The organism is Halobacillus litoralis, from assembly GCF_020524025.1.
Classification (GTDB): Bacteria; Bacillota; Bacilli; order Bacillales; family Halobacillaceae; genus Halobacillus; species Halobacillus litoralis_D.
Genome location: NZ_JAIVKN010000001.1, coordinates 1,207,443 through 1,259,456 on the forward strand (window position 1 = coordinate 1,207,443; position 52,014 = coordinate 1,259,456).

53 protein-coding genes (1 of these 53 cut by a window edge) are annotated in these 52,014 nt (G+C 40.3%); 16 read left to right on the top strand and 37 right to left on the bottom strand.

The window, feature by feature from the left end:
- A protein-coding gene (locus LC036_RS06415; RefSeq protein WP_226579753.1) for a diguanylate cyclase crosses the window boundary here: on the bottom strand, nt 1-72 show its beginning. 1,005 nt of this gene lie to the left of the window's left edge; the window shows 72 of its 1,077 coding nt (coding positions 1-72); it begins with the start codon at nt 70-72; the stop codon falls past the left edge of the window.
- A 154-nt stretch (nt 73-226) separates the two neighbouring features.
- Between LC036_RS06415 and LC036_RS06420 the strand changes: the two genes are divergently transcribed.
- The gene (locus LC036_RS06420) at nt 227-3,409 is read left to right on the top strand and encodes a hypothetical protein (RefSeq protein ID WP_226579757.1); all 3,183 of its coding nucleotides are present in this window, start codon (nt 227-229) and stop codon (nt 3,407-3,409) included.
- Nucleotides 3,410-3,447: 38 nt separating this feature from the next.
- On the opposite strand, the gene LC036_RS06425 is transcribed toward LC036_RS06420, so the two are convergent.
- The 3 genes from LC036_RS06425 to LC036_RS06435 all read right to left on the bottom strand — a co-directional run bounded on the left by LC036_RS06425 (nt 3,448) and on the right by LC036_RS06435 (nt 6,571).
- Entirely contained in the window at nt 3,448-4,872 is a 1,425-nt protein-coding gene (locus LC036_RS06425; protein WP_226579760.1) for a glycosyltransferase family 2 protein, read from the bottom strand.
- Entirely contained in the window at nt 4,869-5,924 is a 1,056-nt protein-coding gene (locus LC036_RS06430; RefSeq protein ID WP_226579763.1) for a HEAT repeat domain-containing protein, read from the bottom strand. The genes LC036_RS06425 and LC036_RS06430 overlap by 4 nt, the downstream gene beginning before the upstream one ends.
- A gap of 188 nt (nt 5,925-6,112) precedes the next feature.
- Entirely contained in the window at nt 6,113-6,571 is a 459-nt protein-coding gene (locus tag LC036_RS06435) for an SRPBCC family protein (protein ID WP_226579765.1), read from the bottom strand.
- A 651-nt stretch (nt 6,572-7,222) separates the two neighbouring features.
- On the opposite strand from LC036_RS06435, the gene LC036_RS06440 reads away from it, so the two are divergent.
- From LC036_RS06440 to LC036_RS06455, 4 genes are all read left to right on the top strand, one after another.
- Nucleotides 7,223-7,963 (top strand): metal ABC transporter ATP-binding protein, encoded by a 741-nt coding sequence (locus LC036_RS06440; protein WP_226579768.1) that lies wholly within the window; start codon nt 7,223-7,225, stop codon nt 7,961-7,963.
- A 5-nt stretch (nt 7,964-7,968) separates the two neighbouring features.
- Nucleotides 7,969-8,826 (top strand): metal ABC transporter permease, encoded by an 858-nt coding sequence (locus LC036_RS06445; protein ID WP_226579771.1) that lies wholly within the window; start codon nt 7,969-7,971, stop codon nt 8,824-8,826.
- Between the two features lie 191 nt (nt 8,827-9,017).
- Nucleotides 9,018-9,968, top strand: coding sequence for a metal ABC transporter solute-binding protein, Zn/Mn family (locus tag LC036_RS06450; protein WP_226579774.1), 951 nt, complete (start codon nt 9,018-9,020; stop codon nt 9,966-9,968).
- Between the two features lie 227 nt (nt 9,969-10,195).
- Nucleotides 10,196-10,864, top strand: coding sequence for a type 1 glutamine amidotransferase domain-containing protein (locus LC036_RS06455; RefSeq protein ID WP_226579778.1), 669 nt, complete (start codon nt 10,196-10,198; stop codon nt 10,862-10,864).
- A 269-nt stretch (nt 10,865-11,133) separates the two neighbouring features.
- Here the strand turns inward: LC036_RS06455 and LC036_RS06460 are convergent, their stop codons facing one another.
- The 5 genes from LC036_RS06460 to LC036_RS06480 all read right to left on the bottom strand — a co-directional run bounded on the left by LC036_RS06460 (nt 11,134) and on the right by LC036_RS06480 (nt 13,754).
- On the bottom strand, nt 11,134-11,565 hold the full coding sequence (locus tag LC036_RS06460) for a GNAT family N-acetyltransferase (RefSeq protein WP_226579780.1): 432 nt from the start codon (nt 11,563-11,565) through the stop codon (nt 11,134-11,136).
- Between the two features lie 198 nt (nt 11,566-11,763).
- Nucleotides 11,764-11,946, bottom strand: coding sequence for a hypothetical protein (locus LC036_RS06465; RefSeq protein WP_226579783.1), 183 nt, complete (start codon nt 11,944-11,946; stop codon nt 11,764-11,766).
- An 11-nt stretch (nt 11,947-11,957) separates the two neighbouring features.
- Nucleotides 11,958-12,392, bottom strand: a complete 435-nt coding sequence (locus LC036_RS06470; RefSeq protein WP_226579785.1) for a DUF4871 domain-containing protein — start codon at nt 12,390-12,392, stop codon at nt 11,958-11,960.
- Nucleotides 12,393-12,567: 175 nt separating this feature from the next.
- The gene (locus tag LC036_RS06475; protein WP_226579788.1) at nt 12,568-12,813 is read right to left on the bottom strand and encodes a stage VI sporulation protein F; all 246 of its coding nucleotides are present in this window, start codon (nt 12,811-12,813) and stop codon (nt 12,568-12,570) included.
- Nucleotides 12,814-12,938: 125 nt separating this feature from the next.
- Nucleotides 12,939-13,754: a DUF2268 domain-containing protein gene (locus LC036_RS06480; protein WP_226579791.1), complete on the bottom strand. Its 816-nt coding sequence runs from the start codon at nt 13,752-13,754 to the stop codon at nt 12,939-12,941.
- Nucleotides 13,755-13,986: 232 nt separating this feature from the next.
- On the opposite strand from LC036_RS06480, the gene LC036_RS06485 reads away from it, so the two are divergent.
- The 6 genes from LC036_RS06485 (at nt 13,987) to LC036_RS06510 (ending at nt 19,717) form a co-directional block, all read left to right on the top strand.
- Nucleotides 13,987-14,130: a YjcZ family sporulation protein gene (locus LC036_RS06485; RefSeq protein WP_226579794.1), complete on the top strand. Its 144-nt coding sequence runs from the start codon at nt 13,987-13,989 to the stop codon at nt 14,128-14,130.
- A gap of 359 nt (nt 14,131-14,489) precedes the next feature.
- The gene (locus LC036_RS06490; protein WP_226579797.1) at nt 14,490-14,993 is read left to right on the top strand and encodes a peroxiredoxin family protein; all 504 of its coding nucleotides are present in this window, start codon (nt 14,490-14,492) and stop codon (nt 14,991-14,993) included.
- A 343-nt stretch (nt 14,994-15,336) separates the two neighbouring features.
- Nucleotides 15,337-16,299, top strand: coding sequence for a nucleoside hydrolase (locus tag LC036_RS06495; protein ID WP_226579800.1), 963 nt, complete (start codon nt 15,337-15,339; stop codon nt 16,297-16,299).
- Between the two features lie 117 nt (nt 16,300-16,416).
- The gene (locus tag LC036_RS06500) at nt 16,417-18,297 is read left to right on the top strand and encodes a prenyltransferase/squalene oxidase repeat-containing protein (RefSeq protein ID WP_226579803.1); all 1,881 of its coding nucleotides are present in this window, start codon (nt 16,417-16,419) and stop codon (nt 18,295-18,297) included.
- A 295-nt stretch (nt 18,298-18,592) separates the two neighbouring features.
- Nucleotides 18,593-18,814 (top strand): YuzF family protein, encoded by a 222-nt coding sequence (locus LC036_RS06505; protein ID WP_226579806.1) that lies wholly within the window; start codon nt 18,593-18,595, stop codon nt 18,812-18,814.
- Between the two features lie 12 nt (nt 18,815-18,826).
- Entirely contained in the window at nt 18,827-19,717 is an 891-nt protein-coding gene (locus LC036_RS06510) for a manganese catalase family protein (protein ID WP_226579809.1), read from the top strand.
- A gap of 218 nt (nt 19,718-19,935) precedes the next feature.
- On the opposite strand, the gene LC036_RS06515 is transcribed toward LC036_RS06510, so the two are convergent.
- The 6 genes from LC036_RS06515 to LC036_RS06540 all read right to left on the bottom strand — a co-directional run bounded on the left by LC036_RS06515 (nt 19,936) and on the right by LC036_RS06540 (nt 25,346).
- Nucleotides 19,936-20,415, bottom strand: coding sequence for a DMT family transporter (locus tag LC036_RS06515; protein ID WP_226579812.1), 480 nt, complete (start codon nt 20,413-20,415; stop codon nt 19,936-19,938).
- Nucleotides 20,416-20,426: 11 nt separating this feature from the next.
- Nucleotides 20,427-21,119: a Crp/Fnr family transcriptional regulator gene (locus LC036_RS06520; RefSeq protein ID WP_226579814.1), complete on the bottom strand. Its 693-nt coding sequence runs from the start codon at nt 21,117-21,119 to the stop codon at nt 20,427-20,429.
- Nucleotides 21,120-21,135: 16 nt separating this feature from the next.
- A complete protein-coding gene (locus LC036_RS06525) occupies nt 21,136-21,561 on the bottom strand; it encodes a DMT family transporter (protein ID WP_226579817.1) in 426 nt (141 codons plus the stop codon).
- A 75-nt stretch (nt 21,562-21,636) separates the two neighbouring features.
- A complete protein-coding gene (locus tag LC036_RS06530) occupies nt 21,637-22,623 on the bottom strand; it encodes a C45 family autoproteolytic acyltransferase/hydolase (RefSeq protein WP_226579820.1) in 987 nt (328 codons plus the stop codon).
- A 224-nt stretch (nt 22,624-22,847) separates the two neighbouring features.
- Nucleotides 22,848-24,356 carry a potassium/proton antiporter gene (locus LC036_RS06535; RefSeq protein WP_226579823.1) on the bottom strand — a complete coding sequence of 503 codons (1,509 nt, stop codon included), beginning with the start codon at nt 24,354-24,356 and terminating at the stop codon, nt 22,848-22,850.
- Between the two features lie 87 nt (nt 24,357-24,443).
- Nucleotides 24,444-25,346, bottom strand: coding sequence for an NAD(P)/FAD-dependent oxidoreductase (locus LC036_RS06540; protein WP_226579826.1), 903 nt, complete (start codon nt 25,344-25,346; stop codon nt 24,444-24,446).
- Between the two features lie 113 nt (nt 25,347-25,459).
- Between LC036_RS06540 and LC036_RS06545 the strand changes: the two genes are divergently transcribed.
- The 4 genes from LC036_RS06545 to LC036_RS06560 all read left to right on the top strand — a co-directional run bounded on the left by LC036_RS06545 (nt 25,460) and on the right by LC036_RS06560 (nt 29,374).
- On the top strand, nt 25,460-25,834 hold the full coding sequence (locus tag LC036_RS06545; protein ID WP_226579827.1) for a hypothetical protein: 375 nt from the start codon (nt 25,460-25,462) through the stop codon (nt 25,832-25,834).
- Nucleotides 25,835-25,920: 86 nt separating this feature from the next.
- Entirely contained in the window at nt 25,921-27,477 is a 1,557-nt protein-coding gene (locus LC036_RS06550; protein ID WP_226579830.1) for an ABC-F family ATP-binding cassette domain-containing protein, read from the top strand.
- Nucleotides 27,478-27,737: 260 nt separating this feature from the next.
- Nucleotides 27,738-28,379 (top strand): YczE/YyaS/YitT family protein, encoded by a 642-nt coding sequence (locus LC036_RS06555; protein ID WP_226579833.1) that lies wholly within the window; start codon nt 27,738-27,740, stop codon nt 28,377-28,379.
- Between the two features lie 317 nt (nt 28,380-28,696).
- Nucleotides 28,697-29,374, top strand: coding sequence for an NAD(P)H-dependent oxidoreductase (locus tag LC036_RS06560; protein WP_226579835.1), 678 nt, complete (start codon nt 28,697-28,699; stop codon nt 29,372-29,374).
- A gap of 116 nt (nt 29,375-29,490) precedes the next feature.
- Here LC036_RS06560 and LC036_RS06565 read toward each other — a convergent pair whose 3' ends face one another.
- The 10 genes from LC036_RS06565 to LC036_RS06610 all read right to left on the bottom strand — a co-directional run bounded on the left by LC036_RS06565 (nt 29,491) and on the right by LC036_RS06610 (nt 39,154).
- The gene (locus tag LC036_RS06565; RefSeq protein ID WP_226579838.1) at nt 29,491-32,655 is read right to left on the bottom strand and encodes a bifunctional cytochrome P450/NADPH--P450 reductase; all 3,165 of its coding nucleotides are present in this window, start codon (nt 32,653-32,655) and stop codon (nt 29,491-29,493) included.
- A 65-nt stretch (nt 32,656-32,720) separates the two neighbouring features.
- Nucleotides 32,721-33,290 (bottom strand): TetR/AcrR family transcriptional regulator, encoded by a 570-nt coding sequence (locus LC036_RS06570; RefSeq protein WP_226579841.1) that lies wholly within the window; start codon nt 33,288-33,290, stop codon nt 32,721-32,723.
- A gap of 212 nt (nt 33,291-33,502) precedes the next feature.
- Nucleotides 33,503-33,907: an NUDIX hydrolase gene (locus LC036_RS06575; protein ID WP_226579843.1), complete on the bottom strand. Its 405-nt coding sequence runs from the start codon at nt 33,905-33,907 to the stop codon at nt 33,503-33,505.
- A 103-nt stretch (nt 33,908-34,010) separates the two neighbouring features.
- A complete protein-coding gene (locus tag LC036_RS06580) occupies nt 34,011-34,415 on the bottom strand; it encodes a VOC family protein (protein WP_226580053.1) in 405 nt (134 codons plus the stop codon).
- An 827-nt stretch (nt 34,416-35,242) separates the two neighbouring features.
- Nucleotides 35,243-35,998, bottom strand: a complete 756-nt coding sequence (locus LC036_RS06585) for a class I SAM-dependent methyltransferase (RefSeq protein WP_226579846.1) — start codon at nt 35,996-35,998, stop codon at nt 35,243-35,245.
- Nucleotides 35,995-36,537 carry an isochorismatase family protein gene (locus LC036_RS06590; protein WP_226579849.1) on the bottom strand — a complete coding sequence of 181 codons (543 nt, stop codon included), beginning with the start codon at nt 36,535-36,537 and terminating at the stop codon, nt 35,995-35,997. Before LC036_RS06590 ends, LC036_RS06585 begins: the two co-directional genes overlap by 4 nt.
- An 18-nt stretch (nt 36,538-36,555) precedes the next feature.
- Complete coding sequence (locus LC036_RS06595) at nt 36,556-36,693, bottom strand: hypothetical protein (protein WP_226579852.1); 138 nt, start codon at nt 36,691-36,693, stop codon at nt 36,556-36,558.
- 208 nt (nt 36,694-36,901) lie between these two features.
- Nucleotides 36,902-37,453, bottom strand: a complete 552-nt coding sequence (locus LC036_RS06600; RefSeq protein ID WP_226579854.1) for a GNAT family N-acetyltransferase — start codon at nt 37,451-37,453, stop codon at nt 36,902-36,904.
- A 327-nt stretch (nt 37,454-37,780) separates the two neighbouring features.
- Nucleotides 37,781-38,638: an AraC family transcriptional regulator gene (locus LC036_RS06605; RefSeq protein WP_226579857.1), complete on the bottom strand. Its 858-nt coding sequence runs from the start codon at nt 38,636-38,638 to the stop codon at nt 37,781-37,783.
- An 84-nt stretch (nt 38,639-38,722) separates the two neighbouring features.
- Complete coding sequence (locus LC036_RS06610; protein ID WP_226579860.1) at nt 38,723-39,154, bottom strand: MarR family winged helix-turn-helix transcriptional regulator; 432 nt, start codon at nt 39,152-39,154, stop codon at nt 38,723-38,725.
- 170 nt (nt 39,155-39,324) lie between these two features.
- On the opposite strand from LC036_RS06610, the gene LC036_RS06615 reads away from it, so the two are divergent.
- Nucleotides 39,325-40,554 carry an MFS transporter gene (locus tag LC036_RS06615; protein ID WP_226579863.1) on the top strand — a complete coding sequence of 410 codons (1,230 nt, stop codon included), beginning with the start codon at nt 39,325-39,327 and terminating at the stop codon, nt 40,552-40,554.
- Between the two features lie 67 nt (nt 40,555-40,621).
- On the opposite strand, the gene LC036_RS06620 is transcribed toward LC036_RS06615, so the two are convergent.
- The 12 genes from LC036_RS06620 to LC036_RS06675 all read right to left on the bottom strand — a co-directional run bounded on the left by LC036_RS06620 (nt 40,622) and on the right by LC036_RS06675 (nt 51,358).
- Nucleotides 40,622-41,725 carry a hypothetical protein gene (locus LC036_RS06620; protein ID WP_226579866.1) on the bottom strand — a complete coding sequence of 368 codons (1,104 nt, stop codon included), beginning with the start codon at nt 41,723-41,725 and terminating at the stop codon, nt 40,622-40,624.
- Between the two features lie 271 nt (nt 41,726-41,996).
- Complete coding sequence (locus LC036_RS06625; protein WP_226579868.1) at nt 41,997-42,251, bottom strand: hypothetical protein; 255 nt, start codon at nt 42,249-42,251, stop codon at nt 41,997-41,999.
- A gap of 194 nt (nt 42,252-42,445) precedes the next feature.
- Complete coding sequence (locus LC036_RS06630; protein ID WP_226579872.1) at nt 42,446-43,492, bottom strand: SDR family NAD(P)-dependent oxidoreductase; 1,047 nt, start codon at nt 43,490-43,492, stop codon at nt 42,446-42,448.
- Between the two features lie 303 nt (nt 43,493-43,795).
- Nucleotides 43,796-44,947, bottom strand: a complete 1,152-nt coding sequence (locus LC036_RS06635; protein WP_413229853.1) for a M14 family zinc carboxypeptidase — start codon at nt 44,945-44,947, stop codon at nt 43,796-43,798.
- A gap of 316 nt (nt 44,948-45,263) precedes the next feature.
- The gene (locus LC036_RS06640; RefSeq protein WP_226579877.1) at nt 45,264-46,241 is read right to left on the bottom strand and encodes a phosphotransferase; all 978 of its coding nucleotides are present in this window, start codon (nt 46,239-46,241) and stop codon (nt 45,264-45,266) included.
- Between the two features lie 229 nt (nt 46,242-46,470).
- On the bottom strand, nt 46,471-46,752 hold the full coding sequence (locus tag LC036_RS06645; RefSeq protein WP_226579880.1) for a putative quinol monooxygenase: 282 nt from the start codon (nt 46,750-46,752) through the stop codon (nt 46,471-46,473).
- A gap of 217 nt (nt 46,753-46,969) precedes the next feature.
- A complete protein-coding gene (locus LC036_RS06650) occupies nt 46,970-47,863 on the bottom strand; it encodes a hypothetical protein (protein ID WP_226579883.1) in 894 nt (297 codons plus the stop codon).
- Nucleotides 47,864-48,257: 394 nt separating this feature from the next.
- On the bottom strand, nt 48,258-48,656 hold the full coding sequence (locus LC036_RS06655; RefSeq protein ID WP_226579886.1) for a hypothetical protein: 399 nt from the start codon (nt 48,654-48,656) through the stop codon (nt 48,258-48,260).
- Between the two features lie 96 nt (nt 48,657-48,752).
- Nucleotides 48,753-49,910, bottom strand: a complete 1,158-nt coding sequence (locus tag LC036_RS06660; RefSeq protein ID WP_226579889.1) for a hypothetical protein — start codon at nt 49,908-49,910, stop codon at nt 48,753-48,755.
- A gap of 265 nt (nt 49,911-50,175) precedes the next feature.
- A complete protein-coding gene (locus LC036_RS06665; RefSeq protein WP_226579892.1) occupies nt 50,176-50,406 on the bottom strand; it encodes a hypothetical protein in 231 nt (76 codons plus the stop codon).
- Between the two features lie 11 nt (nt 50,407-50,417).
- The gene (locus LC036_RS06670) at nt 50,418-50,690 is read right to left on the bottom strand and encodes a hypothetical protein (RefSeq protein WP_226579895.1); all 273 of its coding nucleotides are present in this window, start codon (nt 50,688-50,690) and stop codon (nt 50,418-50,420) included.
- 458 nt (nt 50,691-51,148) lie between these two features.
- Entirely contained in the window at nt 51,149-51,358 is a 210-nt protein-coding gene (locus tag LC036_RS06675) for a hypothetical protein (RefSeq protein WP_226579898.1), read from the bottom strand.
- Nucleotides 51,359-52,014: the final 656 nt, after the last annotated feature.

The window sequence follows — 52,014 nt, forward strand, 5'->3', positions numbered from 1 at the left end:
TAGTTTCCCTACTATGTAAAAACCCGCAATCATCACAGAAATATTCGCTATCCAATCCTTAAATATTTCCATCATTTCCATCATCACCCATCTTTCGACAACTTACAGCTAGTATACCATCAAGTCCCTGTTTTCTCATCGGTTTTATATAAAGAGTGTTCAACGTCAAAAAGAACGATTATAATGAACACAAGACAAATTTTTCCTTAGATTTTGGAGGAACCCAATGAGAAAATCTATTCTATTTATCCTGCTATTTTTACTGTCTGTCAGTCTTCCTTATCTCTTTTGGCAGTCTACAGCAAAAGAATCTTATCATGTATGCATTATTGATCAAACCGTTCCAGATGAGAGCTTCCGAGAACATAACAGCCTTACATGGCTTTTAAATTACAACCAATACACAACAAATCAAAATCAACCCTATAGAGCGTCTGACTATTATGGAATGATACCTGACGAACATAAAAAGAAAATAACCGAAAATCCACTGCCATCCACGCTGAGCAATACGGATTTAATTTACGTCGCAGATACTTATGGCATATATAAAGAAGATGTTCCATGGGACGAGCAGACCAATGCTGGTCAATCTTCCAGGCTGATTGAAGGCGGAATGACCATGGAGGATTGGAAAACCATTGAGAAGGAAACAGAGATTCATGGGAAGGATCTCATTATGGAATTTAACAGCTTTGCCTCTCCTACCAGTGAAGCTGTAAGGAAAAACATCACCGAATACTTAGGAATTGAATGGAAAGGCTGGATCGGCCGCCATTTTAATGAATTATCTCAAAATCAAGATGAAGTACCGACCTGGATAATTTCAAGGTATGAAGATGAAAAAGGAAAATGGTCCTATCAAGGGAAAGGCATTGTCTTCATTCATGAATTTTCCTCAAAAATTTTTGTTCTATCTGAGGAAAACGGAGACTTAAGCGACTCAGATATTCTCGCGTCTTTTACAAAGGAAGGAACTAAGCGTCTCAACCTAGAGAAAAGCACCCCTTACACTTATTGGTTTGATATTTTAGAACCCACAGATGAAGCTGACGTTCTTGCTGAATATAATATACAACTGACTGTAAGCGGAAGGAAAAAAATGAAGAAACATCAGATCCCTGCCACATTCCCAGCTATCCTTTATCAAAAAGAGAAAACTTCAGACCGTTATTATTTCGCAGGCGACTATGTGGACCTATCAGATGTTCCTCCTATTTATCAATACAAAGGATTTGCCAAAGTGAAGCAGTGGATGGCTCATATTCAGCCACATGCAGAAGACAGCTTCTTTTGGAGTACATATCAACCGATGATGCAGGAAATCCTCGCAGATCTTTCTATAAAGGAAGAAAAACAGAAAGTCGATCCGGTCAGCCAGGCCGTTACAGAAGGAATTCATCACCCCTCCCGTGTATCAGAAAATAAAATAGAAGTCTATCAGAACAATGAATGGATACCGTTGAGGATTAAAGGTGTAAATATCGGCATGGGCAAACCAGGATATTTCCCTGGGGAGGCGGCCATCAACAAAGAAGAGTATGCTCGCTGGTTCCAACAGATAGGAGACATGAATGCAAATGCCATCAGAATCTATACTCTTCATCCTCCTGAATTTTATGATGCACTTGCAGAATATAATAAAAGGGCTGATCAGCCGCTCTATGTGTTTCACGGCGTATGGATTGATGAAGAACCTTTAGAAGAAAAGAAAGATGCTTTTGATAAAGACATTACAGCAGATTTCCAGAAAGAAATGAAAAAAATTGTTGATGTCATACACGGAAATGCTGATGTATCCAAGGAACCTGGTCATGCATCCGGCTTATACACCACAGACATCTCCCCTTATGTTATTGGCTGGATCATTGGAATAGAATGGTTTCCGATGATGGTAGACCAAATGAAAAAAGATTACCCGGAGCTTGGGGACTTTGAAGGAACTATTACGAAAACAAAAGGGGCAGACCCGATGGAGTACTGGCTTGCCCAGCAAATGGATTTCCTGGGGTCTTATGAAATTGATAAATATGAAAGTATACGTCCATTAAGTTTCACCAACTGGGTAACCACAGATAACATAGAACAGCCTGCTGAACCATTAGAGCAGGAAGATCTTGCAGTGATTGATCCCAACCATATCTTACCTAAAGGACAGTCAGCTGCAACAGGAATGTTTGCCTCCTATCACGTGTACCCCTATTATCCTGATTTTCTGAATATCGAAGAAAAATACACGGAGTATATCGATCATCGAGGCGGACGGAATAACTATGCCGGTTATCTGAAAAATCTAAATGATTCTCATAACCTGCCGATTCTCATTGCTGAATTCGGCATCCCGGCATCGAGAGGAAAAACCCACGAAAACCCACTTGGATGGAATCAGGGATTTATCTCGGAAACGGAACAGGGACAAATTGTTAAACACCTTTATGAAGATATCCTAGCAGAAGACTTACTTGGCGGATTGGTATTCAGCTGGCAGGATGAGTGGTTTAAGCGTACATGGAATACGATGGACTATGATAACCCTGACCGACGTCCTTACTGGTCCAATGCTCAAACAAACGAACAGCAATTCGGCCTGTTAAGCTTTGATCGACTTAAAGTCAAATTAAACGGACAAAATGATTGGACGGATGGAAAAACACTTTATAAGAAAAAAGACGGTGATTTACGTGAAATGACCGTTGATCATGATGAACGTTATGTTTATATAAAGACAACGTTTGAGGATTTAACTGACAAGTTCTGGGAGGAAAAAGACTATCAGATCCATTTCAGTGTCCGCCCTGATCAAGGAGTTGAGACTGATGACACTCCTCTCCTTTCTGACTTCCGCGTAACTATTAAGAATAAAAAAGATGCAGAAATAGAAGTAGCCCAAGATTATGACGTCTTCCATTTTGACTATGTTGAAAAGTTGAAGATGGTTGATGACCCTTATGAAGGTGAGAACTTTCACCCTATTCGATTAGCATTAAACAAAGGCCTTGTCCGACCGGATACAGGGGAAAAATTCCCCTTTGAATCCTATGAGACTGGTGCTTTGAGGTTCGGTATAGGTGATCCTGAGGATAAAGGTTATGATTCACTTTCTGATTATTTTTATTCCACGGATACAGAGATCTTAGAACTTAGAATTCCATGGATGCTTCTTAATGCCAGGGACCCAAGTCAGAAAGAATTTATCGGGGACCTTTCAGAAGACGGAATAGAAGCATCACAGACTGTCGAAGGACTGGATATTACGTCTGTGGTTAAAGAAAAAGGAAAAACAACAGATGCTTTTTCATCTGAGATCGCCGCCCGGTATACTTGGGAGAGATGGGATTTACCAGCCTATGAAGAACGACTCAAGGAATCTTATTTGATCATTCAGAAACTTTTCTCTCAAATAAAATAATACCATTAGAAAAGCGAAGTCCCATTTGGGGCTTCGCTTTACGTGTGTTCCTGTGACAGTCCTTTTCTGTTCATATCCCCCCACTCGCTTTTCTTTTTTGTCAAAGCAAGCAGCAGTCCTTCACATCTCCACCACACAACTAGTGGCCGGAACCAAAAACTTTCTGTCAAACTCCATAAGTATAAAAGACATATACTCTTTAAATCCGGATATTTATGATAGGTCCACTCTTCCAATAAAACAGCAAGAGAAGATAACAATGAACCATAAAACACGGTGAACAGTCCCATCATAATCGTCGTTTCCATTGTGATGAAAGAAAAAAAGATTCCGAGAATAATAATTAGATAACCGAGCAGTTCAAATAAAGAACTGAGTAACTCTACAATAAGATAATAAGGCATGGAAAACATGCCAATGCCTTGATACTTTGGATTCAGCATCATCTTCCGGTGTTTCCATAATGTCTCAGCCAGCCCTTTCTGCCATCGCTTACGCTGAGCTCTCAAAGAAGCAAACGTTGATGGAGCTTCCGTCCAGCAGACGGGGTCCTGAATATATTCGATCCTCTGCTTTGAATGCTCTTCTTTCAGAGTACGGTGAATACGCACAACCAACTCCATATCTTCACCCACTGTATTTGAATCATAACCGCCTGCACGGATGACCCTGCTTTTTTCAAACACCCCGAATGCACCGGATATAATAAGAAGAATATTCATACGGGACAACCCTAAACGACCTATTAAAAATGCACGGAAATATTCAATGATCTGCATTATGACCATGGGCTGCCTGGCTAGTCCAATCTTTTCCACTCTGTTTTGAACAATGTTCGATCCGTTTGCTATTCGAACAGTCCCCCCTGTAGCCGTAACCAGTCCGTTAGAATCGATGATTGGTTTCATCGTTTTTAATAGAGCATCACGGTCAAGTAGAGAATCGCCGTCAATAGCTGCGAAGTATGGGTATTTAGAAAAATTGATCCCTGCATTTAAGGCGTCAGCCTTGCCTCCATTTTCTTTCTGTAACAAATAAAGATTCGAGTGGGTCTTAGACTGATAGCCCCGCACCACTTCCTTCGTTTGAAAATGCCTGCGCACAGCTAGATTAATTGGCTGCATGTCAAAAGCATGAATCATTCGTTCCGCTGTTTGATCTATAGAACCATCATCAATTACGATCACTTCAAACTGAGGATAATGAAGAGCAAGCATAGAACGTGCTGTACTCACTACACCAACCTCTTCATTATAGGCAGGAACAAGGACAGAGACCGGGAACGTATCTTTATTAACAGCGGTATCCTCAATCAATTCCTCTCGGTTCAGTTCTCTTTCTTTTCTGATTTTTGGACCAGCAATTAAAAACAAAACCAAATAAATAAGTGCGACAACAATCATATAAAAGATGACCATAGCTGCAGCCACATCAACAATACCCGTAAGAATATCAGGATTCATACGCTTTCACCCACCTTCACTGTTAACAACTGTTGAGCCATATCCCGTGCAAATCTGTCCTCATGCTGATCAGCTGTGGCGGAAAGGATCTCCTGACCATCCGGCAGTCGTCTTAAAGCTTCACAAGCTGCGTACCGAACCCACCATTCACCATCTCCTGCCAAGGTCAGCAGGATATCTTTGGCTTGAGATATCTTTAATATACCGGCCAGCTTTGCAGCGTACATACGCTCTTCCCACAGAGGTGAATGATAATACTTCTCCAATAATGATAGATCGGAACATGCGCACATTTCTGTTAAGCTTTTTAATGCTTTTAAGCGAAGCTCCTTCGAGGGAAAGTGAAGCCTTGTCTCTACAAAGTCAAGATAATCAGAATCTCCTTTTTCTCCGCAGAAGGTGATTAATCCGATGTGAACATTGTAAGGTACACGACCAGCTTCATCATTTATAATTTGGATCATTTGGTAAATGAAGTCTTTCGGAAACCGATAAAGCATCTGTTTCACTAATCTCTGAGGCAGATCATTTTGATTTAAAAGAACACGGATCATCCTCTCATCTCGGAAGGAGGCCAGTACCCGTAACGTTTGACGATACTCTTCATCTATATTCTCCAATCGAAGGAAGTGATGATAAACCTCCTCTTTTAAATCTGCCATTTGAAAATCTTCTAAGTAATAAAGCGTATTTACCCGTTGTGACCAGCTTCCTTGATGTAAGTATTTTTTATATGGATTGGATAAGTATTTATGAGCAGCTTCCTGTACTCTTGTTGTTTCTACGTCGCCCTTTACCTCGTCAACTACTTTATTAAGGATGCGTTCGATAACTTGAACGCGCTCAGAAGGATTAGACGGAAGTTCAGGCTCATCCTGTTTATCGTAAAAAAGGAACGCCCAATAGTCGGCTTCAAGTCGTATTAAATGCCTTTGTATGGTCAGTTCCATATTTATTTTACTAGATTTCTTTACAAGGAGATTGACAAGTAAAGCCAGCTGTATCAACACCAAACCAGCAATAATCCATACCACTGTTTCAACCACTTCCATCCTCACCTTCTACTTTCCATTATAATGAACAAAAAAAGCACAGCTTCTTCTATTTAACCTGGTAAGTACCATCAATTATATCATGTCACAATGTCAGACCACCCCACCTTTGACTTCTAATAACCATAAAAACTCTTACGCTATATCTTACTAATAAATAAAACCCGCCTTATGGCAAGTTTTCCTATTTAAACATCTGGATGTAGGGCTTCCTTTTCCACACGATCGACAAATTCCTGAACAACCTTGTCGTTGCCTTTTTTATTTGCAAGCTTCATCATTGCCCGCGCTATAAGATTCACCCCTTTGTTCTGCCCGGCATAAATGATCTTTGTCTCGGTTTCCCCTATCTTTTCCAAAGTAAAAGATGCCTTGACCTCAAACGCTCCACCAATGACAAATGTGATTGTTTTATGTTTTCGCTCCGCATGATCTTCATAAGCTAGTGTTTCAACAGTATATGTTTCAAGGCGCTTCCCTTCTCTATACGTCTGGCGGTGTTTAGCACCAGCCTCTGTTTCACTTCCTTCAATAAGTTCATGCTCTTCCACTTTCGGCATAATCCGTTTTATATTACGATCAGCAAATAATTCCCAAACCTGATCAATCGGAGCCTCAATCTTTTTTTCTTTTTCCCATTGGATCATTCTTCTTCCTCCTTGTAAGCTGATAAAAACTGTGTAGTTTCTATTTTGAGTGGATTCGATATCATTTCTGCAGACATACCGATCAAATGCAGAATGTATCCCCTGCTTCCTCTAGTAAACCGCGCAGCGCACCTTAGAGTCAACCTGAGTTTGACCAGAACTCTTGTATTACTGAGGCTTTTTTCATTTATTGTTTCTTTGGTAATCATAAATGCATACCTTATAGACGTGTTATTTTTTATTAATGACTCCCAAAATTTGGTCGCGAAGACCGTCTTCACCATTTATTGACTCCTCATTTCAAAAAATCAACACCTTGACTGAAATAAAATATTTTTAACCATAATGATCTAACTTTCAACAGTATGGTACATAATTAATTCCAGCTAAGTTTTTGATATTCCCCTTGACTTTTTATGGTTTAATCTATATATTTTGCACTAAGGAAACTTTTTGAGCGCTCATCAAATTTGTCAACTTTTCAAGCCGAAGCCCATATAGTAAAGGGTAAAAAATTTTTTATCCAAAAGTTGCACCAAGGAAATTTATATGCGTATTACAAATTTTCATGAAAATATGCCAAAAAAATGAATGCAACCTAACTTGTTAAGGTGAATTAAAGATTGTCCTACAAATAAGAGGAGGAAAAGTATGAAGTATGCAGCCATCTCTATAAAAGACCTTCATGTTTCCTATTATGGAAATGAAGCCATTAAAGGAGTCAGTTTATCCGTCAACCCGGGAAACCTTGTAGGAATCATCGGTCCTAACGGTGCTGGGAAATCCACGTTTTTGAAAGCGTTGCTCAATCTTATTCCAAAAGATAAAGGCGACGTAATGGTTCTCGGCAAGTCGATTAATGAAGTAAGGAAAAAGATTGCTTATGTTCCCCAAAGAAATGATATTGATTGGGATTTTCCAATTACTGTTCTTGATGCGGTACTTCTTGGAACATATCCAAATCTCAAGCTCTTCAGGCGGCCAAAGAAAAAAGACAAATTATGGGCTATGGAATGCCTCGAACGTGTAGGTATGGAAGAATTCAGCAAGAGACAAATCGGGGAATTATCCGGCGGACAACAGCAGCGTGTTTTCCTCGCCAGAGCACTCGCTCAAAACGCTGAAGTATTTTTTCTTGATGAACCATTTGTGGGTGTGGATGTCTCAAGTGAAGAAACAATTGTCAAGATCCTTAAAGAATTATGCTGGCAAGGAAAAACGGTCATTGTGGTCCATCATGACCTCAGTAAAGCTAATGATTATTTCAATCAACTTATATTGCTGAATAAAGAGTTGATTGGCTTTGGTGCAGTCAGTGAAGTCTTCCAGACGGACATTATTGAAAGAGCCTACAAAAGTCAGTTTGCATTTATGAATGAGATGGGAGTGTAGAAGGAATGGCTTTTATTGAAGCAGTCATGCAGTATGGCTTTCTACAAAAAGCGTTACTTACATCCGTTATGGTCGGCATTATCTGCGGCGTTATCGGTTGTTTCATTATCCTTAGAGGTATGGCGCTGATGGGAGATGCGATATCTCATGCCGTGTTACCAGGCGTTGCGATTTCATATATGCTGGGAATTAATTTCTTTTTTGGTGCTGTGTTCAGTGGTGTGCTCACTGCTATTGCTATTGGTTTTGTTACTCAGAACAGCCGTATCAAACATGATACATCTATAGGAATCATGTTCACAGCAGCTTTCGCTGCAGGGATTATCGTGATTACAATGTTGAAAAGCAGCACAGATTTATATCATATATTGTTTGGTAACGTGCTTGCCGTACGATCATCGGATATGTGGATCACTCTAGCGATTGGGCTTTTTGTTTTAGGTGCGGTTTACCTCTTTTATAAAGAATTATTGGTTACTTCCTTCGATGAAACGATGGGAGCAGCTTATGGCCTTCCAGTCCGAATGATTCACTATTTCCTTATGACATTACTGACAATGGTAACAGTCGCTTCTCTGCAAACCGTCGGAATTGTATTAGTGGTAGCGATGCTGATCACACCAGCTGCTGCTGCCTACTTATTAACCGAGCGTTTATCTATCATGATCTTTCTCTCAGCTGGAATCGGGGTCACCTCTGCTGTCGTCGGACTTTATTTCAGCTTTACTTACAATCTAGCTTCAGGAGCTACCATTGTAATGGCAGCTACAGCCATTTTTATCTTGGTTTTCTTATTCTCTCCAAAGCACGGTTTGTTATGGAAAATGTTAAAAGTCCGGAAAAAAAGAGCTTCTCTTATTTAGAATTGCATGCTCAACGGACTAAACCTACAAACATCATACCGGTTGGACAATAACGAAGGAGACGCTCCGTTCTTCTCTAATAAGCTTGATTTGGCCTGTGTTCGAACGTGATGGGTCATCTCTTGAATCTAATAGCAATATACTGTTTAAGGCAACAAAAATAACGAAAAATCACTAAAGGGGAAGATAGAATGCTTAAGAAAAAGTTTTTATTTTTAGCAGCTGCTCTCATCACTCTCATACTCCTGGCTGCCTGTGGCAGTCAAGGAGCAAATGGAACAAATAATGAAGATGACGGAAAAGTTCAAGTAGTCACCACCTATTCTATCGTTTACGACATCGTTAAAAACGTTGGGGGAGATTTAGTTGATATCCATAGTCTGGCTCCAATTGGTTCCAACCCTCACGAGTATGATCCACTGCCGGAAGATGTGAAGAAAACGACCGATGCTGAAGCTGTGTTCTACAATGGCTTAAACCTTGAGGCAGGGAATTCATGGTTCAACAAATTGATGGAAACGGGCGGAAAAGAAGGTGAAGATGCACCTGTCTTCTTAATGAGTGAAGGTGTTGAGGCTATGTACTTAACATCTGAAGGTAATGAAGGAGAAGAAGACCCTCATGCCTGGTTAGATATTCGTAATGGTATTAAATATGCCGAAAATGCAAGAGACGGCCTTATCAAAGTAGATCCTGAAAATAAAGAAGTTTATGAAAAAAATGCAGAAGAATATATTGCTGAACTTCAAGAACTACATGACTCAGCTGTTGAGCAATTTAACGAAATCCCTAAAGATGAGCGTGTCCTTGTTACAAGTGAAGGTGCCTTTAAATACTTTAGTGATGCCTACGGATTCCAAGCTGAGTACATTTGGGAAATCAACCAGGAAAATCAAGGAACCCCTGATCAAATCACAAGAATTGTAGATATTATTAATGACAAGAAAATCACAGGGTTATTCTTAGAAACCAGTATTGACCCTAGAAGCATGGAAGCTGTATCCAATGAAACGGATGTACCTATTATGGGTAAAGTGTTTACAGACTCCCTGGCTGAGCCTGGTGAAGATGGAGATACGTATATTTCCATGATGAAATGGAATATAAAGACCATTAAGGACGGATTAACAGACGGAAAATAAAACGCGAAGACACAACCTCAATATAAATGAGGTTGTGTTTTCTTTTTTTCCAACTATTATCTATACATACCTATGAGGAGGTCCTTTTAAAGCGCATATTCCATCTTTTTTTATCGAGTTAATGAGAGGATAAAATAAATGGAACGATTAAAATGTTAGGATTCCAGTTATTCGTGGTATATAGAGTGTGGAAAGACAACCATGAATCTTTAGGAGGAAATAAACTGATGAGTAAACGTATTCTAATGGTCGTAACCAATCACACCAAAATTACTGAAGAACATAAGACTGGATTATGGTTAGAGGAGTTTGCCGCTCCTTATAACATGTTTAAGGAGCAGGGTTATGATGTTCGTGTAACTTCTATTTCCGGCGGGAAAGTGGAATTAGATCCGAACAGTATACCTGAAGAAGAAACTTCCCAGTGGAATGAAGCAGAAAAACAACTGGAAGATACCGAAGCTTTAACGAAGGAAATCGCTGATGAAAATTATGACGCCATTTTCCTACCCGGCGGACATGGAACGATGTTCGACTTCCCTGATAGTGAAGAGCTTCAATACGCTCTTCAGCAATTCGCTGAAAACGACAAAGTCATCAGTGCTGTATGCCATGGACCTGCCGGCCTGGTTAATGCAACATATTCTGATGGGACACCAATCGTGAAAGGAAAAACCGTCAACGGTTTCACTGATGAAGAAGAACGCGGGATGGAACTGGACAGTTATATGCCTTTCCTTTTAGAAAGCAAACTGCGTGAAAAAGGAGCAGAGTTCGTACGAGGCGACAACTGGTCTGATTATTCTGTACGGGATGGCAAATTGGTGACCGGACAAAACCCTATGTCCAGTGAAAGTACTGCTCAAAAAGTCATCGAAGTTCTGGAAGAATTTTAATAAAACTATTAAAGGTAAATAAGATAAAAGGGATCTTCTTAAGAAAGAAGATCCCTTTTATCTGTCTTTGTTAAAGCTGAATGGTGATATTATGTAAAAAAACTTCTATATTTGATTCGAACAGGAACCAACAATAGACTTTCACAGAGCCTCTTCATTTGATAAACAAGATTTTTATGTAATAAATCACCATTCACCCCGTTTTATTCAAAGGCTACATACCTATAAAATGTACAAACCCCCTCGTATCCCCTTCTACTCATTTTACTTTATACACTATTTTTAAATACATAACTTACACGCTTATAGTCCATCTTTTCTTCATAAAACCGGTGAGCACTTTTTCTTGATAAACCAGAGGACAGAGCCACAGTTTCATAACCATTACCTGCTGCCCATTTCTCAACAAAATTTAAAAGTTCTTTTCCATACCCATTCGAGCGCACACTTTTCTTTGTTACAAGATCGCACACCCACACAAACCTTCCATAATAAAGCGTAGTCATCTCCTTAAATCCTATGACCGAAAATAGTTCATTGTTTAAGAACAACCCATAAAGGTGATACCGATCAACTTTCCCGGCTTCTTTAACGAGATCCACATACGTTTCTTCGTCCAGATGAGTACGAAGCTCTTTCATGACACTATAAGCAGAACGGATGTCAATTTCATTCTCTATCTTTTGCACTTCTATGGACATTCACTCCCTTCTTTCATTGGTTTGTCTTTCTAATAATTCAATTATTCTATCATTCTGTTTGATCATTCGTTTATTTTGACTACGGAGTTTTGTGAAATCAAACAAAAAAACTAGTAGAATGACAGCTATCAAGATCATACATTGCCTCTCCTTTACCATGGGTGCTTTACGTCATACCCCTTGAATCCTCTTTTCCCTTTACGTGAAACTCATACTTGTATAGATGACAATTGCAGCGACTATAAAGCTAAATAGAAAAAGACCTTTTTGCAGACGGGTCCATTTCTGCATCCAGCCCCAACGCTTTCGATCCACATCAAACCAGAGGTAATCAACCACCACACTTAACACAATAATGACGGCAGCAATGGAAACGTTCATGCCATTCCTCCTTATTCCGATACATTTATTGTAATCGTTCCAAAAAGTTGATCTCCAACGTAGGCATCTAAGTGCCACTTCCCTGAATCGGGTAAACTCATGATAGAAGGTATATGAGCATCCGCACCATTATTTGGACCACCCAGTCCATCTGCTTCTACAACCGTTATCGTCCTACCGGTTTCTTCCTGCTTTCCTTCCACACGAAAAGACCCTTTCAACTCTTCATCGTCTCCCCAAAAATGCCACATATACTTTTGCTCCTCCTGTGCAGAAAAAGAAGCTTTAATAAAACCGATCTTCCCTTTCTGACCAAGCATCGTATAAGAACCAGACTCAAATGTTTCGGTCTCCTTAATGGCAGATCCTCCGTTTTCAGGTTCGTTTGTTTGACAGCCTAAGATTATACACAGCAAAACAATTGGAACAACAAACTTCAACTTCAATGCATCCCTCCTAGCATGATTTACTCACAATCCATCTCTAAAAACTATTATACCAAAATTTTCTAAGTGAGTAATTCTTCCAAACAGAAAAGGATGCTCTCAAGCAGATCCTGCAATAAAGACAAACAAAAACTCTTCCTATTACGTCCATTAAGGAAGAGTTTTCACCAGTTTGTTATTTCTTTTTCTTCATCATTTTTTCAATCGATGATAAATCTTTTGGCACATTGCCATCTAGAATGGCTTTTACAATCATGTCTTCTTTCTGTTTAGAAACAGGTCGGTTGGCTAGTGCAGATACTTTTTTAATAACTTTTCGAATGGTTTTTTCATCTTTGAAGTCTGCCCCCTGCAAAGATTGAGCAAGCTTAAAGACTTCATCCATTTTGACACCTGTTTTCTTTTCAAATTTATCGAACAAAAAGGTCAACCTCCTTCACGTTTTCATAGAACTCCTAAGTATCCTATGAAAAGTGAAAGAAACACGTATCAGCAGTTGTCCCGATTTCTCCTAAAACGCAGGTTTGATGTAACTTAAATAAACAATCAGGGAAAAGACGAGCCATTGAGTAATGTCTTTCCATCCTTCTTCAGCATGGTCCTTAAACTCTCTTCCGGGTGAGCATTATGATAGGATTCAATAATCTTATATCCAAGCTGATACCCACTCCACTTTGGTAATCCTTTTCTATTACTTCCATAAAGGAAGTCGAGGTGGTTTTTCTGACCTCTGTTCTTAAGGGAAGGACGGAATTTACTTTTCCATAATTCCTCTAATTTTTCATCCTTGTATTGTTTTGTCCAAGGAGCGGTGTACGCCCCGCCATATAAGGTGTAAACCGCATACTCTCCTAATCCTTCGATCACCAGAGACTCCAGCAGGGACACATGATTCAAATTTATTCCTTTTTCTGTTAAACGGCACACATGATTGTATTCATGGGCTAGTACAGCTTTCCAATCATCCTTTTTTACTGGTTTGCCGTAGAATAGATAAATTGCTTCTTTAAAAGCTACTCCTCCCTTATTCTCATGTTCCCTCCTATGAAATAACCCACCTTCATTAAATGGATAAACATACAAAGGAACCTCCGGACCCTGCCACTCTCTCTTTAACCTTTGATATTCCTGATCTATTTTTTGAAAGAGACCCTCGATCTTCCATTGCGTCACAAGCTCCTGAGCTCTTCTCCACGCTTCCGGTTTAAACAAGCCATAACTTAGTAAAAGCGAATGAATATCATCTTTTGAAAGCTCCTTAAGAGGATGATCACTGGTTTGACACAAAATTTCCTTTTGAAGATCATATGAAGATTGAAACAGCCGCTTCTTCCTGGATTCCTTTATAAACTCGTTCAGCACTCTGTGTGTATCCACAACTCCCAATATTACCATCCCTTCAGGTGCTTTTTATTATATTATGAGTCCGAATAACCGAGATACGTATAACCTTCTCACTCTTATCCATTTATATAAATCTCGTGAAGGGGCTCTCGAAAGGTTTAGACCATTGCACACGCAGTTTCTTTTTAAATACATAGAATACAGTGTAGAGGGGTCACCCCTCGATTTAAGTTTGAAAGGAGATGTTTTCATGGGCTTTGGTTTTGGATATCCTGGATATGGCGGTTTTGGAGGATATGGCTATGGTGGCGGCTACGGTTACGGCGGAGGTTTTGCGCTGATCGTTGTGCTGTTCATTCTTTTAATTATTGTTGGAGCAGCTTTCGTCAGCTGACCATAAAAAGCGCTCCTGTCATAGGGAGCACTTTATTTTTAATTGCTGCGCATTCTATTTTAGAAGAAAGGGAGGTTCTCGTGTAACAAAATCATATAGGACAAGCCATAATGAACATGAATGGCTGCATGATTAAATTATTTGAATACTTTCTCTTCCTTCTAAAATACTTCCCTCACCACAGCATCCTGCATTAAATTCTGAGTTGTATATTAAAGAGTACTTTCCTATATATTGTGAAAGATACCTCCTTTTCCTTAGGTTGGTCTTCTCCTTTTGTATATGCTCATAATTATTAAATTCCTAGAAAAAAGGGTATAGACCTGGGAACCTAAAAAGAAAAGGGAGTGTCCATATTTATGACATTTAAATTAAATCAAGATGCACCAGATTTTGAACTGCCTACTGTGTCAGGAAATACATTCAGCTTTTCCAACGAACTGAAAGAAACTGATGATCAATGGAACCTGATTGTATACTTCCGTGGTTCCTGGTGCCCGGCTTGTATGAGTGAACTGGACGATTTCCAGGAAAGTATGAGCTACTTTAATGAACATAACATCCGTTTGATAACAGTCACCAATGATGCAAAAGAAAGCTTGGAAAAAATGGTGAAAGAACATGACTTCACTTTCCCTGTGCTGATAGATGAAAACTTGGATTTCCTCTCCTCATACGGTGTGCATTACCATGATGAACACGCTCCTTATGAAGACCATGGAACACATGGAGAACCTGCCTATTTCCTTACAGATGAGAAAGGGAAGGTTCTCTATCAGCAAAGACAAACCAGTCCTTTTGGCCGTCCACACCCGAATGAATTAAGAAAAACTATTAAATATATTCGAAACAACTTAAAATAATTCTTCTCAGGCAGTTCCCTAATAAGGGATCTGCCTGTTATTACATACAGCGGGAGACTTTGATATCCTATTTAAATAATAAATGGCTTATCACATGAGAAATTCCAAAGCTTGTAGTACAAAACAGTTCAATAAACGTTTTTAAACTGTCTGGTTTATATTGTTTGTAAGTCACCTTCCTGCCAATTCCATAGAATTCAAGAGAATAAAGATAGCAGGCAGAACTTCCTCCTGGAAGGTAACTAATTTTCTTGAGAGGGTCCCTTCTTTTTATCATGAATTGATTTAACACACCGTAAGATGTTATATATTTACATTTCCTAATAAAGGAGAGGGGAATTAAATGAAGAAAATTATCCTCTTTGCCGACCCGGGAATTGATGACTCCATTGCAATTATGTATGCCTTATTAAACCCAAAAATTCAAATTTTGGCCATTGTCAGCAGCTATGGAAATGTTGCAAAAGAACAGGCGACTAATAATGTCGCTTATTTATTGAAATTAGCCGGACGTTCTGATGTCCCCGTGATAGGAGGGGCCAATGCCCCGCTGGATGGTGAAATTCCAGAGTTCTATCCTGAAATACACGGCCCTGATGGATTAGGACCTATTCAAGTCCCCAAAACATTCAAAGGGGAACTGACTAACTTCTCGGAACTTTATACCCTATTGAGGAATCATAAAGATATTACGATCGTCGACTTAGGACGAAACACTTCTTTAGCCTCCCTTTTTCTGCTGGGCAATCTGCTCACTGAAAATATATCGGAGATCTTTATGATGGGGGGAGCATTTTTAGTTCCTGGAAACGTAACCCCCTACGCCGAGGCAAACTTTTACGGGGATCCTGTAGCCACTAACGTAGTGTTAAGTAACCTCAACAATATTTTCATTATCCCTCTGAACGTTACAAATAAAGCTATCATTACCCCTGATCATGTCAAAAAGATTATGAAAGAGTCATCCAATGGACTCGTAAATATTATGGATGACATCATGAGTTACTACATTTCGGCTTATAAAAAATTAGTACCTGGAATTAAGGGCGCTCCTCTTCACGATGTACTTACCCTCTCCCTTATGGTTAATCCTCTAATGGGAAAGTACGCACAAAGAGAAGTGGAAGTGTTAACTTCAAGTGAAGGAAGAGGAATATCAGTCGCTGATTTTAGGGAAAATTCTAAACCTGCTGAAAGAGAAATTCACATCTGTTTAGAGTTTGATTACCCTATGTTCATAGAAGACCTTATTTCAGTAATCTGTAATCCACTTAAAACTGACACCTCCAAGAGGCTCTTCTTATGATCCAGTTGTTTTATTTTTGTATACTCCTACCCTTCCAGCCAACATAAACTCTTTTCATTTGAATACGAATAAGAAAATTGAAAAGAAGGAAAAAGGTGAGAAGTTATGTTGACCCGAGTGAATCAAGCCGTTGATAAGCTTACGAATGAAATAAATGCTCATTTGAATGCCGACGGCAGCTTTCATTTTTGTTTTGAGAACAGTTTAGAAACAGATGTTAAGATGATTTTGTTATTGAAAACTTTTACAGAAGATAACCTGCTCATCCAGCAGCTGTGCTCCCGTCTTGCAGCTTTACAGCATAAGGACGGATATTGGAAATTGTATGAGGATGACAACGGAAACCTTTCTGCAACTATCGAAGCCGTTTTCGCTCTCCTTTATGCGGGTTACTACACAAAGAAAAGCCCGGAAATCAAAAAAGCCAGTGACTATATCAAGTTAAAAGGCGGGCTGACAAACGCCCACTCACTGACAAAAATCACACTTGCCCTCTACGGTCAATATCCATGGCTGAACCTTATGCATCTTCCCGTTTATATTATTCTTCTGCCGCCTAAGTCACCTCTTTCCTTCTATGACTTCAGCAGCTATGGCCGTATTCATCTTGCTCCTATTCTGTTAGTCAGTGACTCCCGGTATACAGTTAAAGATACGAAAATCCCGGACATGAGTCCCTTTTTACTTCAAAGAGACTTGGCACCCCTGGATAGAAATACCCGTACACTGTTATTAGGTGTTTACCAGTCTATTAAAGCTCTTATCGGACTCCCACAACAGTTATATCAATCAGCAAGACAGCGCCTTCTTCTATACATGCTGCAGCGGACGGAATCAGATGGAACACTGTACAGTTATACAACTGCCACCTTTTATATGATTTATGCCCTTAGGAGCGCAGGATACTCAAAGCATCACCCTTCTATACAAAATGCAATTAATGGTTTGAAAACACATTTATGCCGGACCCAAAAGGGATATCACACCCAAAATTCTCCTTCTGCCGTGTGGGATACTGCTCTCTTAATGTATGTCCTTCAGATGCCACCATCCCCTTCTTATGACTTGAATGCTGGTGTCCATTACCTTTTGAATCAACAACATTCATATTATGGGGACTGGATGATGAACCTCCCTTCCGTGTCGCCTGGGGGATGGGGGTTCTCTACAAGTAACAGCATTCATCCCGATGTAGATGATACGACTGCAGCCTTAAGAGCAATATCACCCTATGCCTCCTCAAATCCTGTCATTCAGGACCGCTTCGTGCGGGGGTTGAACTGGGTGACTGCGATGCAGAATGATGATGGAGGATGGCCGGCATTTGAAAAAGACAAAACTCATCCGCTGCTCTCCTACGTACCTATGGACGGAGCAGCCCATGCAAGCCTTGATCCTTCTACCGCCGATTTGACGGGGAGAACGATTGAATTTCTAGGACATCATGCAAAATTCCCTAAAACGGACCCCAGAATTCATAAAGCGATCCAATGGCTGAAGAAACATCAAGAACCAGACGGTTCCTGGTATGGACGCTGGGGCATTTCTTATATCTATGGAACTTGGTCCGCTCTCACAGGACTGTCAGCAGTTGGATTAAGTACAGGAGATCCTTGTGTGCATAATGGTATCCAATGGCTGGAGTCCATTCAAAATAAGGATGGTGGATGGGGAGAATCCTGCCTTAGTGATGAGAAAGAACAGTATATCCCTTTAAAAGCGAGCACTCCCTCCCAGACAGCATGGGCACTGGATGCGCTGATTTCTGTTCATAAACAAAAAACACCAACGATAGAACGTGGAATCGACAGTTTATTGAACCAATTGGAAGAAGAAACAGCCTGGACCTACCAGTACCCAACCGGAGCAGGACTCCCGGGAAAGTTTTATGTATACTATCACAGCTACAATTACATCTGGCCTTTACTCGTATTAAAGAAATATCTAGCATTAGTTGGAACAGTAAATGAGGAAAAACAGCAAGGAACGCCCGGATGATATTAGGGCGTTTTTTCAACGTTTCTTTTTATAATAGAGGGGATAGAAATCCTCCTGCCTGCTCAAACCTTCCCTCTTTCGTAAGGTTAATCGAACCATTCCCGTTTTCATGGCCGCCTTTCCTCTATTAGGAGGTTTCTCAGGGAGAAAGAGGCTCGAGACCCCGCACATGGAAAACGAGTCGTCCCCACTCCAACCCTCGTTACAGAAATGGCTATCGTTATAAATATTCAGGGCAAAGTTTCACTATTTAAACATATACATTTAAGAGAATGCCTTTGAAGGAGCTGAATAGATGAATTCACAAAATGTGTCCATGAATTCTGCGATTGATCCTTATGTATATCAAACACTTCTTTCCATCCAGGGGGCAGGTGTGGTCGTGCAGACGACGCAGGGTTCAGTCCGAGGGAAGTTAAAAACGGTCATGCCTGATCACATTGTTGTAGAAGTCAGCGGGACACCTTTTTTTGTACGAACCCAGCAGATTGTCTGGGTCTTTCCGCATAGCCGGTAAAAGGAGGATGTTATGTTTAAACGACTCAACCGAATGCAGGTCGCCTTAACCATCCCAGAGCATGGGGACGCAAATGCTGCAGCTGCTGTTCAAGAATTGCTTGGGGGAAAGTTTGGGGAGATGTCAACACTAAACAACTATATGTATCAGTCTTTTGGATTTCGCAACAAGAAAAAATTCAAACCGTTCTATGATCTAGTTGCAAGCATCACTGCTGAAGAGTTCGGTCATGTAGAAATGGTGAACAATGCCATCAATTTATTAACAAGAGGTGTAACCTTTACAGGAGACCCCAATATAGCGCCGCTTCAAAATGGTTTAAATAAACGGAACACGTATCAGTTTATTGCAACCGCACAAACCGCTCTCCCAGGGGATTCTATGGGACGGGCATGGACAGGGGACAACGTATTTAACAGTGGGAATCTTGTACTCGATCTGCTGCATAACTTCTTCCTGGAACTAGGTGCGCGCACGCACAAGATGAGAGTTTACGAAATGACAGATCATCAAACTGCACGGGAAATGATCGGATATCTGCTCGTACGGGGCGGCACACATGCTCTTGCCTACGCTAAAGCACTGGAAATTGCAACAGGGGTCGATGTAAAGAAAATGCTTCCTGTGCCCGACCTTGACAACTCAAAATTCGACTATGCCCGTCCCTACCTGGATCAAGGGCTTGATAACATCTTGTATACGTGGAGCGATACCGATTACCAGGACATCAATCAGATATGGAAAGGGACAAACCCAGAGAACGGACAACCGCTGAAGGTGATTCAAGGGACGCCAAAAGGTGCTCCGATTCCAGACCTTGATGACCTTCCTGAAGAATTCGCTCCCGGTATTGATCGTGACGATTATGAACGTATTGCAAGAAAACTAATGGAAAACCTTTAGAATTAGAGGAGACGACCAAAGTTTCTCTTTTCTCATAATAATAAACACAGGGAACCTCTTAAATGAAGAAAGGTTCCCTCTCATCATTTGTCTATCCCTTTAATAAATGCCTCTATCTTTTATCTAACCTTATCTTTGTGCTAAAAATTTCACATCACATCTCCTTTCCGCAAATTAGTTGTTATCCAAAATAAAAAACGTGCCCCCTTAAAAGGAGGTCACGCTCTCATTTGTTCCTGTTCTGTTACGTGATTTTCTTCAGACGGCTGTTTTTCTAATTTATATACAAGGACACCTCCAATTAAAAGACCAATCCCTAACAGCTTCTGCCAGGAAAGCTCGGCAGATTCAAATCCAAACCATCCTCTTGTATTAATCGTAAAAGCAATTAAAATTTGAGAGATCAGAGCAATTGAAATCGCATAAGCTGGACCAATCAGGGTTACTCCTCTCATAAGGAAGAAGACAATCCCGACTCCAAAAACCCCTCCAAATAAAAAGATTGGATTGATGTCACCGAACTGAAAAAGGCTCCTCTGTTCCACTGAATAAAAAACCGGCAAAGAACAGATCAGCCCAAGTCCTAAAACAAGAGTGGTCGTTGCCCAAGATCCCGTCCGCTCACTCACCCTCGCGTTAAATACATTTTGCAGACTAATTAATATTCCTGCAACAATCGCTAGAAACACACCGAACATACTGCTTCCTCCTACTCATAGATGTTTCCATTCGCAAGTTCACGGAGTTTGTCTAAATCAATAATTTTAATTGCTCCGTTTTTCCTTTCAATGATAGCCTCAGAAGTCATTTTCTTTAACACACGATTTAGATGACGATAGCTCGTCCCTATCCATTCCGCAAGTTCTGTCAGGTTCTCTGTACGCATTTCTTCATGGAAAACCGTCCCTTCCCCGTCTGAAGAAATCGAAAGCAGATAACTCGCTAGCCTGACTTCAACTGGATAAAGCATATGCATACTAGTTGCTTGAGAAGCTGTATAAAACTTTTCGGCTACTTTTTCCAGTAAAAAACGAACCAATGCCGGATGACTTTTCTCTAATTCTTTAACATCCGCAAAGGAAGCAGCCAGCATCACCCCGTCAGAAATGGCTTCCACCGAATTAAGAACCGACGTACCACGAATATATTCCACATCACCCAGCAGAGCGAGTGGTGTTTTAAAACGGTTGATTAAAGACCTTCCTTCCAAAGTCACGGTAAAGATTTTTATTTTTCCTTCGACTAAAAAATAGAGTTCTGTCAATTCTTCTCCCGTCGTAAAAAGGACATCTCCTTTTTGAAAAGAGTAGGTTTTAATATTCCTGCGAAACCCTTGTGGAAATAACGCTTCCAGCTGATACTCGCGAATGTACGTATCAACACTTGCTGTTCTTTCTTTCATAGAAGATACCCCTTCTTTACAATTGGAAAATAACCACTCCGATCAGCATCATCGCAAGACCGATCCCCTGCCGCAAAGTAATTGGTATTTTCTTCTCATCGAACCATCCTTTCGATTCAATGATAAATGCTGTTCCAATCTGCGCGACAAGTAAAACCGCTATTGCTTTTGCCGGACCAATTTGATGAATGGCCGTCAGTTCGGAGAAAACAACGATCACACCGAATGTCCCACCTGTTAAATATAGGAACGGTACTTTCTTGAAGCTCTTTCCTTTTCCATCTCTTACTTTTAAGTAAATCGTCAATGAAATAATAAAAGCGACGAGGTGAACCATGGATGTCGTATGCCAGCCACCAATCGCGTCACTCATTTTCGCATTAAAAATTCCCTGCATGGTGATACACAAACCACCGAGCAGTGAAAATAGAGCACCTTTCATCCTGCATCCTCCTGTTCTCTGCATCCATTTAAAGGGAAGATGAAGAATTCGAAAAGGACATATGTCCTAAATCATTTATTCTTTTTGCAAATAACGGCCATATAACCTGTTCTGTGTTACGTTTTCTCCTTTTACCCAGCAATTCCAATCGATCGTAACGCATTCACCAAATGGTAAAGCTATGTAGACCCTGCCTGTCATATTATCATAACCAAACGTATGTAACGTGCCAAAACTATGCAGGTAATCCTGGTAAAAAAGCGGAGAAGTTTCATCAGAAAAGTAATGAAAAGCTTCGGTTATGGAAGTAAAGTTTTTTTGATCCATTACCTGTTTGCGGAAAATACTGCGAGTAAAATCTTCTTTTACAGTGCTCCCTTTAAAGTGATTCGTACAGGTGATTTTACCCTTTCCCTTTATTATCCGCATCCTTTCAGGACCGGCTTCAACTACTGCCATATCACCATGTTGATCAGATAAGGAATAATTATAGTTCCACGCATGAGGCAGCTTCTTAAGTAAGGTTATGGCCTGCTGCGTATTCTCACACTTATCCAATACAATCCTTACAATCATCGTTGCAGCAAAACCTTCTTTGGCCCCTTTATTATTGACAAAATGCAAAGCTGTAAACAACCCTTTTTCATTTACCCCTTCATGACGGCCGACGATATGAAGAGATGTGCCTGCACTTGCAAAAGCTTTGTCAGGCTGTATCAAAGTCAACCTATGGTCATAACAGTCTGGTGAAAAATCATAATTTCGAACAGCAAACCGTTTATCAATGAACGAAGAACAACCCATAGCCAGGCTGCATGGCAGGTTGCAGCCCGCAAACCTTGCCGCCGTCTTTTTTAAAGACCACCCCAGTCCGTCTGCCACACCCTGCAGTTCCTCGATGATGTGTGGAGCAAAGGTTTGAAGCTGTTTGATCCCCTCCCAGGGACTTCGGTTATTCTCTAGAATTTTCAGCTTCATTAATATGTCTTCTGACACATCCAAACTCTCCGAAACTCCAATATGATAAGAGGAACCTCTGTATTGGTTGATATTCCATTCCATGTCATCCCCTCCCGATTATTAGAATAGTCTATTCAAAAAGGAAAAACCTGTCTTTTCCAGGTTAAAGAAGACAACTTATTATTTATTGAATTGAAAGAAGCGTCCGGTGCTCTTTATTTAAAAGTCATTTCTTCAGGATGACTTGACTTAAAGCCCTTTACCATAGAAAAAGGAGTCTCCTCAAGGGATGACTCCTTTTTTTCCTATTTATACAAATGATCAGCTTATGCATCTTTTTCTTTTTGTCTTGCTTTACTTCGCTTTACCCGCTTTTCAAGCGTACGTTTCAGCTGTTCTTTATACTTTTCTTCTACGAGAATATATAGAAAATCTCCTGAGTGAATTTCCGTTTCCCCGTATGGTGTAATGACTTCGTTATCACGGATGATCGCGCTGATGTTGGCACGATTCGGGAAACTGACCTCATGAAGTTTTTTACCTACCACTGCTGATTCCGCATTGGTTTGATACTGAATCATTTCTGCTTTAGCTTTCCCCATAGAGATCAGTTCAATAGAATGATGAGGCACATCTTTTTTCGGTCCTACGAGCTTCATTTTTTTTGCAACAAGCGAAATGGTGGAGCCCTGGACTAGGGCCGACGTCAAAACAACAAAGAAAACGAGATTGAATAACCCCTGGCTGTTATCAAGTCCTTCGACAATCGGAAACGTGGCAAGTACGATGGGCACAGCTCCGCGAAGGCCTGCCCATGATACAAACAGCTTTTCTTTCGTTGAATAATTCATACCTAAGAGTGAGAGAAAAACTGCAATGGGCCTGGCGATCAGAATCAAGACAACGGCAAGTAACAATCCATTCAGCATGATAATGCCTGTGAACAGTTCACTCGGGAAAACGTATAACCCTAAGATGACAAACATAAGGATCTGCGCCATCCATGCAAACCCCTCATTAAATTGAAAAATCGAGTAACGATACGTCAACTCACTGTTCCCAATAACAAGAGCTGCTACATAGACACCAAGAAATCCACTTCCTCCACTGAATGTCGTAATACTATAAGTGGCAAGAGCAAAAGCCACGGAGAATATTGGGTAGAGTGCACTGGAATCTAGTTTAATGCGATTAATGGAAAAGGAAGCAATCTTCCCTAAAGCAAGGCCGATAGCTATACCAAGCCCCATCTGCAGGAAAAAGGTCGGGATCAGCATCCAGATTGATGATTCCTCCGATGTAATCAGTTCAATGACAGAAAGAGTGAGAAACACTGCCATCGGGTCGTTCGTCCCAGATTCGGCTTCTAGTGTTGCCCCCATTTTCGCTTTAATATTTCTTTCTTTTAAAGCAGCAAAAACAGCGGCCGCATCGGTAGACCCGACAATAGCACCAAATAGAAAGCTTTCAAGCCAGCCTAAATCAAACAATAGATAGGCAGCAAATCCAACAATTAACGAGGTTATCAACACACCGATTGTGGCAAGTGACAAAGACGGGACGGCAACTGAGCGTACAGTTGCCCATTTCGTATGAAGACCACCTTCAAATAAAATGATAACAAGAGCGAAGACACCGATTGTCTGGGCAACCGACGCATCACTAAAATAAACAATCCCAAGCCCTTCACTACCAAAGAGCATACCGACCATAATAAATAGAATCAGGGCCGGAATTCCCCAGCGACTTGAAAATTTAGCCACAATAACCCCGCTGAACAAGAGTAAAGCAGTAAGTAATAGAAATGAATCCGTACCAAAAGCATCAAAAAACATGGAAGGAATTCTCCTTAAAGATAAAATGAGGAACATGAGGAATGGATACCAATTTATATAAGATTATCCTATAACAAGGATTTTGAATCAAAATAAATGCCTGCGGAGCCACTTCTGCATCCATACAGCTGCCTGTATACCATCACCCATAGCAGTCGTAACAAACTGAGAGTGATTAACAATATCCCCCGCTGCCCACACCCCTTCTATATTTGTCATCTTCGTCCTGGGATCTACAAACAAGTGACCGTTTTCATCCAACATCACCCCCAGCTTATCGGCAAGCTTCGTTTGAACATCATTGCCCCCAAATCCAAGAAAAACTTTTTCAGTCTCCAGCTGAATCCCATCTTCGGTTTCCATACCTGTAACCAGTCCATTTTTATGAATCACTCTTTTTATGCTGACCTGTTGAACGAAAATCCGCGCCTCATGTAATTCACCTTGAGCTTCTAATGAAATTTCAGCCCCATCGTGATTCACAAAGGTAACATGGTTACACCAATAGCGGACAGCAAGTGCCATTCGGGCTCCGATATTACCAGAACCCAGCACCATTGTCTTTTTCCCTACCGTCTCATATCCATCACAATCCGGACAGACATACAGAGAGAGACCAAGACATTCCCGAATTCCCTCAATAGCGGGAATGTTTTGCTTTATCCCTGTTGCAAATAGGAGGGTTCGACTTACAAAGCTTTCTCCCTGGGCCGTCTCGATAATAAAATCATCATAGGATTTATAGACATGAGAAACAACCGCATGTCGTTGTTTCACCCCCAGCTGTTCTGCCTGCTTTTTCCCTCGTTCTAATAAATATGATCCCTTGACACCTTCTGGGTAGCCGAGAATATTATTATACTGATTGCATAAAGAAGCACGTCCCTCCCCCGCATCAATGATTAATACGGACCTGAGATAACGACCTAACTGTATACTTGCCTGCAGACCGGCAATTCCACCACCAATGACAATACAATCATATATCAAAAGCCCCGCATCCCTTCCGCATTTGCCCTTACTTTCCCCAGCATGATTTGTTTTACTCTCTTATAAGTATTTGCTAAAATGATTGGATGAAAAAGGAAATAAGGGGCGTGCTTATGAAAAAAGCTTTTCTTCTTACCTTGTTTTTCCTTTCTGCCTGCACTTCCTATAAAGAGATCCACTATTCAGGGGTGGGAGATCAATGGCAGGTAGAATACCATGCTGAAATCGTCGGAAATAAAAGCCAAAGAACCAGCTTTGTGATTACATACATGGGTCAGTATCCGAAACCTAAAAAAATGACCTATCAGATTCAATCAGATCGTTTTTCTCACACAGGATCATCCAGCACCGACCGTGGTATCCAATCCATCAACCGGGATGGATTGGACTGCCAATCATGCAAGACATTAACAAAAGATACAGATATTCAGGCGAAGATATGGTCAGATGGGCGCACAGAAGTTATTGACTTAGACTTAATGGAGTAGAATTTTGCACTTTTCCCCTGTCACTCTTCAACAATCCCCTTTATAATAGGTAAGGATGAACTTAACGAAGGAAAAGGTGTTAAACAATGAGCTTACTCACAGTAAAAAATTTGAGTCACGGCTTCGGTGATCGTGCAATTTTCGAAGACGTGTCTTTTCGTTTATTAAAAGGAGAACACATCGGTTTAATCGGCGCTAACGGCGAAGGAAAATCGACGTTTATGAATATTATTACCGGCAAGCTTGAGCCGGATGCTGGTAAGATTACCTGGTCGAAAAGAATCCGCATCGGTTATTTAGACCAGCATGCGGATCTGAAGCAGGGCATGACCATTCGAGACGTTCTGCGCACTGCCTTTCAGTACTTGTTTGATATGGAACAGGAAATGAATGATTTGTTTGCCAAAATGGGAGAAGCCGGACCGGATGAACTCGAAGCTCTTCTTGAAGAAACTGGTGTTTTGCAGGATGCCCTGACAAACAACGACTTCTATACAATTGATGCCAAAGTCGATGAAGTCGCAAATGGCCTTGGTCTGAACGACATTGGACTTGAACGTGATGTTCATGACTTAAGCGGAGGACAGCGTACAAAAGTACTGCTGGCAAAGCTTCTCTTAGAGAAACCTGATATTCTGCTTCTAGATGAGCCAACCAACTACCTGGATGTCGAACATATCGAATGGCTGCGTACCTACCTTCAGGAATATGAGAATGCGTTTATACTAATTTCCCATGATATTCCGTTTTTAAATAGTGTCGTCAATTTGATCTATCACATGGAAAATCAGGAATTGAGCCGCTACCCGGGTGATTATAACGAATTCCTGCGTGTTTATGATATGAAAAAACAGCAGCTGGAAGCCGCTTATAAAAAGCAGCAGAAAGAGATCGCCAATCTGAAGGACTTCGTAGCTCGAAACAAAGCTAACGCAGCCACAAGTAAGATGGCGATGAGCCGCCAAAAGAAACTTGATAAGATGGACGTCATTGAACTGGACTCGGAGAAACCAAAACCACAGTTTAATTTCAAACAGGCCAGGACTCCTGGTAAGTACTTGTTTGAAACGAAAGACCTGGTTATTGGTTATGACGAGCCGCTTTCAAGACCACTAAATCTTTCGATGGAACGTGGTCAGAAAATTGCTTTGTCCGGCGCGAACGGCATTGGTAAAACAACCCTTCTCAAAAGTATTCTGGGTGAAATCAAACCGGTATCAGGATCTGTGGAACTTGGGGACCATCTGCACATTGGTTACTTCGAACAGGAACTGAAAGACATCGGCAGCAACACCTGTATCGAGGAAGTGTGGGAAGAATTCCGCCACTTCACCCAGTATGAAGTCCGTGCAGCTCTGGCAAAGTGCGGTCTGACCCGTAAACACATTGAAAGTAAAGTACAGGTTCTAAGCGGAGGGGAAAAAGCGAAAGTCCGCCTCTGCAAACTGATTAATAAAGAAACGAACCTGCTCGTATTGGATGAACCGACAAACCACTTAGATGTCGATGCAAAAGCTGAATTAAAGCGCGCCCTAAAAGAATATAAAGGAAGCGTTCTGCTCATCTCTCACGAACCTGAATTCTATCAGGATATTGTGACTGATGTTTGGAACTGTGAGGACTGGACTACAAAAGTATTTTAATAGTCCCCTCTTTCCTGCTAAAGAAAGGAATCCCCATACAAGGGGGTTCCTTTTTTTACTTTTTTATAAATAGCAATCTGGAACAAATCCGTTGTACGGTTGGATTTAATTGACACCGCTTTTTCCATAACCATCATTTTCTATAATTTTTCCCTTCCAGGATTTCACGATTGACACTAAAAACAATCGCTAATAGAATGTGGTCACGTTTCTGAGGAAGACCTCTGACGCAACTTTAATATGGAAGGGAGGAAGTGATCATGATTTATCGCTCTGTGGTTTATTTAATAGGCATGCTCATTAATTTCTTTGGCGTAGCCTTACTAATCAACGCTACACTTGGCGCTGGATTTTGGACATCATTTTTTATAGGAGTATCCGACCACCTTGGCTATACAGTAGGGTTTTGGTACGGTGCTTTCCAACTGCTTATCATTTTCATTAACGCAAAATTAATGAACAAAATGCCGGAGACGAGGGCTGTTATACCGGTAGTTATGGAAAGTATAATATTAGACTTCTGGCTGGAGTTTGTCTTTGCAAATGTCGATCTTTCACAAGCTCCTTATCTACTACAGGTACTCACATTATTGACAGGGGTAGCGATTATCGGATTAGGGGTAGCGATTTATATTCTTCCGCAATTCCCCCGCGCACCTGTTGACCAGCTGTTTCTTGCCGTCAGTTCACGCTTTCAGATGAGTCTGCAGGCTGGTCAAACGACAATAGCGGTAATCATGACTTCTCTTGCCCTTTTGATCGGAGGACCTGTCGGACTTGGTACACTGGCTCCAATGTTATTTTTGGGACCCGTGATTCAATTTTGTTATACGAGAGCGTACCCGCTCTATTACAAATTCCATCCATCTGGTGAAAAAGCTTATCAGCACGCTCTTGAATAAGAGTAATAATAAAAAAGAAGGAAGAGACTTCGATGCAGCTCTCTTCCTTCTTTTTTAATGATTTTCTTTTTGTTTATCTTTCATTGTGCCCTGATAAAATCCTAATTTATCCCTCTGCTTTATTATAAACTTTCCCCCCGTTCAACAAGTCCTTCTTGAATATCAGAGTAAACAAGGGGATAGAACAGTCTCTTCTCCTACACCTTCACATAAGAATTTAAACTGATGTCTACTTTAAGTAAAAGCATAAGTCATGAATCTTATAAAGACTTTGTGATATAGTACAAAATGAAAATTTGGTTTGGGAGGAAAAAAAAATGATCAACAAAGAGGATAAAAAGCAACAAATTTTAGAAGCTGCTGAATTTCGATATGCTACAAAGAACTTTGATCCTGATCGAATCATTCCTGAAGAAGACTTCCGCTTTCTTTTAGAGGTTGGACGTCTTTCTCCAAGCTCTTTTGGTTATGAACCCTGGCGCTTTGTGGTCGTACAAAATGAGGAATTAAGACAGAAGATTAAAGATACGGCCTGGGGAGCCTTTGGTAAACTTCCAGATGCCAGTCATTTTGTCATTTTTCTATCACGCACCCGGAAAGATACCCAATATGACTCGGCCTACTTAAAAGAACAGCTGAAGACTGTGAAAGGTCTGCCGGATGAACATGCACAGAAGTTTATCAGCCGAATAGAAGAATTTCAAAAAGAGGACTTCCAGCTCCTAGATGGAGACCGGCCGCTCTTTGACTGGGCCAGTAAACAAACGTACATCGCTCTTTCGAATATGATGACAGCTGCCGCTGAAATTGGCATCGATTCCTGTCCAATCGAAGGATTCCCAATGAAAGAAATGAATCAGCTTCTTGAAGAAGAAGGTTTGTTGGAAGACGGTAGTTTCGGAATTTCTGTGATGTGTGCGTTTGGTTACCGTGCGGAGGATCAGCCTGAGAAAAAGCGCCGTTCCTTTGACGATATCGTTCAATGGATCGATTAATTTCTTTCCTAAGATGATACACTGTATTCGGTGATTATTTACATGAAACAAGCTCAGAGAAAGTTCTCTGAGCTTGTTTTTTTAAGAGTACAAACAACTATTTAAAAGTTGATTTATTATGCTCCAGCCCACACATCTTTTGCAATCCGTCCTGATTGTTCCAGATGATTGAACCATGCAGCTGCTTCCTCTTCACTGATCTTGTGTTTGTTTCGATAATTTCTGATTAAAGTTTCTGTCACTTCTGGAGCCATCTTACTTCCATCACCGCAGATATAAAGATGCGCTCCTTTTTCAAGAAGTTCAAGGAGGTGGTCCGCTTGTGCATCCATTAGATGCTGAACATACACCTTCGTTTCCTGGTCTTGACGGGAAAAGGCTGTATGAAGAGTGACAAGACCTTTTTCCTCAGCATCTTTCAGTTCTTCTTTATACAAAAAGTCCTGCTCGGGGTGTCGACAGCCGAAATAAAGATGAGCCTCTCCTAATTCAGCACCACCTTTCTGCAAGACCTCCCTTGACTGAAGAAAGCCTCTGAATGGGGCGATTCCCGTCCCGGGCCCTACCATAATGATTGGTGTTCCCGGGTCCTCAGGAAGTTGGAAGTCGGTTTCAGGTGTCCGGATAAAGCAGGCAATTTTATCTGATGATTCACGAGAAGCAAGATAGTTTGAACTGATCCCCTGAAAGACACCTTTTCCACTCCAAGCCTGACCATTGACGACTCCCACTGTGATACTGGTCTGCTCCTCTCTCACAAGTGGAGAGCTCGAGATGGAATAATACCGGATTCGTAAAGATGGCAGCAAGGCAAGAAATTGTTCAAACTCCATCATACAAGATGGATACTCTTCCAATAACTCGAGCATTGTCTGCCGTTTATTTAAGATTTCTTTTTTATAGATTTCATCCTCCAACAACTGCTCTAACTCCTGTTTGTGGGGAGGACAAGGGTTACTAGCAGCGAGTTCACGGATTTGAGCTCGTGTTGCTGGTTCCTGCAGTTCTACATAAGAAGACAACAGTTCCCCAAGCTGTACCGGCTGATTTGTAGGGAGATGGGCGGCCTTCCCTGTTCCTTCTCCAAGCACCACAAATGCCTCCCGCTTCAAATCGAAACGTTCCAGAGCACGAGCGATGAGTTGTGGATGGTTTTCAGGGAGTACTCCTAAGTGATCGCCTTCTTTATATGAAACACCCTCAGGCAGCTTCAATTCGATATGGCGTGTGCTGCGTTCTCCGGAATTTTGAAGTTCCCGGTTCTCCACTACTTCTGCTGTAAACGCATCATAGGTGCGCGCAAGTGGTGTATAGCTGGAGCCACTGACGAAACTCATAGAGATCGAACTAGAAGTATCCGATGATTCTTCCATTTCAAGATCGAAATGAGAAGCAAGGTTTTCCCATAGCTGTTTCTCCCATTTTTCGAACTCACCATCAAAGTCGTCACTCGCATCCCCTTCTCCACGAGGTACTATTTTTTCAGCTCCCTTAGCTTGAAGCTGCTCATCGATTAAAACAGGGATACGCTGGTACGTATTGGCCCAGTTGCGGTCACCACAGCCGAATACCGCGTAAGAAACCCCTGAGAGCTCATCGTCCGCGAGTGTTGGAATCCATTCCACAAATGCAGCAGCATTATCAGGTGGATGTCCATTATAAGAAGCTGATACCAGGACAACTGCACCTTCTTTCGGAAGATGGTTCGTATAATTATCAAGCGGTTCTACATTTGTGTTAAAGCCTAGAGCGGATCCTTTTTCGGCTATTTCACGTGCTACACCTTCTGCTGTTCCCAGGTTTGAACCATATAAGACAAGCAGGGGTGTGCCATGGGAAGTCGAAGCCATAGCCACATGCTCTTCGGCCTCTTCTTTCATAGAATTGTCAGACGGCATTTGAAACAATGACCCTTCTTTTCGTTGGCGGACTTTCATCGTCAGTCCTTCCGGCTTTAATGTCAGTGTCTCTTTTACATCAAGCTGATAATTCGAATGATCATTCAACTCAAAATGCTGAAGCACCATTCCAAGAACTAGTGTTGCTTCATGCAGAGCGAACTGCTGTCCAATACAAGCACGCTGGCCGTTACCAAATGGTTTATATGCCTGGTGTGGTACAGAAGAGGGGTCCTCAAATCGTTCCGGTTTAAAGGATTCCACGTCATCTCCCCACACAGCTGTATCCCGGTGAAGTTCAGGGATAAGTAAAGTAAACGTATCGCCTTTTTCCACAGCATATTCACCTGCAAGGGTTGTATCTTCTTTTGCATACAGTGTGAAAGCTGGTGCGGTCGGCCATAATCTCAACGTTTCGTTAAGGATCATACGTACATATTTTAATTGCTTCACTTGTTTATAGGAAGGTGTATCCTCACCAAGGACCTCGTCAACTTCCTTGTATGCCTTCTGCAGTTTGTCAGGATTTTTAAGTAAGTAATAGATGGCGAAAGAAAGCAGTCCACTTGTTGTCTCATGACCAGCAATTAAAAAGGTGATGATTTGAAACCGGATATTTTCATCGTCCAGTTTTTCACCTGTCTCAGGATCCTTTCCTTTTAACATGTGGGAAAGCAAATCGTTTTCCCCTTGATCCCCGTCCTGCTTACGCTCTTCTATTAAGTCATCAACAAGATTAAACATGTAGTCAATGTCTTCTTTATATTGACGCTTGGTTTTAACCATCAGCTTGTCTTGAATTCCAAGACGCTGACTCTGGTTCATCGACTCATCAAGAGCACGAACCATTTTTTCTACAAAGGGATGCATATTTTCCCGGTAAAAGCTGTTGAAACGGAAATCAAATCCACATAACCCAATTGTATCAAGAGTTAACCGTGTCATGTCATCAGGTACTTCTATCGCTTCATTTGGGTTAAGACGTTTCCATTTCTGAATCAGCTGCATCGCAAGGTCCAGCATTTTCTCGTGATAGCCTTTCATAGCCTGCTGACTGAAGCTTGGTAAAAGAATGTTGTGTGCCTTCTGCCAGTTTGGTTCTCCCGTTCCACTTGTAAATAGGCCGTCCCCGCCGAAAGCGCGGACTTTCTGTAGAGCAGGACCAATCTTCTTATCAAAACGCTTCTCATCCGTTATTTCAGCCGCAAATTTTGCACTCGAGACAAATGTGCTGGTTCTACCCGGAAACTGGAATTGATAAATAGGGCCAAGCTCCCTTGCCATCTTCATGAACGACTGGATGGGCTTATCACGATCTAAAGCTGGCAGATTTCCAAGCGGTCCGTACCCTTTTGGTCTTGGTAGATTTTCAGTATGGTTCATGAACCATCACCTCTTTCATAGTTTAGGAATGAATGTTCATTCCGTACATGGGATAAGAGACGCCATCAATCATGATGGCGGACTGCATCCCAGCAACTCTCTTCTACACCTTTTAACAATTCTTCTGATACCTCTATCTCACCAGCACGAATCAGCTGCTGTAATTCCAGGAATCCACCAAAAATGATCGCAATTAAGGCTAGAGACGGTAGGTCCCGAATTTCCTTCTTCTCTTTTCCACGATCAAGAAAATCCCTTAAAATAGACCAAAGATGAGTGAAATAATCCTTACTCCTATCATCAAGAAAATAAGCAGCATTATGAGTCTTAATAAAATACAGCGCATGTTCATGCTCATTTGTGAAACGGACCAGCCGATGGAATAAATGATGGAATTGGTTTCGAACACCGCTCTGGTGAGGAAAGTCCTCTTCCAAAAGCGAAGTCAAAACACCCACATGGTGCTGGAACAGAGTGTTAACGAGAACTTCTTTGTTCTCAAAATAACGATAAATGGTTCCAGCACCGACTCTTGCATCATTGGCAATCATCGGTATCGTAGTGGCGTCAAAACCTCGCTCTGCAAACAACGTCAGCGCGCTGTGCAGGATGTTATCTCGTTTGGTTGTTGCCATTGGTGACTCTCCTTCAAAGCGGAATGATTATTCATTCCACTAAAATATTAGTACAAATTCTCAATCTATTCAATCATTAAAAAGACTCAAATGGGTGAATACACACAAACCAGGTCTCCAATTACATCCGCTTTCTTTCCCTTCCCCCTTCTTTTAAAAAAGAAACTTCATTAAACGGGACCTTCTCTCCTGTGTTCCGTTAATAGATAGGATCAAAAATCCACAAAAAAAGGGTGATTTGATTCGTCCACACAACGCTCAATTCGTTCTTTAAAATTCCCATATGTAACCATTTCATTCACTTGACTTAAAGGGAAAAAGCCGACTTCCAGCGCTTCTTCTGTTGTTGTCAGCTCCCCGCCAATCGCTCTTCCTAGAAATAAAGCGTTACAAATCGAACGTTCAACATTCTGGAAGACTCCGCAGAATTTCGTTATTTCTATATCCAGCCCGCACTCCTCTTTCGCCTCCCGCACAGCCGCATCTTTCAGGGATTCTCCCTCTTCTACTTGTCCACCAGGCATTTCCCAGCCCCGTTTTGGTCCTTTAATTAACAAAATTTCCTCATTCTCATTCCTTATAACCGTCGCTGCTGATACGATATGCTTTGGCGGCATCCGACTTCTCTCCCTTATTTTTCTTTTTTCATACGAAATCCATGTTCATTCACTATGGACCTTTTATGTAAATAAGCTGATTTTAAAATATGTTATTCCTCCCCTAGCACTGGCAGATCATTAAAAGGTTACCATCAGGATCTTTGATATTAAAGTAATGATCATGCCGTATATCTGTCACAAGCTCGACACCCTTATGCCTCATAAATTCATAGGCTGCATTAATATCTTTAGTATCCAGATGAAACACAGGGGTTTGATACTCTTTTCCCTCTTCATAAATTTTACTATCCAGCACCATCCCCGTTCCTTTCATAGGAAGAACATAGAGGTGACCAAATAAGATTTCCCGATCATTTGGCAGCCCAAGCAGGTCACAATACCAGTCCCGTGCTCTTTCAATATGACGGACCGGAACAAAAACGGTACCGATTTGATTTAAAACCGGACTTTCCTTGCCCTCTGGTTCCTTACTATTACGAAAGTGGCTGCTGAGCACGTCTTTCATCTGCTGTTTGTTTTCTTCAAACTGACGATGTCTGTGACCGTTCCCACCGGAAGGATGTGGAAATCCATCTAATAACGTATGAGCAGGAAGAAGGCCCTTGTCAGATAGATAACGTAATGATTTGGATACATTTACACCAAGAGGAATAATGAGCGGTTTCTTTAATGCTTCCATTTCTTTTGGAAAATGTTGAAGCACATATTTATTCAACATTGGGTTCTTTAATAAATCCGGAGTCGAACCGTTATAATTTTTCCCCTTATAAAAGACAGGGTATGGGAGAACAGAAGTCGTTTGAACCAGATGACTCGCTTCATCAAATAGGGATGCTGCAGAAGACAGCCCTAGATACTGAGGCAGGCCAAGATCATTAAGCATCGCGACAAGATTTTTTCTCATCGGCCCTTCAAAGCTGGCATTATTTTTTACCTGTTGAAGGAGACCTTCCTCTTCCGTATTCTCAGAAGCCTGCCAAACTGTTTCATAAGCCTTTTTCATTTGGTGCTGACCCGGGGTAATACCAACAATAACAACAGCTGCCGCTTCGTTTACATGTTCGAACGGAGCATAATACACTTCGAGATTTTTCTTTTCATCCTGGTCCAATAAAAATGTTTTACTGATCATTTTTTCCTCAGCATCTTGCGAAGATAAGGATTGGATATCCTCTTGATATTCTTTAAATCTAGAATAATGGGCAACAGACAATCTTCTTCACTCCTTTGCAGCACTTGGTATACAAGACTGAACCTTTCCTCATATTTTCTTCCTTTTTCAGTTTCACAGTGTTCATAAATAACTTTTACCCATAGTTTATATATCGTTCTTTACTCTTTTACGGCCTTTATAACCATTGTAGTTGGGAAGGAATGAGCTTTATAAAGAGAGTAATAACGATCAGAAATTTCTGCTTCTACATGTTTCAACTCTTTTGGTACTTCACTTTCAATGATGCGCTCAATACGGAAACCATTTTCGATCAGCGCATTGATATAGGTGGACAGCTTTCGTTTGGTAACGACCATTTCTGCACCTTCTCCTTTGAAATTCTCCATTACCTTCTGTCCCTCATCCTGATAGGAACTCTCAAGATAAACCCTGCCGCTTTCACTCTTTAAATGAGAGTATAACGGGTGGTCCCAGCTAAAGATGAATGACCCGCCTGTCTTCAAGTAGGAATGAATCAGCTTAAGCGTTCCAGATAAATCCGTCGTCCACCCCAGGGCATAAATGCTGTAAACCAGGTCAAAATAATCTACTGGCAGACCATGATCCTGCTCCATCGCTCCACAGAAAAGATGGGGGGCCAGACCAGCGAGAACCTTTCCAGCGATGTTTTTCTGAGTTTCTGACAAATCAATCCCCCACAATTCTTGAGCACCTTTGTCTTTTAGATACTTTAACGAATGTCCGCTCCCAAAGCCTAACTCAAGAACCTTTGACCCTTTTGGATCGTCGAGAAGCTCCAGTTCATCTTCCGTCTGAGCAAACGGTCCGTAGCTTGGAAGCGTATCTACACCATGGAAGTGATGGGCAACCTTATCCCAGCTCTTCCTGTTTTGTTCCAATATTTCTTCTTTCACAAGACATCCTCTTTCCCGTAGATTTCTCTATATTCTTCATCGTTTAATACTTCTAATGAGCCGGACCAGTGAAGAACGGTCTCAATAAATGTTTTGATATGTAAACCAGGCATGTCATATTGATCGGAAGTATTCACTGTAGTCGCAGCATCTTCTAAATACGTCACTTTGTACCCTCTGTCGAACGCAGCAATACTCGTGAATAAACAGCAGAATTCTGTATTAAATCCGGTAATAAACACATGATCAATCTGCTGTTCTTGTAATTCTTCAGCAAGCTCCGTCTGATAAAAGGAACTGGGGGTGTTTTTTTGGATGATCCGATCTGCGTACTTCGATAAGTAGGGGTGAAGTTCGCTTCCTGTGCTCCCTTTGAAGAGTGGACTTTCCTTTTCATGATCGAGATGCTTGATAAAAAATACAGGACGTTCATCTATTTGGAAATCATGAATAATCCGTTCTATTACTGTCAGTTCTTTCTTAAAATCTCCTTGGTCGACAAGACCTCTTTGAACATCTATGACTAAGAGTGCCTGCATTTGATGTCATTCCTTTATTCATTTATTTCTCTTCTTTTCAGCAAATGGGAGAACAAAAAAGCCTACAATTAACCCGGACAATAGACTAGAGATCAAGAGAGCCGGGTCGTAGTTCTCCCCTTCCCAGAGGCTCAGTAAAAATCCAGTCAAAGCCATGATACAAAAGAAAAGGAGACTGGAAAGAATCCTCTTTTTAATACTCATGAATGCGTTGACCACAATAAATCAAAGTTGTATTTGTAACCTGCTTAACTAGTTCCCTGAAAATAAACCGTATTGAAACTTGGAAGCCTTCAATTATAAGCATTGGGATCTGCTCCTTCCTGACCGTCCATTATCATCCAATCATCTGCCCATTCGCTTCCTAAGAATTGACCATAGATCCTCGTATGTATTCAGAATCTAAAACACTATATAAATAAGAATCACGCCAACCTTGCTCCATGCGCAAATGGCCGCGCATACGCCCTTCTTTCTGCATCCCATTTTTCTCCAACACTCTCATTGATGCTTTATTTCTCGGATCGCAGGTAGCTTCAATCCGGTGCAGAGCAAGATACTGAAACCCATGGGCAATGAGACGGGAAGCAATGTCAGTCCCTAAGCCTCGTCCCCAGTAGTCAGGGTGAAGAATATAAGAAATTTCACCTGTGGCATGGTAAACATCTATTATGTTCAGTTCACCTACACCGATCAGTTGATGTCCCTCCTCTTCCACCACTGCCCATACATAACGGGTTCTTTCTTCTTTCCCCTTGTCAGCTATAATCTGTTTTACATATTCCTTTGTTTCCCTTTCGGAATTCGGCCCCCATGGCTGATACCGGCATACGTCCGGGATAGACGCATAGGTATGAATTGCTTCCCAGTCTTTCTCTTCCATTTCACGTAAATAAAGTCGTTCAGCGGTCTTCATGTTCATACTCCTTTACCTGTATGTATTCTATAATTTTCAGATTACTAAAAATATAAGCTTGAGAAAAGATAGGTTTTTACGCCTGAAAATTGCAAGGCCGTATCTCATCCAATCTCTTTCCCGATTAAGATCATAATAGGTAAGTAACTGGTAGATTTCTTTTCAAATAAGCAGTCTTTACATTAAAAATAATACCGGGATTATACTATAAAGCGATTCCCATTTTGAACTTTACACTCCTACTTTCTTACTTCTCTCATTTGGTAAAGAAATCCTTTAAACAACAGAAAAAAGCACAATCCGACAACGGCATTGTGCTTAAAATCACTACTGGACGGGGACCCAGATCGTAGACTTGTAATCTTCGCTGTAGGGGTCGCCTCCCGCATACACTTCCAGTTCAGGTCCTCCCGTACTTTTATAGCCGCTTGAAGGAAACCACTCTGTATAGATCTGCTTCCATACATTCTGCACAGCCACCGGCATAGCTCCGCTCACTTCAAACACAGCCCATTTGGATGCAGGTATGCGTAAAACTTCCATGTCATCCACTAAACCTTGATGATCAACACCAATCCAGTAGTCCATGGTTCTGCCCTCCTGTTTACTTCTGTCTACACAAACGCCCAGAACGCCTTTAATCTTTCCATTATTTTTCCGGAGTAATTCTTCTGTGGTACCTTTTGCATTCAATCGCTCCCACATATTTGGAATCCCATTCAGGTTCTCCTCATTTTCATAGGCAAACGATCCTTTCACACCAACCATTTGAAACGCTTCTTTTTCAATGATTTGATAGTGCATCGGTTCTGCTCCTTTCAAACTCACCTGAATCATCATGCGGTTATAAGCAGTTATCTTCCCCTCATCAAAGCGAATCTGTCGTGGAGAACATCCATGGTGTTTACGGAAAGCTTTGGAAAAAGATTCGGGCGTTTCATAACCATACTTGAATCCAAGGTCGATAATTTTCTGGTCACTAATCTTCAATTCCTGAGCCGCTAATGTCAATCTCCTTCTCCTCAAATATTCGGCTGCTGAAATATCTGTTAATAAGCGAAACATCCGCTGAAATTGATAGGGTGACATATACGCGGAAGCCGCAATCTCTTCCATAGTAATTTCTTCTGTTATTCTACATTCCATATACTCAATGGCTTTCTGCATCGACTGTATCCAAGTCATGTCGTTCCCTCCCTTCTCTACTACTTTAACAAGCTTCTACATCAAAAACCTGTCCTCCTATGAAAAAGGAAGACAGGTGATAGATTATCGATTCCACTTTTTATTAACCGTCTCATTATACTTTTCCAGAAGTTGGCCAAATGTCTGCTTTTCCTCTTCTGTCCAGTCTTCAAGGATTTGAGCAAGCCGGTCAAAACGCTGTCGTTTATTTTCCTCTAATTCCTGTGCACCTGTTGGGGTAATTTGAAGATTATGGGCTCTTCTGTCCTCAGGATTAGGGATTTTTTCTACATAGTTCTTATGAACGAGAACGGCCGCCTGTCTGCTCACCGTCGAAATATCCAAATGTAAATCCTCCGCCAACGCTTTTACGCCCGCCGGACCATAGGTGGATAATTGCCGAAGCAAAATATATCCTGACCGGTCCAGACTGTCGCCTTTTTTTTCTGTAAGGACGATGCGCCGGATAAAATCAGTCACTTGCTCTTCAATCAAATCAAGGGATTGTTCACTCATTTATTTGCACCTCACATCCACTTCTTCTCTCACGATGATATCATCAAACTTTCACATTGACACGTCCGCTCATATAGTTGTATCATACAACTATTGTAATTGTATGATACAACTATCTAATTTAAGGTTTTTCAAGATCTTATTAACTGATAAACAAAGGAGACATTTTTATGCCTGCTACACAAAGAAAACCCGTTCCCAGCGTCTCTATTGCTGAAGAACCGGGGATTTTAAAACAACCGAAATCTGTATGGGCGGTTTTTTTCGCCTGTATCATCGCCTTTATGGGCCTTGGTCTTGTTGATCCCATTCTACCTGCTATTGCAAACCAGCTGGACGCCTCCCCAAGTGAGGTTACCCTTCTATTTACAAGCTACAACGCTGTCATGGCTCTGGCTATGCTCGTGACAGGTGTGATCACATCAAGAATAGGGATGAAGCGGACCCTGTTATCCGGCATTGTAATCATTGCCCTATTTTCCGCTTTAGGCGGACTTTCAAATGGAATATGGGAACTTGTCGCTCTTCGGGGTGGATGGGGATTAGGAAACGCATTGTTTGTCGCGACAGCTTTAACCGCCATTGTTACGCTATCCAATAGCGGCAACGCCAAAGCCATCATCTTATATGAAGCAGCAATCGGATTAGGCATATCGGTGGGGCCGCTAATTGGTGGATGGCTGGGAGCAATTTCCTGGAGAGGTCCTTTCCTTGGTGTAGCCACACTAATGGTTATTGCTTTTATCGGTTTGACGACGCTTATGCCTTCATCCAGCTCTGTCTCCGTGACTAAAAAGAAATCATCTCTTTTAGATCCATTTCGAGCTTTAAAGCACCGCTCATTGCTTGTGCTTGGTATTACAGCAGCACTATATAATTTCGGTTTCTTTACACTGCTCGCCTACTCTCCCTTTGTCTTAGGATTAGATGAACACGGTCTGGGCTTTGTCTTTTTAGGATGGGGTGTGCTGCTTGCGATTACTTCTGTCTTTGTGGCACCTATGCTTAAGCGAATGCTTGGGACCGTAGGATCTATGTGTCTCATGCTTCTTATGTTTGCTGTCGTTCTATTGGTGATGGGGATATTCACATCTACACAATGGGTAGTGATTCTAGCTGTCATTTTTGCCGGAGCGTTACTTGGAAACAACAATACACTCATTACTACCGCAGTTATGAATGCGGCTCCCGTTGAGCGTTCAACCGCTTCTGCAGCGTATAGTTTCCTTAGATTCCTAGGTGGAGCACTCGCACCATTCACTGCGGGAAAACTAGCCGAAACCTTTACACCCAGTGTTCCTTTTTATGTCGGATCTGCGTGCGTATTTCTGTCCGTCATCTATGTATGGATTAACCAGTCTCATATCCGCCATGTCGATAAACAAGAAGGAGCGCATTAGAGAAAATACAAAAGAGGCTCATAAAAAGCCCGATGCAGAGAATATTTCCTGCATCGGGCTTTTTCTTTTACTGATAGTTGATAATCGAAGGGTTCGGATCGAGTTTCAGTACTTCCTCCGGTGACATCACCGGCTGATCTTTCTTATAAAAGATTTTAAAACCACCATATTGAACCGCTTCATTCCGCACAAATTTACGATAAAGGGACATTTTCGTATACGAAGGTCCCCACCCATCATAATTGAGTGCTACTTCAACATTATCTGTTGGCTGGATGGCTTCTTTATTCGTCAGCGCTTCATCCATGAACTGATGAACGAGAACGATCTTATCCGGCAGATTGTTTTCTTCCACCATCTCTGACAAATAATCCACCGCTTTTTGAACTTCTGCCCCATTCACTTGACCAAGGTTGATGCCCGGCGTCTCACCTTCTGAGACATGGAACTCCGTATCGATCGCTAAATGAACATATGGAAGCTTGAGCCACTCCTCAATCAGCTTCACTTGATTCATGACAGAGTCAGTGCCGAGCTGAACATCCAGCATTAACAAGGCATCATGTTCTTTCGCAAGTTCTGCATAGCGGTCAATGTCTTCCGGCGATGTCCGGTGGTAATATTTACCTTCCGGCCCTGGAGTGCGCTGGGCTACCGTTGATATTAACTCAATCATCGGTATAGCCGGGCGCTCAGGATCCGCATCCGAATACGCCTGCGTCTGATCCTTAAGTTTCTCCATTAATGCTTCCGGTTCCATTTCTCCTAAGATTCCCATATTCTCAGAATTAGGATGACCATAATACGCAACAATTCGGTGATCCTTCAATGGACCGTCCGTCTGATCCTCTGCTCCATCGACAAGTGTCTGCCCCACCGGAATCATGCGTGTACGATCGCCTCCATGTGCTTCCACCTTCGGCATCTTCGAGAGTTCCTCTTCGGTCAAACCTTCCTTCACCGGCTCCGCATCCTCTGATGGTTCCATCGCTTCGTAAGGCTGTTCTGGTTTTTCTTCCTTTTTAGCGCTTTCTTTGTCTACACTCTCCTCTGTTTGTTCTGCTTTTGGTTCCTCTGAGCTCTCGTCCTTTGTTGCTGATGTCTCATCTGAACAAGCAGCAAGCGTCAACGAAATCAAAGCGGCTGCTGCAGCCATGGTTATTTTTCTCATGATGTTTCACTTCCTTATGTAATGTTTTTTGCTCCTTTTTTTCGAGGTGAAAACTTTCTATATTTTAACATATTTTTTGAGATTAAGAGACTTATAGACAAAATTAGATGAAAAATTCCTGTATTGAATGAACCTATATCGGCTGCTGCCATGGTTGATTCATAAAACTTTGCTGGAATTTAAAAAGAGAAACATTAGGTTTGGGTATGGGTGTGTGTAACTTTTAACGACTATTATTGATATGTAAATCCAACTATCATTCTCCCTACACTCATGGAACTGGAACAGCTATTAACTCATAGGCGTAGGCAATAAAAAGTAAGACAGCAAGTAGGGTTATTAAAAACTTTCTATTCTTAAATTGAATAACTACAAATAATCCACCCCCTAGAAGAGAAGCTGTATAAAATAAGAAATCAAACCATTCCGCTTCGACAAAGAAGGTGTTTATTGTCAGCAGCATCCAAAATAACAGCACGACAAAAAGGTAATACCGGTCAGAATTTGCATCTTTATTTGAAGGCAAGGTCGAATCTTCCTATCTATTTTCAGGTTTTGTCTTTTTATATAACTCAATAGCATCTAACATTCACTATTGATGATGACAATCTTATTTTATAACTGAATGTAATGGACACGTAAAAAAAGAAACCCTCTTTTTCTAAGAGAGTTTCTTTATGAAAGCTGTTCACAATACCTTTTCTATATGAAGAGTATGGCTTACCTGCACTTTTCTGCGATGATGGTTCTAAGAACTTTCTCATCCATGTCCAGGGGTTTAACATTACTGTCACCTAATAACTGGCTGGTATTTGAATCATCAAACGTTAACGTCTTATCGATATAGGGATGGAACACTTCCATCGGTTCATTAAACCGAAGTTCCTGCTCTGTCAGCTCATCTTTTCTATCGGTAGGAACTAATTGTACTTGATGAAAGTCAAGTTCTGATGTCAGAATCTCATATACTTTACGGTTAATAGGAGGATTGGAGTTGGTAATGTGATAAATCGTATGAGGCTTTCCATTTTCGAGTCCTGCCGTTAAAACATCGACAACATAGTCTACAGGAACGAAATTTTGAGCGGTATCCTCATTGCAGAGGAAACGGACTTTAGGTGAATCGACGAGGTTTTTCCGCTCCATCCTCTTTTTCATAATCTGAAAGCTTCGAATAATTCCATACAAAGCGAACGTTGTATCTGCCTCTCCTGTTCTTGAATCTCCCACAATAATGGCCGGGCGGTAGATATTAATGTTAAAGTGTTCCTTATATTGGAACACTAAGTGCTCAGCGTGACACTTACTTTCCTCATAGGAATTAACGAAGGAACGATCGACTGGATGAAGTTCCTCTTCGGCATATTGTGCATCACCGAGCGTGTAAGCTGTACTGACGTGGAAAAAGTTCTCCGTCCCTATCTTCTTCGACAGTTCCAATACCTCTTTCGTACCTTCCACGTTTATCTCAAATGTTTTTTCACGATCCTGTTCATCAAATGAGAGGTAAGCGGCTATATGATAAACCGTATCGATCTGGTTCGTTAACCTTTCGACATCCTCGGATGATACACCAACTAGTTTTTTAGAGATATCCCCGTGAATGTGAATCAATTGTTGTTGAAACTCAGACGGAACGGCTTTCTCAAGGGCTTGTGCTTTTCTTTCGTTTCTAGCTAAGGCATACACCGTATGACCTTCACTAAGCAGACGTATTGTCAATTGCTTCCCTACAAACCCTGTCGCACCTGTTAAAAGTATATTCATGAAGTTCGATCCCACCCAAATGATTAATTATATACATTCACACAAAATAATAAATGTATTCATACTTTTCAAAGTTTAACATACATAAGTCAGGGATTCAGCAAGAGAGATAAGTGATCTGTCAGTTTACAGAACTGGATATTTGGTGTGAATGTTGAATTCATGCCGTTAAAAGAAAAATAACCCCTCTCATTCCATCCATTATTTACAATATAATCGTAAGCTCAGCTGAAGCTTTTACAATCAGAAAACTTTGGACCTCGTAAAAGAGCCTGCTTCTAATGAAGAAGCAGGCTCGGTCCCTTACAGTCCATAGTCCTGATCACGGTCCGTTAATGGAATCTCATCATATTCATCTGGATTAATTTCATATACATCACCTGTTGCTACTCCCTTAATAATACCGTAAACGCCCGTTTCCACCGCTTCCACCAACTGTCCGATCTTCTTCTGACCGTAACTTTGTGTCTGCCCGGTCACTTCAAACAAAACGGTTCCACTGCCATTTAAGGCGAATGATCCAAGAGCTGTGCCCGGCAGATCAAGGTTCTGCGGATAAAGAGTAATGTTATCAAATGGAGAGTTGCCACGGTCCTGAAGTGCATCATAGGCTGCAACATTTAACTGCTTCGATAATTCTTCATTATACGTATCCGAGTATTGGCTATATTTGGACCCTTCTTCACTAGAAGGATCCGGAACAAAATCCCCAGAGATGGAGAGCGTCACTTTATCATCTGTTCCTTCAACATAATACTCTCCCTGGTGATGAAGATCCACAAACACGTCTACCTGACCAAATTCAGTCATCAAATTTTTGTATACGTCACGAACCGTCTGAGCTTCTGGTGTAATGTACCAGCCGGGCATAGACGAATCTCCAGGAAAATCCTCTGCCTTCGGTGTATAATTCAGGTCTGGATTGAAGTCACGGTTGACATCAAACCCAGGATTGGAAGCATAGTCCCAGTATTGATTTGTATACGTATAGTAATTCCAGGAGGGCGCGGATCCTTGTAGCTGTGGGAAGTCCTCCTCCACTTCACTCCAGGATAGATCGTTTCCTCGTCGATTGAGTTCAGTCGCATCCGGGTTGATCATCGGCATGGCCACGATCGTCACTTCTTCCCGTATTTTTTGATATTCAGCTGAGTTGTTGGACCCCAGTTGTTTAAGCATGTTCAATAAAGCCGCTGTGCCTGTTTTTTCATTCCCGTGAATTTCACTTTGAATAAGAATGACCTTATCTCCCGAGCCGACCGTTGCTGTATAAATTTCACGGCCCTGATTGGAATAACCGGCAACTTCCACATTCACTTCTCCCTGACTGCTTTTTTCAATTTGATTCAACTTCTTGCTTAATTCCGAATGACCGATAAACCCAGAAATCGAATACTGCTGATTATCCGGTGTCCCAGGATTGGTGCCATTCGGTGCAGCGTAAACCGGACTCATCATTCCCATTGAAAGTACAACAGAACTACATAATAAAGCGACCTTCTTCTTTTTTCCCACAAAAGCCCTCCTTTGAAATTTTCTGACAATTATGTAATTCTTCCCTGAAATATTATTTCCTCTTACATAGTGAAAAAACGAACCTTATGTCTCATTCAAAAGATTTTTGTCTAGTTCTAAATCTACCTTCCTCTAATGAGCATACAGGCGTAAAGATGTATATAAAAAACCTCTCCTCCATATTTGGCAGGACAGGTTTCACCGATTGGTTTACCGGTAAACGGTTAGAATAGATGATTTCAGGAATTCCACTACGTTAAAGCCATTTTAACAACACCGGAAAAGCGGCAGCATAATGCTTTAATTCCCGCAACGTCTTTATCACCTGGGCGGTACCCAGTTTTTGTTCCTCCTCATCACTAAACCCCATTTTCAAGGACCGTTTCAGATTATATTCAAGCCAGTCCAGTTTTCCGGAAAAACCATGTTCAAGAACTGTCTCCCAGTCCGTATCCAGTCTCGGACGGTGCCTTTCATAACCTCGAATAAAAGCACGAAGTCTGTCAATTTCAACAGACCCTTCATTATTTTCAGACCAATACAAGGCCGTTTCCATAAAGTCACACATAGGATGGACACAGCCGGCAGACTCCCAATCAAAAATTACAGGCTCTCCTTGATGCCACATCACATTTTTAGCATCTAAATCCCGATGACTAACCACTCGTTCCGTAATAAGTATCTTCCCCGCTCTTACCGCTCGAGCATTCCATTCATGGAGTTGTGATAATTGAAAATGAAACAACTCCCACCACTCAGCGTTATGCTTCTCCCCGTGCTGCCTATAGAAATCCCAATCCACGACTTCTATGTTGGTGCAATGATCTGTCAGTTCCAGATGTGAAAAATCCAGGCTGTGAATACGTCCAAGGATAGAGCCTACCTTTTCACTATGAAAAGCAGTGACTTCATTGTTTGTAAGGCTTCTCCCCACTATCCAATCATATAGAAGATAATGGTGATCCCCCCACACCTGCAAGAACGTACCATTGATTCTTTTTGCCGCTAATGTTGGAACTGATCGGGAAGCGTGTTCCGCTATACTTTCTGCTTGACGATAATTATGCTTTGCACCGAGTCTATTTATGATTTCAGGGTTTAAAAGCTTAACCACGTATTTCCCGCTGATGGTTTCAATGGCATATATTTTATGTAGCAGCCCTCCAGATAAGCTTTCAGGTACGCCAACTATTGCGCCAAGTCCTGCATGCGCACATATTTGCTTGAAATCCAAGAAATTTAGAGACATAGGATTCATCCCTTTTTTCCTTTACCATAGCCCAAAAAATAAAACCTGTCATCCATATGATGGATAACAGGTTGATTATTACATCTTCTGATTGTAATCCTTTCTGTAGAAAGCCTCATGAGCCAACTGGTTTGGATTATATCGTCTTAGATTACATCAGGAAAAGACAGGACTTCAGCTGCTAAAGGACTGCAGACTAAACACCCTATCACTTTTAAACCTTTTGGAATTTACGAACTTCCCTTGATTCCATTAAATCCGCTGTTGCTTCGCGATAAGCCTGGTAATGCGGAGAATCAATATGAGACTGAAAGGCCTCCTGATCCTGCCATGTTTCATAAAACAGAAAAACCGAGTCATCGTCAATAGAGCGATGGAGCACATAGTCTACACATCCATCTTCTGCTCTGGACGGTTCAATGACTTTCTTTAGTTCTGTGAAAAGCTCTTCTTCTTTGCCCTGCTTTGCTTTTAGTATGGCATTGATGGTAATCATAAAATGTCCTCCTGTTTGATGGAAAGAAAACTTTCGCTGGTCTTTCGTGAATTTCGAAGATCCATAATACACGTTCATGTACTAGATATATACTCTGCCAATGACTTCAACGAAACAGAATATCCAAATGCGACAATAGTATCTTACCCTTTTTTAACAAATTTTAAATAGTTTCAGTCGAAATCTGGTTAGGGTAATTAAAACTTTAGTCTGTTACCTAATTAGAGATCGCGTATTCCATCATCTTTACACGCTTCATTCCTTTGTGAAATGATCGATACCCTTCTTCCCAATTTGATTGTTCTGTTGCATACGCTTTTTCAAATAAATCATTGGTTTCTGTTGTCCAGGATGCAAGGTGATCGTATCCTTCATCATCTAAATAAACTTCAAACTGACGCAGCTGTTTTAGTAGATAATCCGTTCTACTTAACACCTGGCTCCACCCATTATTTTCTCCAAAGAACTGGCGGTCCCGTTCAGATAGGATATCAAGCGGTAACGTCCCACTAGCCAAAATACCACTGTTTGACACCCCTCCTCTACCAGCTTCTGCGTCTGTGGAGTATATATCAATATTACTATGGTTTGCTATTTCTACATCAGAAACACAGGAATGTATAATTGTTCTAAAGAAACCCAAAACTTGACTGCCATGTGGATATGGACGTTGCTCGTTCAACCACACTTGAGAAGTTAATTCTTTTGTCTTTTCATTAAAAATCATTCCATTACTATAAATAACTTTTCCTGACTTCCTTTCTCTAGTCATTCCCAGCTTTTCCTCAGCTTCTTCATCGGATAAGCGTCCTTCCTGGGGGAGTTCAAAGTTATTCAGGGTTTCAGCATATTTCTCATATTCGTCAGGAATAACTACTTTTGAACTTTGCATATTTTCGATTGCTTCACCGTTATTTTTCTCTGATCCAGCACTTTTAGAACTTTCTTCCTTTTTCACATCATCCTCATGAGCCATGTTTTCTAAAGTCTTTTCGGTTTCGAACGCTTCAGGCTTTTCGTTACCTTCCTTTTGTTCTTTATCCCCACTACATGCAGATATGAAAATTAAAGCAACGAGTGTAGTGATTGCTAATAGATTTCTAGCTGTCATTAATAAGCCTCTTTTCATTATGTATTTAACCATAGGAATAATTCTAACAGACCTTTAGAATCATTTAATTAATGATCTTCATAGTTTTAAGCAATTTTAATACAAAACATTTTTAAAAAGCTCATTATTTAGTTACCTGTTAAAATTCGCTTTATATATCTGTCTTAAATAAAATAAGACGTTATCCTTATAAAAGGATAACGTCTTACTAATCTTTTTATAGTACATGTGGCCACGGTTGTATCGGTAATTGCGAAGGAACACGATTTTGAGTACCAAAAAATACCATTTAACCAGTTCGATCAATCATATCAACGATTATAGAAATATCTTTATTATTTGGTAACACGATTACTTTTAATTATGCATTTACCTCTCTATAATCGTCAAGTGATTAACCAATTTCCTTATTAAATTTTGCTTGTCCTATACGTTTGTATTTACGGATGAGCTCTATTTCATGAACTCTTGCATCTCCTTCTTTTTCATATTCACCTACAAAACGATATTCGAGTTTTCCTGACTTCATTAAAGATACATGTTCCATATTTCTTCTATTAGTATACCTTCTGCAACGATACCAAACACCACTTCCGACATAAACAACTTCTTCTTTAATCCAATGCTCGTAAACAATGTACTGATTAACCTTTCTTAAATCATTTGGGTTAATTTCATACTTCTTTATTAAATGAATTATCTTTTGAAAGGTTGTTCCATATATTTTAGCAATATCCTGGTTTGTCATTTTATTTGATAAATGTTCTATAAGTTGCTCTTTATTTGGTAGCATAAAATAATCACCTCGTTTTCCTTATATCTAAGAAAAGCGAGGTGTAAATCAATGAGAATTATTATTTTTTAAGGATAATTAGAGAATCTAAAATCACTAGGCAAGAAAATCTACAAACTTAGGTATTATTGATTCGAAGATACATTCTGTAATATTACTGACATTCCAATAATCATCATGTTGATTATGTATTGCCCAAGTGAAAAAGAAATAGAAACAACCACACTCAGACCTTTCATATTTTGCTATAAATGGTTCACCAGTATATTCACCTGTTTGATATATATTCAAATCTACTTTTGTCCTTTTAGGCTCTACAGCAACTTTTGAGTAATATATTTTATTGCTCCTATTACCAACTTTTATTTGCGAAAGTAGCTTTTTCTCCATTTCATATTTGAAACTTATAATTTTACTTTTTGTATTTTCATTTAATCCCTCTAATCTTTCTTTATATCTTTTAATATTCTCTTTGTGATGATTAAAGCCCCTTGCTAAACCATTTAGTTCATCTAATATTAATTTCATAGATTCAACATCTAAGTATTTGATTTCCCCTAAATCATTTAGCTGGCCTATAATTTCACTAGGGTCATCCGACTTTATTATTTGTGTTACTACATCCAATTGTTTAACTACTTCAGAAACTTTCTTACCTAATTGTTCTTTGAAAACCCTTGTAGCTTTAATAAAATTTTCATCAGACTCAATTAAATGCATGTAATAATCTTCTTTTAATTTTTCTCTTTCATTTAGAGCACCAGACAAATATCTCTGAACAAATTTTTGGTTGTTTATAAATTCTACTTCTTTCATACAATTTTCAATTTTATTAAGAATATTTGTATTGCTAATTTCTTTATACGAGCTTCCTTTCAGTGAGCTAATTCTATACGTTCCTGACTTTAAAGGGAATTTAGAAATTTGTTCAGCCGTCAAGAAAAATTTCTCCTTTGAATCTTCTTTACCTGTATGTATTAACAGAAAGAATTCATGCTTTGTTTCTTTATCACCTATAACGTATTCCTCTTTTAATTCAATCTCACTATTTACATTTTCTCTATACTTTGCTTGTACTATACCTAACCTTGCTGGTTCTATACCAGTTAAGCTAGATAATCTTTTTTGGATTATAAAATCTGCACCTTCGTCGTCCAATGAACGTTCTAAAATAAAAAACCTATCAATTAGTAGTTCCTTTGTCCTCGTTTCACCTATAGATCCATGTTCTAAACTTTTTGTTCCCTTATTCACTCTTCCTCTCCCTTTCCAAATGTTTATACTGATATTACTATTAAACTGCACAAATTCCTCTTAACATTCCCACGAGATAGAGGTCTATTTATCAATTTTTCCAAGTCTATAATATGGCTATGCAATTAATTAGTTGCTATGATTTTAAGCTATTCCATTATCTTATTTAGATGTATCAGTAATAATAGGTAATTAAATTCAACATTAATTTATTTTATCACACTTAAAAGACGCTATTATATAACGGCGTCTTATATTAAAAATGCTAGTTATTCTTAAGTTTTTCAAAAAACTCTTTTTCCATTGCTTCATCACTAAGGGCTATTAAAATACCCTTATCATGAAAGTTTTCAGATATTCTTTCTAAAACAATATTTCCCAAAGATCTTAATCTTCTCAATTTGGCCGGACTTTTAATTCTTTGAATTATTTTTTTATTCCTCTTAATACAATTTATAAAAGCCTCAGCAGCAGTGTCATCAAATTTTTCAAACATTCCTGGGATTTTTATCGCGGCCCCATCAGCATAAAAATTGATCCACCAATATGACCAACATAAGTTTGAGTCATCGCATTTACATATCGTGGTAGTAATTCTGTAGGGATACTCCCAGCAAATCTTTCTAATTCACTAACACATTTGTTCTCTATTTTAAATACATCTAAATTTGCCTCAAGTTCATCAATTAAAGGTTCAATTTTATACTTCTTATCATTTAGAGTAAGGTATTCATATCCGTTAACTGTTTCTATAAATGAAAAGGCTAAATCAATAGTCATTGAGTTTCCTTTAGTTATCTCCTGATCTAACCTTCTTACTTCCTGAACCTTTACTAGTTTAGCTAATACTTTCCATAATATAGGTGCACAAATTCAATATTTGACCTTAGAATTGTAGTACTGTTTGGGTGTATATAAGATGTAAAAAGACGATTTATTAACTCATTTTTATATCGTTCTGGGAGATCTCCTAAGGCATTTTCTATCCCTATTGCATTTCTATCATAAGTTTCAGTGGCAAGTATCTCCATATATTCATTAATGTCAATTATTTGCATAGGATATTCTTCGTTTAAAACATACTTAATACAATCGTCCATCATAGCGAGCACTTTTATAACTGAAGGATCTGTACTTTTTGAATGACCACTAAAAATATGCCTGGTTTCTTTTGCATGTTTTAATAGTTTACTTGCTTCCCATCCAATTACACCGATTTTATATGCACCTTCAATTAGTTAATCATCATTCACATAATTTTGAAAGTCATCATATGTATTTATTTCACGGCCTATTTCCATTTCTTTATTAAACATTGTGAGACTTCTATATATTATCTTATTACGTAAGTCATCTACTACAGCATTCCAAAAAGCACCTATAGCACTTCTATATCCACCAACTGGTAGAACCCTTAAAGCTTCTTCTATATATGGATTATCATGCAAATCTTCTCGAACATTTAGTATAGATTATTTAATTAGTCCATGTAATTCATTAGTACTTATACTTGGAGCTTGATTTTGTGAACTTATTATTTCGCTGGAGTTTTTCATCTAAATATCATCAATCCTTCTAATTAAGTTTTATCTCAAAAATCTAATGAAAATAAAAATTAACTAAACACATTAGCACTATCTAAATTATACAATTTCTTCTATATTTTTATATAAATATATACTATAAAGACTGTTTTTATCCTTTCAAATTTAATAGGACAAATTATATAATAAAATTAATATTTTATTAATTAAATAAAGAGGAGAGATTAAATTGGCAAGCATCTTTGATCCAGCTCTTAGATAATTAGAGAAATCGGGTAAAGGTTTTTTGGGTCCAATTTCCTTCCAAGATTATTCGGATAATAATAAAGTTAATGCAAGAGGCAAAAAAGCTAAAGTTTATTTCAGTGGATTCATTAGAAGTTTTAGATAAGGGGTTAAGGGATAGTCAGACTATGGTTGTTAGGTTAGGTAAGTCAGTAGTGTCAACAACGGTTTAAAATTCCCTGTTTTCAACGTAATCAAATTCCCTATTATCAGCGGATTTTGGCTGGCTGTATGCCAGCCTTTTTCTTTTCCCTTAAGCGATAAGAGTCTCCTTT

Bases quoted from the DNA above. Each gene is read 5' to 3' on its own strand.
- LC036_RS06560 (WP_226579835.1), top strand. From the start codon at position 28,697: ATGATCAACAAAGAGGATAAAAAGCAACAAATTTTAGAAGCTGCTGAA.
- LC036_RS06450 (WP_226579774.1), top strand. From the start codon at position 9,018: ATGCTTAAGAAAAAGTTTTTATTTTTAGCAGCTGCTCTCATCACTCTC.
- LC036_RS06535 (WP_226579823.1), bottom strand. From the start codon at position 24,356: ATGTTTTTTGATGCTTTTGGTACGGATTCATTTCTATTACTTACTGCT.
- LC036_RS06520 (WP_226579814.1), bottom strand. From the start codon at position 21,119: ATGAAAGAAAGAACAGCAAGTGTTGATACGTACATTCGCGAGTATCAG.
- LC036_RS06605 (WP_226579857.1), bottom strand. From the start codon at position 38,638: ATGACTTGGATACAGTCGATGCAGAAAGCCATTGAGTATATGGAATGT.
- LC036_RS06525 (WP_226579817.1), bottom strand. From the start codon at position 21,561: ATGAAAGGTGCTCTATTTTCACTGCTCGGTGGTTTGTGTATCACCATG.
- LC036_RS06490 (WP_226579797.1), top strand. From the start codon at position 14,490: ATGACATTTAAATTAAATCAAGATGCACCAGATTTTGAACTGCCTACT.
- LC036_RS06620 (WP_226579866.1), bottom strand. From the start codon at position 41,725: ATGAGAAAAATAACCATGGCTGCAGCAGCCGCTTTGATTTCGTTGACG.
- LC036_RS06600 (WP_226579854.1), bottom strand. From the start codon at position 37,453: ATGAAGACCGCTGAACGACTTTATTTACGTGAAATGGAAGAGAAAGAC.
- LC036_RS06615 (WP_226579863.1), top strand. From the start codon at position 39,325: ATGCCTGCTACACAAAGAAAACCCGTTCCCAGCGTCTCTATTGCTGAA.
- LC036_RS06590 (WP_226579849.1), bottom strand. From the start codon at position 36,537: ATGCAGGCACTCTTAGTCATAGATGTTCAAAGAGGTCTTGTCGACCAA.
- LC036_RS06505 (WP_226579806.1), top strand. From the start codon at position 18,593: ATGAATTCACAAAATGTGTCCATGAATTCTGCGATTGATCCTTATGTA.
- LC036_RS06445 (WP_226579771.1), top strand. From the start codon at position 7,969: ATGGCTTTTATTGAAGCAGTCATGCAGTATGGCTTTCTACAAAAAGCG.
- LC036_RS06515 (WP_226579812.1), bottom strand. From the start codon at position 20,415: ATGTTCGGTGTGTTTCTAGCGATTGTTGCAGGAATATTAATTAGTCTG.
- LC036_RS06545 (WP_226579827.1), top strand. From the start codon at position 25,460: ATGAAAAAAGCTTTTCTTCTTACCTTGTTTTTCCTTTCTGCCTGCACT.
- LC036_RS06420 (WP_226579757.1), top strand. From the start codon at position 227: ATGAGAAAATCTATTCTATTTATCCTGCTATTTTTACTGTCTGTCAGT.
- LC036_RS06510 (WP_226579809.1), top strand. From the start codon at position 18,827: ATGTTTAAACGACTCAACCGAATGCAGGTCGCCTTAACCATCCCAGAG.
- LC036_RS06460 (WP_226579780.1), bottom strand. From the start codon at position 11,565: ATGTCCATAGAAGTGCAAAAGATAGAGAATGAAATTGACATCCGTTCT.
- LC036_RS06670 (WP_226579895.1), bottom strand. From the start codon at position 50,690: ATGACTATTGATTTAGCCTTTTCATTTATAGAAACAGTTAACGGATAT.
- LC036_RS06635 (WP_413229853.1), bottom strand. From the start codon at position 44,947: ATGAGTCCGGTTTACGCTGCACCGAATGGCACCAATCCTGGGACACCG.
- LC036_RS06440 (WP_226579768.1), top strand. From the start codon at position 7,223: ATGAAGTATGCAGCCATCTCTATAAAAGACCTTCATGTTTCCTATTAT.
- LC036_RS06565 (WP_226579838.1), bottom strand. From the start codon at position 32,655: ATGAACCATACTGAAAATCTACCAAGACCAAAAGGGTACGGACCGCTT.
- LC036_RS06550 (WP_226579830.1), top strand. From the start codon at position 25,921: ATGAGCTTACTCACAGTAAAAAATTTGAGTCACGGCTTCGGTGATCGT.
- LC036_RS06610 (WP_226579860.1), bottom strand. From the start codon at position 39,154: ATGAGTGAACAATCCCTTGATTTGATTGAAGAGCAAGTGACTGATTTT.
- LC036_RS06575 (WP_226579843.1), bottom strand. From the start codon at position 33,907: ATGCCGCCAAAGCATATCGTATCAGCAGCGACGGTTATAAGGAATGAG.
- LC036_RS06465 (WP_226579783.1), bottom strand. From the start codon at position 11,946: ATGAACGTTTCCATTGCTGCCGTCATTATTGTGTTAAGTGTGGTGGTT.
- LC036_RS06530 (WP_226579820.1), bottom strand. From the start codon at position 22,623: ATGGAATGGAATATCAACCAATACAGAGGTTCCTCTTATCATATTGGA.
- LC036_RS06595 (WP_226579852.1), bottom strand. From the start codon at position 36,693: ATGGCTTTGACTGGATTTTTACTGAGCCTCTGGGAAGGGGAGAACTAC.
- LC036_RS06655 (WP_226579886.1), bottom strand. From the start codon at position 48,656: ATGCTACCAAATAAAGAGCAACTTATAGAACATTTATCAAATAAAATG.
- LC036_RS06580 (WP_226580053.1), bottom strand. From the start codon at position 34,415: ATGAAAGACGTGCTCAGCAGCCACTTTCGTAATAGTAAGGAACCAGAG.
- LC036_RS06555 (WP_226579833.1), top strand. From the start codon at position 27,738: ATGATTTATCGCTCTGTGGTTTATTTAATAGGCATGCTCATTAATTTC.
- LC036_RS06665 (WP_226579892.1), bottom strand. From the start codon at position 50,406: ATGTTTGAAAAATTTGATGACACTGCTGCTGAGGCTTTTATAAATTGT.
- LC036_RS06570 (WP_226579841.1), bottom strand. From the start codon at position 33,290: ATGGCAACAACCAAACGAGATAACATCCTGCACAGCGCGCTGACGTTG.
- LC036_RS06455 (WP_226579778.1), top strand. From the start codon at position 10,196: ATGAGTAAACGTATTCTAATGGTCGTAACCAATCACACCAAAATTACT.
- LC036_RS06650 (WP_226579883.1), bottom strand. From the start codon at position 47,863: ATGACAGCTAGAAATCTATTAGCAATCACTACACTCGTTGCTTTAATT.
- LC036_RS06435 (WP_226579765.1), bottom strand. From the start codon at position 6,571: ATGATCCAATGGGAAAAAGAAAAAAAGATTGAGGCTCCGATTGATCAG.
- LC036_RS06630 (WP_226579872.1), bottom strand. From the start codon at position 43,492: ATGAATATACTTTTAACAGGTGCGACAGGGTTTGTAGGGAAGCAATTG.
- LC036_RS06430 (WP_226579763.1), bottom strand. From the start codon at position 5,924: ATGGAAGTGGTTGAAACAGTGGTATGGATTATTGCTGGTTTGGTGTTG.
- LC036_RS06485 (WP_226579794.1), top strand. From the start codon at position 13,987: ATGGGCTTTGGTTTTGGATATCCTGGATATGGCGGTTTTGGAGGATAT.
- LC036_RS06425 (WP_226579760.1), bottom strand. From the start codon at position 4,872: ATGAATCCTGATATTCTTACGGGTATTGTTGATGTGGCTGCAGCTATG.
- LC036_RS06645 (WP_226579880.1), bottom strand. From the start codon at position 46,752: ATGATTACCATCAATGCCATACTAAAAGCAAAGCAGGGCAAAGAAGAA.
- LC036_RS06495 (WP_226579800.1), top strand. From the start codon at position 15,337: ATGAAGAAAATTATCCTCTTTGCCGACCCGGGAATTGATGACTCCATT.